Raw genomic sequence first — 57,671 nt, 5'->3', positions numbered from 1 at the left:
TGAATTCGCCGATGAAGACGGTCAGGCCCTGCGGCAGCGTCTTCAGATCATCCGAGGTGATGAGGATCAGCGGAAAGAAGAAATCGTTCCAGATGGGAACGGCATTCTGGATCGCGACGATCACCATGGCCGGCCGCGCCAGCGGCAGCATGATGCGCAGCATGATCAGCAGTTCGCTTGCGCCATCGATGCGTGCGGATTCTTCGAGTTCCCGCGGCAACGTCCGAAGGAAGCCGGTCAGGATGAAGACCGCGGACGGCAGGCCCATGGCGACGTAGACGAGGATCAGCCCCGCATAGGTATCGATCAGATGCAGCGCGTCGAGCTGAATGAAGAGCGGAATGATCGCCAGCTTAAGGGGGACCGTCATGCCGCTGATGAAGAACATCAGGACGGCTCCGCCGAGCTTGAATTCATACCGCGCTATCGCATAGGCCGCCATGGTGCCAAATACGAGGATCAGCACGATCGAGGCGGCTGTGACACCGAAGGAATTCAGCATATAGCGAATGAAATTGGTCTGCTCCCATACCTTCTGCAAGTTCGTCAGCGCGAAGCTATGCGGCAAGGCAAAGGGCGAGCTGAAGATCTCGGCATTCGTCTTGAAGGCGGACACAACCATGACGAAGAGCGGATAGAGCATCACCAGCCCATTCAGCGCCAGCAGCGCTTGAATGACGCCGTTCTTCATCCACTCGTTGGAATTCTTCATGTCTAGTCTCGCAGGTTTGAAGGCGACAACGGCAAGGCGCAATCTCTAAAGCTGGATTTCGCGGCGGCGCAGGAACCGCAAAGCGACGAACGAAAAACCGGCGACGAAGATGAACATCAGCACGGCGAGAGCGCTGCCCTGGCCGAAATCCTGAATGCCGCTCGTCACGCTGCCGAAGGCCGTACGGTAGAAATAGAGACCCAGGACATCCGTCGAGCCCCCCGGCGAACCGGTGAGGCCGGCCATCACATAGGGGATCTCGAACCAGTTGAAGCTGCCGATGAATGTCAGGATGCAGACGATCGTCACGCTCGGCGCGATCAGCGGCCAGATGATCTTGCGAAGCAGGACATAATCGCCGGCGCCGTCAAGACGGGCAGCCTCGATCACCTCGGATGAAATGCGCTGCATCCCGGCGAGGAGTACAAGGGTCGGAAACCCGAGCCAATGCCAGACATTGGCGAAGATGATGCTGCCCAGCGCGGTGTTCTCATTGCCCAGCCAGGCCGGCCCCTGGATGTGAATGAGCGCCAAAGCACCGTTCACCAGGCCGAAGAGAGGGTGCAGGAACAGTTTCCACAGGAAGCCGACGATGACTGAGGATAGCACCACGGGCACAAAGATGATGACCTGGTGGATGCGATGCCCCGGCAGCCCTTTCAAGAGCGCGAACGCGATCAGGAAAGCAGTCCCGTTCTCGAAGATCATCAGCGAGATGAATACGATGACGTTGTGCCAGAAGGCATTGTACGTCCAGCCGCTGAAAGGCTCCTCGAACAGCACCTTGCGGAAGTTTTCCAATCCAACGAAGTTCGAAGGCAGGAGCCCGTTGAAATCGTAGAAAGCAAACCGCAGGGCGGACAGCAATGGCCAGACGACAAAGAGCGTCATCACGGCCAGAGCCGGAAACAGCAGGAAGAAAATCCACCACGACCGGCGCCGCGGCCAAAGGGACGTGGATCGGCGCCGATCTGAACTCATCTTATTTCCCCTGGAAAGGCTTGTACCACTTGGCGAGACCGTTGGTGAGGTCGGCGCCCAGCTGTTCAGGTGTCATCGATCCCGACATCATCTTCGTAATGTCGGTCTGCAGCAACTCGGATCCCGTCGGCTTTTCGAAACGGAAGTAGACGACGTTGATATGCGGCATGGCAGTCTCGTTGAGCTTGGCAACCTCGGCCAGCAGGGGATCCTTCACCTCGACGCCCTTGATCGGCGAGATGTTTCCAAGAAGCGCGGTGAACTTGTCTCCGAATTCCTTGGTGCCCATCCAGGCCACCAGTTTCAGAGCGGCATCCTTGTTGGGCGAAGCGGCATTGACCGCATAGCCGCCGTCGAAGAATTTCGTCACCTGCGGAATGTCGCCTGCCTTGGCAGCCGGTGGCGCAACGAATTCCATGTTGAGCTGCGGATTCTGGCTTTTGTAGGTGGCGATATCGAAGCTTCCGCCGGCAAGCATGGCGGCACGCCCACTCACGAACAACTGGCCGGCGGTGTCATAGTCGACGCCTTCGTAACCGGACGGCATGTAGTCGCGCAGTTCAAGCAGTTTGTTGAGCGCTGCGATGTAGCGCGGGTCCTTGAATGTCGCCTTTCCGGTCTTCAGGTCCGAGACGAAATCCTGTCCGAGGAAGGGGCCAGTGAAGGATGCGACGAACATCTCATTGAACCAGCTGGTGCCGAGGCCGTTCGCCAGCGGGATAATGCCCTTTTCCTTCAGCGCCTTGGAGACGGTGATGAACTCGTCCCATGTGGTCGGCGGCTTCAGGCCGGCCTGCTGGAAGACATCCTTGTTGATGAACAGACCGAGGGTCTGCGACGCGAAAGGCAGAGAGTAAACCTGCCCGTCGCCGCGATAGGTGCCGGCCAGCAGCGCGTCGGCCGACATGTTGGCAAGCGAAGGCATATTCGAGCTGTCCTGCTTGACGAAGTAGCCGGATTTTATGAACTGCTCCAGCCAGCCATAGGCGTGGGTGTGAATGACATCGCCACCCTTTCCGCCGGCAAGCGCGGTGGAAACGATCGTCGGGTAGTTCTCGTCCGGAAAGGATTCGAACTTCACATGAATGTCCGGATTCTCCTTCGTGAAATCGGAGAATAGCTCGTTGTACGCGGCCTTGTCTTCCTGACGCCAGGTCCAGAAAGAAATGTCAGTCGCATAGGTAAAGGGCGCGGAAACGCCCCAGGCGATGGTTGCTGCGGTCAGCACCCCTGCAATCGATTTCAGTTTCATTGCGCTCCCCCTTTTTGGTTCTAGAGCATGTCCACGACGATTACCAAATCATAGTTCTTGCGTTCTGGCTAGATAGTTTGTAAATTTGCCTAACTATATTTTTGATGACAGGGCGCCAAACCATATGAAACAAGCTGACCTCATCGCCGGGATCGACATCGGGGGAACGAAAACGCATATCCTCGTCAAGGATTCCGGCCGCGTTATCGCGGACAAGGTGGTTGCCTCCACGGACTGGCGCATATGGGACCGGGAAAAAGATGCCGCAGCACTCGCCGCGCTCATCAAGCAGACGGCCGGCGGCAAACTATTTGCAACCGTAATCGGTGCCCATGGCTGTGACACGGATCTGCATTGCAAACAGCTCGAATCCGACCTCGCCCCGCAGCTGGAGGGTCACATAAAGGTCGTCAACGATTCCGAATTGCTCGTTCCGGCTGCAGGTTTTCAGTCCGGCATCGGCGTCGTGTCTGGGACCGGATCGATCGCCGTCGCCCGCAACGCGGATGACGAAATGCTCGTCGCCGGCGGATGGGGCTGGATTCTCGGAGACGAAGGCAGCGCCGCCGCTCTCGTCAGGGAAGCTGCGCGCGCGGTTCGCGGCGCGATAGACCTCGGACAAACGAACGATCCGCTGATTGCGGAGTTGATGGCAAAGCTCAGGATCGCCGACCCGACCAAGATCGGCCGGCTTTTGAACGATACCCGCAGCGCCGCCATCTGGGGCGGCTATGCCGATGCCGTGTTTGGCGCCGCAAGGCAGGGCTCGCCATTGGCAAACCGGGTGATCCGCGAAGGCGCGAACGCACTTGCCGCTCTGATTGGGGTCCTGATCGGCCGCGGGGCGGATGCGCGTCATGTGGTGATCGGCGGCGGTGTCGTCGTCGAACAGCCGATGCTTTTCGACGCATTTGTCGACGCCATGTCGAACCTGTCGCCGGCCAGCGAGGTCACGCTGCTGCGCGCGCCTCCCGTGACCGGCGCGCTGGCAATGGCCGAACGTTTTCGCAATGGCATTCTAGGAATGGAGAAATTCAATGGCAAATGAACGGATTGGCTATCGCGGTGCCGTCGCCCGGCAACCGGAGAGCCTGGCTCAGGGCTTGGAGACCGTGGCGAGCGCGCTGCAGGCGATCGATATAGCGCCTTTTCGCGGCAAGTCGATCGGTTTTGCGGGCATAGGCGCCAGCTACCAGGCCGCGATGGTCGGCGCCTTCTATCTCCGGCTGCTTGGCGTCCCATCCTTCCCCTATTGCCCGACCGATCTCTATCAGGCCGTGGATAGCGCTGCGGAAGCTTTTGTCGCTCTGTCGGCATCCGGGCAGAGCAAGGAGATTTCCGATGTCATGGCGCTGCGCGCGCATCTGCCTCGCGTGGCAATCTGCAGAAGCGGCGGCAATCCGCTGGCCGATCTCGTCGGCGCCGTCATTCCAAGCGGCTCCGGCGCGGACAACGGTGCAAGCTCGACCGGCTATACCGGCATGGTGCTGGCCATTGGGCTTCTCTGCGATGCCATTGCTGGCAAGGCCTTCGGCGGATGGACGGAATTGCCGTCAGCCGTTCGGCAGACATTGCAATCGGCGCGGGGGGCGGCAAAAGCGGCAGCGGCCAGCCTGCAATCCTGTGCCGAGATCGATCTCGTCGGTGCCGGCGCCGGCTTTGCGACTGCCGGCGAAGGCGCGATGCTGATCCGCGAAGCGGTGCGTATCCCGGCGGCCGGGTGGGATACCCTCAACTATCTGCACGGCCCGATGGAATCCCAGGATGGCCGCACCGGCGTCATCGCTTTCGGCAATGGCCGCGAGGTGAGGATAGCGCAGGATATGGCGGGCTTCGGCTGCCCCTCGGTTCTGATCACGAATCGCGATGACGTCGCCGAGCGTCCAGGTCTCACCGTCATGACGGTGCCGGGATTCGACAATCCGGTGGCCGACGCGATCATACAGATCGTCGCGGTGCAGATGATCGTCGGCGATATGCAAGACGCGGCCGGGCTGACCGATATCACCTTCCGTTATCGCCAAACCGATACGAAATTGAAACCCTGGTCACCGACGGAAGTCTGACCCTAGCCAAACGAAGGCTGTGGTTCATCGGCCGCAGCCTCATTCCAGGGAAGAACGACGGTGGCATCCGGCGTTTCTCCCAGGATTCTCGCCAGCGCGTATTCCGCGGCCAGCCGCGTTGCGCCAAGAACCGTACCATTTGCGCCGAGCGTGCTGTTTGCGATTTCCGTTGCCCAGCTCAGATCGCGCGACACATGTCGAACCTCGTCCAGAATCATGGGATTCTGCCCAACACCGCCGCCGAGCACAACGAGACCCGGATCGAAGAAGCCGATGCAACCAGCGACCATTCGTCCAATATCGGCAGCGTGCCGGTTGACCCAGTCCAGAGCTTCCTTTTCGCCTTGCTGCGCACGATCGAAGAGTTCCCGCGCGGTTGCCGGCGCATCGCCCGCCGACCATCCGGCAATGCAGCGTTCCATCAACGCATCGGAGCCGAGATAATGTTCGAGGCCTTCACGTTCCGGAACGGCATCCAGCGACCACGGAAAGGGGATGCGGCCGGCTTCCCCTGCCGCACCGTTAAAGCCGCGAAACAGTTTTCCGCCGATGACGATGCCGAGACCGACGCGTACGCCGACCTGCAGGAATACAAAGATGTCCCGGCCTTTCGCTATGCCGGTTTGCAGTTCGCCGAAGGCGGCGCAGTTCACGTTGTTTTCGAGAAGGATCGGCGCATCAACCGAACGGCGCAAGCGCTGCAGAACGGCCTCCGGCGCGCGACGCTTGTTCTGACCAAGGCGATTTCTGGAAACGATGCGCGGAACGGCAACGGCAATGCTGCGGAGCACCTTGCCACGAGGGCCAACAGCCAGGATCGCAGCCTTCGCGGCGTCATCGACGACAGACGCGACCTCTTCAATCGTCGCGCGGCTCTGCTTTGCGATTTTGAGCTCGACGGTTGCAAGCGGACTGCCGTCAAGTCCCTGCGCGACGGCGCGGACCTGTCCCGCGCCGACATCCATGCCGATGACGTAACCCGTTGCGGGCCCGAGCGCATAAACGGTCGCGGACCGGCCCATGGCGCCCTGCTGCGAGCCGATCGGCGCGACGAGGCCAAGCGCGCCCAGCTCGTTCATGACCGCGGTCATCGTCGGCTTGGACAGATCGAGGATCGCGCCAAGCCTTGGGCGGGTAATCGGTCCGGACGAAGCCACCACGCGCAGAACCTGACGCGAACTTTCCGTGAGAGATGGAATTGGGCTGGGTGGCATCTTGGCTCGTTTCGGTGGGCGGCGGCGATTCTGGCACCGCAAAATGCAAATCGCATCTGGCAGTTTCAATCATCCTCCATAGCCCAGTGTCAATAAAGGCGTGATCCTTATGTCCTCGACATCAGAGCCAAACCGGCAAAGCCAAGACGCGCTCAGCGCCGAAGTCGGAAAGACTTCGCATGAGACTGTCGAGGCAATCGCATTCGATTATTTCGGTCTCACCGGAAGGGCAGCGACGCTGTCGAGCGAGCGGGATGAAACCTTCCTGATCCAGACGGATACGGCAGACGACTATATTCTCAAGATCGCCAATCCGGCCGAGCGGCCTGATGTCCTCGAATTTCAGACGCAGGCGCTCATCCATCTCGCAGCCAAATCACCGGCCCTTCCTCTGCCTCGCGCCATTCCTTCTACAACTGGCCAGATGCTGGTTACCCTGCCTCTCGGGGAGAAGCCGCGGATTGCGCGGTTGCTGACCTATCTTCCTGGTCGGCAACTTTACAAGGCTCGGCGCTCGCCGGAGCAGATGGGCTCCTTGGGCGAGATGCTTGCTCGTCTCGGCAAGGGCCTGGCGGCTTTCCACCCGCAAACTCCGCACCAGACCCTGCTTTGGGATATTTGCAATGCGGCCGCGCTGACCGGGTATGTCACCCATGTCGAGCCCTCGCGGCAAAGGATGGTCGGCCACGTCCTCGAAAACTTCGACCTGCTTGCAAACGGGGCGATGAGGGGACTGCGACGGCAGGTCATCCACAACGACTTCAATCCGCACAATATCGTTGTTTCGGAGCGGGATCCCGCGACGGTGACGGGCGTCATCGACTTCGGGGATATGGTCGAAGCGCCTCTCATCAATGACCTTGCCGTCGCACTTTCATACCAGATCGGCGCAGAAAACGGGCTCGACGACATCGTCGCCATGCTTCGCGCCTATCACCGCGTCAATCCGCTCGATCCTTTGGAAATCTCCTGCCTTCCGACTTTGTTACGCACGCGGCTCGCCATGACCGTCATCATTACCGAATGGCGCGCCGCCCTTTATCCGGAGAACCGTGACTATATTCTCCGCAATCACCCAATCGCACTTGCCGGCCTCACACGCCTTGTCGACCACAGCGACGCAGACCTTGGCGCTTTCTTCCGGCAGAAAATCGGAGACCTCTCATGACGATGGCAAATGCATTCGGCGCTGATGATTTCAGCCGGCTGAACAAGGAAGAGCAAGAGATGATCGCGCGTCGTGAACGCGTCCTCGGGCCGGCCTATCGTCTCTTCTACGAACGGCCGCTGCATTTCGTGCGCGGCGAAGGGGTCTGGCTCTACGATGCAGACGGCCAAGCCTACCTTGACGCCTATAACAACGTCGCCTCCATCGGTCATGGCAACCCCACGGTTCTTGAGGCAATCGGTCGGCAGGCGGCAACGCTCAACACCCACACCCGATATCTGCATGAGGGCATCCTGGCCTATGCCGAAGCGCTAACGGCAACCTTTCCGGCCGAGCTCAGCCAGGTCATGTTCACATGCACGGGAAGCGAAGCGAACGATCTCGCCGTGCGCATCGCGCGGACCTATACCGGCGGGACGGGTATCATTGTGACATCCCATGCATACCATGGCGTCACCGGCACGGTGGCGGAATTCTCTCCCTCGCTTGGGCCCAATGTCGACCTTGGAATTCACGTCAGGACTGTTTCGCCGCCGAACCCGGATCTGCCAGCATCCGAGGTCGAAGCGGCCTTCTCCCGCGAAGTCGAAGCCGCAATCGCCGACCTCAGGCGGCACGGCATCAAACCGGCGATGCTCATCGTCGATACGATCTTCTCCAGTGATGGGGTCATCGCCGATCCTCCGGGCTTTCTGAAAGCGGCGGTCGCGGCTATCCGCGCGGCAGGCGGCATCTTCGTCGCCGATGAGGTCCAGCCAGGTTTCGGGCGGACGGGCGAAGCGCTATGGGGCTTCCTCCGTCACGACATCGTTCCGGACCTTGTCACGACCGGCAAACCGATGGGCAATGGCTATCCGATGGCCGGCCTGATTGCCCGGCCGGAGATTATTGCCGATTTCGGCCGCAACGCCCGCTATTTCAATACGTTCGGCGGCAATCCTGTCGCGGCCGCCGCCGGGCAGGCCGTCCTTGACGTCATCAGAGATCAGGACCTTGTCGCGAATGCCCGCTCGGTGGGCGCCTATCTCAAGGCGGCGCTGGAGACATATGCCGGTCGCTCCGAGCTTATCAAGTCCGTCCGCGGGGTGGGCCTGTTCCTGGGCGTCGACGTGATGGAAGGCGGAGAGCCTTCGGCGGCCGCAGCCGCCCGAATCGTCAACGGTCTCCGCGACAGGCGCGTTCTGATCAGTGCCAGCGGTCCCCATGCCAACGTCCTGAAAATCCGGCCACCATTGGTATTTTCGCGCTCGCACGCCGATTGCTTTATGGAAGCCTTCGACGCCACATTGAAAGACGTCATGCAAAAGGGCCGATGATTACAGGCCGTCCGCAACGACGACTATACCGTGGGTCTTTTCATGCGCTCACCTCCGTCAGCCGGGACACCTCGTCCAGCTGGCGGAGGTTGAGGCAGAAGTCGAGAAGCGAATTTCCATATTCCGCCGACGCGCCGCCGTAAGCGATATTGCCTTTGAACTTGGCGATCAGTTCGTCGCGGGTCAGCGGCTCGCGGACGCCGCCGCGGAAATGCGGCTGACGCAACTCCACGACCGAACCATCCTTGAGGCTCACCCGGATGTGACCGGTATAATTCCTTGGATACTCGTTGGCCGGGTCGATGACGTAGCGGATCCGGCCGGCAAGATCGAGTACGCGCGGATCGGCGGCCCTTTCGTCGGTGAACTGCTGCAGACCGGCGTCGCCGTCAAAGAAGGCGACCGCCATGCAGAAGGGCATGCTGAACTTTGCCGCATAGCCGGAAGGCGGCCTGTGTTTGGTCGGCAGGGGTTCCCAGAGGCGGTCCACCAACCCCTCCCCGGTCTCGGAGACGATCGAAACGATATCCTCGGCCTTGACGTCCGTTGCCCGCAGCCTGAGCATGCAGTCGATGAAGGGATGGATCATCGTGCCGCAGGCATAGAGCTTGAAGGCGATCTTTTCCATCAGCCATTCGGTGCCGATGCCTTCGGTCAGGGCCTCGTAATCCGGCGCGGCTCCCCTGCTGAAGACCTTGAAGATGTTTCTCGGCCCCTCGAAGACGGTGCGCGGTCCGAAATAGCCGGAGCGCCCCAGGAGGGCGGCGCGATAGCCGGATTGCGCGGCCCAGCCCGGATGAAGGCGCTTGGTCCAGGCGCCTTCGGTCAGAAACTCCCCGATGCCGGACGCCATGCTGCCGGCAATGCCGAAGGCGTTCGTCAGTTGCCGGGCATCGAGGCCGAGCGTGACGCCAGCGCCTGCCGCCGCACCCAAGGCGCCGATGACGCCGACGGGATGGAAGCCCGCCTTGTGGATGGCGCCCGGAACCACGCTGTTGAACCTGCAGATCATTTCCAGTCCGGCCAGGATGCCTCTCAGGGTATCGGCACCGCTGCGGCGATATCGTTGCGCGGTGGCGAGGACCGCCGGCAGCACCATGGCGCCGACACGGATCGGGGCGCCTTCGAGCGTATCGTCGAAATCCTCGCCATGGGTTGCCGTGCCGTTGATGAGCGCGGCCGCAGCCGCGTCGAAACCGCCGGCATGGCCGATCGCCGTGCAATTGCCGATGCCGTCGCTGGCCTCGACGATCGCGCGAATATAATCGGAATTGCGGGCCGCGACGCAAAGTCCGGCCATGTCGATCAAATCGTTGACGGCGACCTCCTCGGCCCGGCCAGGGACGTCCTCCAGACGGAAAGAAGTGAGCGAGGCGGAAATACGCTCGGCAAGCGAGGCGCCCGGCGCCATCAAGACGAATTCATCGGTCGACACGAGATACCTTCCAGATTGAAACGAGGAAAAGCGGGATGGGCCAGTCAGGAATGCACATCCTGCGTGAACCATTCCGACGGCAGTCGATGGCCCAGTCCGGCTTGCCGTGCCCTGTCGAGAAGCACCGCTCCGGCGGCGGCAAACTGATAGCCGAGGCCGTGGAAATTCAGGAAGCAGGTGATCTCGTCAGCCGATTGCCGGCCCGACGCCGCACCTGCCACCAGTTCGGCAAGCGATGGGGCAGCCGCGATCTTCGCCAGCCTTGGATCGGAATTGATCTGCTTGCTGCCTTCCTTGTGGGTCAGCCCCTTGGCGACGACAAGGTGATCGCTGCCCATATTGCCGGGATCGTGGACGATGATCCTGTCGGCTTTCAACAGAGCCTCCGGGGCGATCTCCCCATCGCGGATGGAGCCTATGTGCATTCCGGGCTCCACCCAGCTTGCCTGGAAAACCGCCTGCAGGCTGTTGGTGGCGCAGAGCACGATATCCGCCGCCCGCACCGCCTCTTCCGGCGCGATGAAGGCTCTGGCCGGAATGTTCAACCGTCCTTCGAGGGCGGCAGCGAAGGTCCGCGCATTGTCGGGATTGGGGCTGAAGATGCGGATCTCCGACAGGGGCCGGACCGCGGCGGCGGCCATGGCTTGGGCATGGGCCTGCCAGCCGGAACCAAGGATGGCAAGCCGCGAGGCGTCCCCGCGCGCCATATGGCGAAGCGCAAGCCCGCTGGAGGCTCCGACGCGCATGCGCTGCAGCACGCCGTCCGGCAGAATGGCCAGCGGCTCCCCGGTCACGGTGCTGAACAGCAGGATCAGGCCGACCCAGCGGTCGCCCGGTGCCGCTGGCACCTTCACCTTGCGGGTTCGTCCGCCCGCCGAAGGGAAGCTGAGGATATCGGAATTGATCCGCACCGCGCCGATGCCGCTGGCTGGCACAATGCCGCCGACCATCTTCAGGGAATAAACGCCGCCGTCCTCCCGCTGCGTCGCCGTGATCATGTCCGAGCGCCGGCCGTTGACCGCCGTTCCCTCGAAAGCCGCACGATAGGCGAGCTCGAAGCTTTCGATGCATGCCTTCATGTCAAGCAGCGCATCGACGTCCGCGTTCGAGAGATAAAGCATGCACAACTCCGGTGAATAGGCTTCGGGAGATCAAAGCGGAGTACGGATGGAACGCCCCAGAGTGCCGGGCCGGCAAGTGCGCAAACATCTCTCTCGTCATTCCCGGCTAGATCCGTGATGACGTGCCTTTTACGCTCTTTGCCGTTGCGCGGAGGCACGACGCTCGCCGTGCCTCTCCTGTTCACTTTCAAGCCGCCCGTTCAGACCCAAAGACGCTTGGGCAGCGGAAGACCGGCATAGAGCTCCGGCCCGATTTCCAGCTCGGCGCCGAGACGGCCGGCGGCGATGATGTCGAGCTGGCGGGAATGCTGCGTGCAATGCCAGACACCGCGCTCCACCACCTGGCTGGACGGCTGGTCTCCGTAATAGGTCTTGAGACGCTCGGGGATGGCAAGATGGCCACCCTTTGCCTTCCATGCCTGCAGCTCGCCATGCGTCTTTTCGAGATGGGCGATGATGTCGGCCTTGGTGACGATCGCCGGATCGACGTAGGCATGCACCGGCTTGATCTCGATCAGCCCGTCTTCCATCTGGCGGACGAAGGCATGGACGATCTGACCGATATGGACGGCAAGCTCCCTGATGGACCGGTCGCGCACGGGGATGACGCGTTCGCGCAGATGCTCCTCATCGAATTTGTCGACGATCCTGCGCGCCTTCGCAAGGATAAGATCCCAGCGAGCGAAGAGCTCGTCGTTGCCGAGACGTTTGTGATCGCGCGAAACACCGAGAAGATTTGCGACGTCATCGAGGTTCTGCGAGTAGACGAATCTGGTTCCGAGACGGACGGCCGGGATGCTCCGCAGACCCGATGCCAGGATTTCCTCCATGGCGCCTTCGTCCTCAAGTACATTGACGGATTCGAATTCGTATCCGAGCTCCTCAACATATTCCTTCGTCTTCAAGCAGCTCGAGCATCCGGGCTTCCAATAGACCGAAATCTCCGGCCGCTCTTTCAGTATCGTGTTTTCTGACACCATGTGCAGGGCTCCAGTTTTGCTAGTACGACGAAACGCTCGCCGAGGGATGCCCGTGAGATAGGCTTCACCACAAAAAGTGTCAACACATTTGATGGAGAAGAGCGGGACATCGCTACATATGGCGGCCTGAAAATCTCCAAATAGAAAAATGTGTCAACGATCGTGAGATATTTGGAAATAATCTCTATTGACTAAGTAGACTATAAATTGATGAATGCCTCATCGCTTTTCAGGGATCCTTTGCCATGAAACTTACCGCTCTCGCCGCCACGCTTTCGGGCGTCCTTTTCTCCGCCCTCGCCTTCGCACCCGCCCATGCAGAGGACCGGAAGCTGAACGAGCCGATCTTCGCGCAGCTGTACAAGGAGGCGAAGTCGAAGAACGAAACGGAGGTGGTCTACTACACCGCCGCCCGTACCGAAGAGGCAGAGCGGCTGAACGAACTCTGGAGCCAGAACTTCCCCGACATCCAGCTGACGATCGTCGGGAAGAAGGCCCCGGAACTCATTACCCAGGTGGAAGCAGAGAAGGCCGCCGGTGTCGTGCGCGCCGACGTCGTGACCATGACGCAGCCCTATGTGGCCGTTCAATGGAAGAAGGAAGGGCGTTACCAGCCCTATAAGGTCAGCTCTTTCGACAAGCTCGGCGACTATGCCGACAAGGACGGCGCCTATTATTCGTCCGGCGTTTACCTGCTGCCGGCCGCCTACAGCAGCAGCGCCATCACCGACAAGAACGACCTGCCAAAGAGTTTCGCGGATTTCCTCGATCCGAAGTGGAAGGGAAAGATCGTCCTGGCCGATCCGGCCACGGCCGGCAACAACCGCACCTTCTTCCTGGCCATGTTGCAGGCCGGCAAGATCGACTGGCCCTATCTCGAAAAGCTCGCGAAACAGAACGTCCTCTTCGTGCGTGGCAATGCCGAGGTCGTGCGCGCACTGGCTTCCGGCGAGCGGTCCGTAACGCCGACCATTTCCTCCTTCAACGTCATCGTTTCGAAGGAAAAGGGCCAGACGGTCGATTTCTACGGCCTCAATAACGGGACGCTGGTGACGGAGCAGCCGAGCGGCATCCTGACAGGCGCACCGCATCCGGCTGCGGCGAGGCTTCTGCTGGAAGTTCTCACCAGCGCCGAAGGACAGGCGATCCAGGCCGATGCCGGCAAATACTGGCCGACAAACTCGGAGTCAAAATCGGTTGCCGGCCTTCCCCAGCTCGTCAGCTTCAAGCCCTTCAATGTCGACCTCGATGAATTGTCCGATGACGCGGCCGCCGACACATTCCTCAAGCGATTTGCCAAAACCTTCGGACGCGAATGATATGGCGCTGGCAGCAAGAGAAGCGCAAGCCACCCATCCGAGCCTGCTCCTCAGCAGGCTTGGCAAGCGATTGGGTGGCAGATCCGTGGTCAACGGCATCGATCTCGCGGTCAATGCCGGCGAATGCGTCGTCCTGCTCGGCCCAAGCGGCTGCGGCAAGACGACGACATTGCGCATGGTCGCGGGGTTCATCGACCCCGACGAGGGTGAGATCCGTATCGAGGGCAGATTGACGGCGGGCAACGGCACCTCGGTTCCGACCGAGCGCCGGCAGCTCGGCATGGTGTTTCAGAGCTATGCCGTATGGCCGCATAAATCGGTCCACGACAACATCGCCTTCGGCCTAAAGATCGCCGGCCATGATCGCAACACGGTAAGGGACAGGGTGCGTCAGGTATTGGAGCTGGTGCAGCTTGATGCCCATGCCGATCGTTTCCCCGCGGATTTGAGCGGTGGCCAGCAGCAACGCGTCGCCTTGGCGCGCGCCGTCGTCATGCAGCCGAATCTGCTCCTCTTCGACGAGCCGCTGTCCAACCTCGATGCCGGGCTGCGGGAAGAGCTTCGGGGCGAGCTGCAGCGACTGCATTCGGAAAAGGGAATAACCATGCTTTACGTGACGCACGATCAGCAGGAGGCTCTGGCCCTTGCCGACCGGATCGCTGTCATGAACGCCGGGCGGATCGAGCAGTTTGCCAGCCCCGAAGACATCTATCGTCAGCCGCGCTCGCGCTTCGTCGCCTCCTTCGTCGGTGCCGCCAATCTTCTGGAAGGCCGCATCGTCGCCAGGGACGAGAGCGCATGTCGCCTCCGCATCGAGACGGAGCATTGCGGCACGTTCCTGGCCCAGGCAGACCGCGACTTCGTTGCAACGGGCAGGATCGGCGATCGCGCCGCCGTCGTGCTAAGGCCGGAAGACCTGACGTTGGCGGCGCACGGAGAGGGTTTTGCCGCAACGCTGCAGGACGTCACATTCCTCGGCGATTGCTACGAGACGACCCTTCATATCCCCGGTGGCCGCATTCGCGCCAGAAGCCGCAACCGCCTTATCGCCACGCGTGGCAGCCGGGTTGCCGTAACCGCCAATCCCGAAGCAATATGGGCGGTCCCGTGACCTTGGTTTCGAGCCTGGAACGCATGCCATCGAGGATGATCAGTCTGAAAGCGATCAGGACGATCCGCAGCTGGGGCAACGAGCCGGTCAAGCTGGCGGCAATGTTTGCCGTCGCCATCCTGCTCTGCGCGCTGATCATCTATCCCATCGGCCTGCTTGTGAAATTCGGCCTGACGGACAAGGACGGCTCTTTTTCCATTAAAACCCTGTTCACCGCTTTCAGTCAGCCGGGCATGGCGAAGGCCTGCCTCAATACGATCAGCCTCGCTCTGCTGGTCTGCCTGGGGGCGAACATCATCGCTCTGCCCATGGCGTGGCTGGTGACGCGAACCGACATGCCCTGCAAGGCGTTCGTCCGCGTCGGTGTGGCGCTTGCCTTCGTCATTCCATCCTTCGTCACCGTGATTGCATGGATCTTCCTCGCCTCGCCGAATTCGGGCTATCTCAACAAGGCCGCCCGCCAGTTTCTCGGCATCGATGGGCCGCTGCTCGATATCGTCAGCTTCGGCGGACTGGTGTTCGTCGAGGCGTCCCATCTCTTTCCGCTGATCTTCTTCGCGGTCTCGACGGCGCTCGCCAATATCGATCCCAGCCAGGAGCAGGCCGCCCGGGTGCTGGGCGCGGGACGGCTTCGCGTGATGGCATCGATCACGCTGCCGCTCGTCACTCCCGCAATCGTCTCCGGCACCATGCTCGTCCTGCTGGACTCCATTTCGTCCTTCGGTGCGCCGATGGCGATCGGCACCATGGCGAATTTCTCGGTGCTCACCACGAAGATCTACGCCATGCTGTCCTTTCCGCCGCATCTCGAACTGGCGGCGGCAGCCTCCCTGCCGATCGTGCTGGTTACGCTTCTCTGTCTCGCCCTGCAGCGCAGGCTGACCGGCGCCAATCGCTATCGGACGATCTCCGGCAAGCTTGGCGCGGCGGCACCCGAGCGGCTTGGCCGCGCCCGCTGGCCGGCCTTTCTCCTCTGTCTCGCCGTCATTTTCGTAACGGCGCTGCTGCCGCTGCTGGCGCTCGTCGCGCTTGCCCTGCTGAAGGCCTTCGGCTTGCCGCTGACCTGGGCGAACATGACCTTCCGCAACTTCGAAATGATCGCCAATCCCAGCCGATCGACATTTCCAACAATCTCGCACAGCTTTCTCCTGGCGTCCGCGACGGCCTTTGCCTGCGTCACCATCGGCCTCGTCTGCGCCTGGTTCGTCGAGCGCTCGACCATCATCGGCCGGGGCGTGGTGAGCGTCGTAATCATGGTCACTTACGGATTTCCGGCCGTCGCCTTCGCCGTCGCCATCATGCTGGGCTACATCAACCTCCTCTATGGCACATTCACGATCATCGGCATTGCCTATGTCGCCAAGAACCTGCCGGTCGCCTTCGTATTCTTCCGTTCGGCCTTCAAGCAGCTTTCGGTGGAGCTCGAAGAAGCCGCGCGTGTGGTCGGCGCAGGCTGGGGCCTCACCATGCTGCACATCAGCCTGCCGCTTCTCAAGACCAGCGCGTGGTCTGCCGCCCTGCTTGTCTTTGCGGTCGCGTTGCGTGAGCTTTCCATGTCGGCGATCCTCTCGCAGCCGGGAACCGAGGTCATGTCCACGCAAGTGCTGGATTATGTAGAAACCGGCGCAATCGAGCTTGCGGCAGCCATGGCTCTGATTATCGTCGTTCTGAGCATCATTGCCCTGACGGCGATGCGGCTCATCGCCGGACGGAACCCGATCGAGGCCAAATGACAGAAAAGGCATATCCCGCTGCCGCCGCGCCGACTTCGCCGCCGACCCTTTGGCAGCTGTTCTCCTCCTGTGCCAAGATCAGCGTCTCCAGCTTCGGCGGTGCCGTCAGCGCGATGATCCGCGTCGAATTCGTGGTGGCCAAGCAATGGGTGGCGGAGGCGGATTTCCTCGAAGGACTGGCGCTGGCGCAGACGCTGCCGGGCGTCAATGTCGTCAATCTCAGCCTCTGGCTGGGCTACAGCCTGCGCGGCACGATCGGCGCCATCGTCGCCGTGTTTGGCTCGATCCTGCCGCCGGCCATCATCATTGTTGCGGCAAGCGCCTTCATCCATCGCATCAGCGGCATACCGCTGGTGACGCAATTGCTCGCCGGCGTTGCCGCCGCGGCACTCGGTTTCTCGCTCAACATGGGCATTCGTGCCGCGCGTCACGCGCTGGCCGATATTCTCTCGCTGCTGGTCTTCGCCGCAACGATCGTTGCCAGCCTTGCGCAGGTGCCGCTGGTCTTCATCGTCTGCCTGCTGGGGCCGCTCAATATCGGCTTGGCCTATTGGAAGCTCCGCCGTGGACAAAGATGATTCCGTTCTTCTGCTGCTGATGAAACTGGCGCCGCTATCGTTGATGACGATCGGCGGCGGCCTGAGCATCGTCGGCGACCTTCAGCGGCTGAGCGTCGAGCATGGCTGGTTCACGGTCGAGGGCTTCAACGAGATCTTCGCTTTGTCACGCGTCGCACCTGGGCCGGCGACGCTCATCGTCACCCTCATCGGCTGGCATGTCGCGGGCGTTGCCGGCGCGATCGCGGCATCGCTGGCGATCTTCCTGCCCTCCAGCGTCCTGACCTACAGCGTCGCCAGGCTATGGCATGCGCATCGTTCCGCCATCTGGACCAGAGCCGTCGCGATTGGCCTTGCGCCCATCGCCGCCGGGCTGATCATCAGCAGCACGGCGGCTCTGCTGCAGCACGCGGTCGGACAATACATTGCCTGGCTGGTCGCGATATTGACCGCAGTCCTCTCGTCGAGGACGCGCTCCGGCCCGCTTCCCCTGCTGGCGATCGGCGCGGCCGTCTTTATGGTCCTCTACAGATTTTTCTCCTGACTCGGGCGATTTGTCAGCTTCCGAAACCGCCCTTGCGGACCCGGTCGGCCAGGATCAGCCGCAGGCGGCGGATATGGTTGCGCATCAGCAGCTCGGCGCTGTCGCCATCCCGATAGAAGATCGCCTCGGCGATGCGCATGTGATCGGTACGGCTGTGCTCGTCACTATGGCGAAGCCATGGGTGGTTGCTGCGCCACAGGCGCAAAAGCTGGTAGAAGCTCTCATCGAGCACCCTGGCGATCATCGCATTGCCGCAGCGCGCCACAATCTGCTGGTGGAAACTCTTGTGATCCTCCAGTTCCCGTGGCCGCAATCCCTCCGGAAATGGCCCCTCTCCCGCGGCAGCCCGCAGCTCGGCGATCTCCAGGTCGTTCAGATGCTCGGCGCACAATCGCGCGGCCATGCTCTCCAGCGCCTCGCGGACCTCATACATCTGCAGGATATCGTTGGCGGAATGCGTGACGATCCGCGCGCCGAGATTCGGTGTGTAGCTGATAAGATTGCGGCCCTGCAGCCGCCGGATGGCTTCCCGGAGCGGGCCCCGCTTGACGCCATGGCGGCGCGACAGGTCCGGCTCGTTCAGCTTGATGCCGGCGGGCAGAACGCCGGAGATGATCTCCGCGAGAATAGCCTCGAAAGCTCGGTCAGCATCACGTCCATCTCGCCCTGCTGAAGGCGTCGTCAATTTATCCATCACTTCTTTTCCGGCTGCCATGACAATCGAGATACGGTGTTTGCCCGACCGCATCAAGCCGATAGCGCCACGGCACGAATGTCAGCCATGCGGCAGCCGACACGTCGAGGATCCTGCACTTAGCCCGGAACTGTGCTCGTTTTTCCGACCGCTTCCCGAGCAGCCTCGCCAAGCCAGCCATTGAGTGACGCCGCGGCCGCATGACTTTGCAAGACAATCTGAGGAACCAGATCGATATCGGGAATGCTGCCCAGGCCAAGCGGCCCCATGGCGAACAACCCTCGGCAGGAACTCCGTGCATTGCTGGTCTGCCCACACTCGTCCACGACGATCCCGATACCGAGCTCATCGCTCTTCGCCAAACCGGCGCTGACGATGGACCGAACAAGCGGGTTGTCGGCGGCGGACGGCCGAAAGCGGCAGTCGATGGTCATATCCGAACCAAGCACTTCGAATCCGGCTGGCGTTGAAAGCAGCACGCCGTTTGTTGCTATGCGATCCACCTTTTCTTTCCTGACCGTGATCGCCCCGGTTTCTATCGCATGATGCAATCGCCGATAATGCTCGGGCGGCAGCCGGTTGCGGTGGCTCTCGTAAACGGCCTGGACGTGACGTTTGAACCGTCCCCGCTCCTGCGGCGTCAGTCCCTCCCACAGATCACGCGCATGCGAGCGAAATCCGTTCATGATGCCTTGCCATCCGAGACCTTGCGCATCAGCCCGCATTGCCGCCTGACGCAGAAAGCGGAATGCACCGCGCAGGGTTCGAGGTATCGGTTGATCCGTAAAGACGGCTCCGACTGCGGCGTTGGCGTGAGATTGAGGCAGAAAACCCGATTCCGAAATCAGGCTGACATGGGAAACCTTCCCCTCCGAAAGCAATATCAATGCTTTGTCGACGGCCTGAACACCTCCGCCAATGACCACGGCGGTTCGCGCCGCGTTCGGCGTCGCCGCTTCGTCGGAGCTGTCGCGCAAGCCATATCCGCTCGCCAGGAAAACGGCATCGAAACGCTTTCGCTGTCCGGCGCCAAAAGCGATCGAAAGACCCGCCTGGGGATGCCGATCGATCGCGGTCACGCTCTCCGATAAGAACTGGACGACAACGTCGGGCCGCTTCGTCAAGGCTTCGGAAAAGCGACCATATACATAGGTGCGAAAGGTCTCGCCGGGGACGAACGAGTCTTCGATGTCAATGAAATCGGACCCCAGCCGATGACGCCAGGCATCATCTTTTTCAAGCCATTGCCGAAAATCATTCCGCACCGCCGGATCGATGGAGAGGTCGCGAACGCGACTGGTCAAGACGGCTGCGGACGATTGATTGACGGCCTCGCCAATATCTATCTTTGGCCTCGGGTCGAACATCACCAAATGGAACGGACATTCGATGCCCTTGAAAAGGGCGATTGCCGTCATGATGCCGGTGAAGCCTCTTCCGATAATCGCAATCTTCGCGAGATGATCGATAGCTTCGCTTTGCGAACTTGAAAAACGCGGTGAGAGAAGAGTCATGTGTCGGCTCCTTCTGCATCGGACCAGGCCGGCCCGCTTTGACCCATCGATTGGACGGATCCACAGTAAAATTATAGAAATTAATCCTCCCGCAGCAAGCGCCATTCTTGTGAAAGTCGTTTCTCGCCTCCGTTTGCGAGAAAAGGGCGACATCCCCTGCGGGATGCCGCCGCCAACGCATCAACGTCGAAATCCATAGTCGGCCGGGAACGTAGAAATAAATTCCCTCTCCACCGGTAAAAAGAGCGGAATATGAAATCGGCTTCGCGCCGCGCCCGTATAAAATATTCGTGACGACGGATGCAAACGTCCATGCCTCTACGTTGCGACATGGCGTGCCGAGGAAAGGGAAGCTCATGACGGGTCTGCTTGTCGGCCGGGGCAATCTATCGGCCGAGCCAACGCGCTCCTCGCAGGTCGCTACAATATGGAATGCTCTTTGCGCCGAGGCGGCTGATGCCTCCGCAAACGACGCGGTTCTCAATCGCGCCTTGAATTCCGCGGTGCTGTATCACGCGAGTTTCGCCCAGGCCTTGGCACAGAGAATTGCCCTGAAACTGGCAAATCACGACCTGGACCACGACGAGCTGATGTCCGTGATCGCGCAGGCATTCATCAACGACGAGAGTATCGTGTCCGACGCCGCCGCGGACCTGATCGCAATCAAGGACCGGGATCCCTCGAACACGGAAATTCTGACACCGTTCTTATACTTCAAAGGCTTTGTCGCACTGCAGGGCCAGCGTGTCGCGCACTGGCTTTGGCATCACGATCGAGTCCACCTGGCACGTCATGTCCAGAGCCGGATTTCGGAAGTTTTCGGCGTCGATATCCATCCCGCCGCGAAGATGGGCAAGAGCATCATGCTCGACCACGGAAGCGGCCTGGTCATCGGTGAAACGGCAGTCGTCGAAGACGACGTGTCGATATTGCAGAACGTCACCTTGGGCGGGACAGGCAAGGAAACCGGCGATCGTCACCCGAAGGTGCGCCGCGGCGCACTCATCGGAGCCGGAGCGAAAATCCTCGGCAATATCGAGATCGGCATCGGTGCCAAGGTCGGGGCAGGCAGCGTCGTTGTCGATGCCGTCGCCCCATACACCTCGGTAGTCGGCATTCCGGCGAAGCCGATCGGAAGGCGGCACTCCAATCTTCCGGGGATCACCATGGATCAGACCTTGTCGGAACCGGAATATATCATCTGACCGTCCGATCGCGCCCTAAGCGATCGGACGGTCAAGCGCTCGAAATCCCCGGCCAGTCTGCCGGCAAAAAAACTCGCGAGGGCGCGGCTTTCAGGGCGATGACTTCCGCGCCGGCGAAGGCCTTGAAGCATCCATCATCAACGCGGTGGTCGTTGGTTCTCGGACACGGCTATACTTTCACCATCAGGGCATGGGAGCCCATCACGATCCGGCACCCGCTTCCTGACGGCCGGGCTGCTGATGATCGACTTGCCCGCGTACCTCGTTGCCACGTTTCAGGAGATTGAGGATTGGGCAGAGTTTTTCCACCGTCGCCTGCAGCCGCGCGATGTCATCGGCGCTCGCGGGCGATACCAGCGCAACCAGATAGGTGATGTCCTGGGGGTAGACCGGCACGTCTTCATGTCCTTCCGCACCTGCGCGCGGATCGATCGTGGCGGAGACTTCGGCATGAAGAGATTCCAGCGGCACGCCTTGGTCGGAAGCATGGATCAGGTAGGTATGCGTCAAACAGCTCGAAAGCGCGCCCAGCAGCAATTCGGGGGACGATGGACCCAGATTATAGCCGGCGAAGTCGGGTGGGCTGTCTGAAATAACCTGAAAATCCCGAATTCTGATGCGGCGCACGCCGCTGCGCCCTTCGGCGGTCGCGCTGGCCTTCAGCGTAGCCGCACTCAACTCTCCCGACTTTACGCGTGCACGCCGGTTCAGCAGAGCTGCGCGCTTCTGCGCGAGGTATTCATTCAAGGTTGCCATTGCCGCTTTACCCTTCAATCATCAGTTCAACGCCTCCCGGCCTAACCGGGACCACAACGAATGTGCCGCACACTTATATCCACCAAAGTCCAAAGTAGTCTATAAAAATTATAGACTTTACAGAAGGCACGACAATGCCGCCGTGTCATCCGAAATATGCTTCGTGCCGGCCACGGGTCGCGTCATGCCAGGTCTTCGACAGCAGCTCCGCGAAGGTCGGTTGAGTTTCCTCTCAAAAGATCGGCGAACCTGGCGTCATCAGGCTCGTTTTCAGCCATTCCCTCAGAGTGGAGACCTCCGCTGAACGCTCAACCGCTCTGCCCGTTACGAAATGATACGCTTCGCCAGGCAACACCGTCGCCAGCGGCTCCACCAGAATACCTGCGGAGAGCGCATCGACGACGAGCACGCGGCTGACAATCGCCACGCCCTGGCCTGCGATGGCGGCCTGAACTGCGTGCAAACTGCTGGTGAAGCGAAGTCCGGCAGACAAATCCAAACCGGCGACGCCCGCATGGAGGCACCATCGCGCCCAATCCGGAGACGGGTACGGGACCGTCTGCCCGTCCACATGTATGAAACGACAACGTATCAGATCGTCGACACCGGAAACGCCGAGTTTTGGGCTGCACACAACTGTAAATACGTCCTGCACCAGCCTGGTGCTGTCGAACCCGGGATAAGGGCCCCTGCCGTATCGAACCGCAACGTCGACAACTCCCCCATCGAGATCGACCATGCCGTCGGACGCATGCAATCGCAGCGTCACATCGGGAATAATCCGTTGTATCTCGGCAAGACGCGGCACCAGCCACTGGCTCAGAAAGCTGATTGTTGACGATAGCGTCAACGCCTTTGTCGGCCCAGGGTGACGGATTTCCGCCGCCGCTCGCGTTATTTCGCCGAGACCGGTGGTGGCCGCGTCGAACAATACCTTTCCAGCGGCAGTCAGTTCGACCAGTCGCGGAGACCGATTAAGCACCCGCACGCCCAGGAACTCTTCCAGCTGCCGGACCTGATGGCTGATGGCCGTCGGCGTCACCATCAGCTCGCCGGCCGCTGCCTTGAAGCTCGCATGCCGCGCCACGGCTTCGAACGCCCTGACTGCGGCCATCGGTGGCATTTGATTTAGCTTCATTATGAATCCTCTTCATCCTCTGATGAGGAATTCGATTTTGTTAACTTCGACAAACTCGTCCATATAGAAATCTATAAAAATAGTGGACAAATAAATTGAGCAGCAATTTTCGAAGATTACAGAGGGCGACGCCTCCGTTTGAAAAACGATTTTTGGCAGCAAGCGGAATATGCCGCACGCATCACGCTGAACGCCCTTCATCCCTGATCTCTTTCGACGCGAAGCAAGGTGCACTGCGCCATGCGTCGTGAACTGTCGTCAAGTCCTGAACAACGCTCCCCGGCATTCCGGATAGCGAGAAAGACTGCGGCCGTTTCCAACCATGTCATATCGGCTCAAGGCTCGCCCGCATGATAGTTTAGGGGACACCGGAGCGAGGGTCTTTCAATGCTAGAGCAGGGCCTCCACGAAGGCACGCGTCCTGCCATTGACGGGAGCATACAATATCTGATCCGGCGGCCCTTCCTCCACAATCCTGCCGCTCTCCAGAAAGCAAATTCGATCGGATATCTCTCCGGCGAGCTTCAATTGGTGGGTCACGCTGATTGTCGTCAGAGAATGTCCCCGCGCCACTTCACGAATGACCCCTAGCACCTCGCCCACTGTTTCAGGATCGAGCGCAGACGTCACTTCATCGAACAGCAGGATCTTTGGGCGCATGGCCAGGGCTCTGGCGATGGCAACGCGCTGTTGTTGCCCGCCGGACAACTCCGTGGGATAGCTGCCCTGTTTAGCCCCCAGCCCCACCCTGTCGAGAAGCTCCGCCGCCCGCGCATAAGCTTCTTCCTTCGGCAACTTCAGGACCCGCACTGGCGCTTCGGCGACATTGCGAAGTGCTGACATGTGAGGAAAGAGGTTGAGGCTTTGGAAAACCATGCCGACGCGGCGCCGGACTGCCTTGATGTCGTTCGCAGATGCCGGCACGCTGGCGCGACCGACACCGCCATCGCCCCAAAGATTGAGTCCATCGATGGTTACCGAACCTTCGTCGATCTTTTCCAGCGTCATTAGGATACGCAATACCATCGATTTTCCGGCGCCGCTGGGGCCGATAAGCGAAAGGTTCTCGAACGGCCGGACCTCAAGATCAAGGTCATTGAGAACAGTAACCGAACCGAACCTCTTCGAAACGCGGGCAATTCTTATAAGTGGGGGCGCCGCTTCAGACATCGGCATACCCCTGCTTGAACCATTTATCCTGGGCAAAGTTGGCGACCAGCCTGACGACAGCGGATCCGCAAATGCTGATCATGAGGAAGATAAGACCTGCAACGGTGATCGGCTCGATGTATCGAAACGATTCCGCCGCGCGCTGCATGGCAACGAACATCGTGTCGGCCACGGCGATAGCGGCAAGGATCGGGGTCTCCTTGAAAATGGAGACAAGCAGATTTCCCAGCGCGGGAAGAAGGTAGGGTAAGATCTGCGGCACGATCAGTCGCGTGAGGCTATCGAAGCGTGAGAAACCGAGAGCCCGCACGGTATCCCATTGTCCGGCAGGTACGGTTTCGATGCCGGCGCGATATACTTCCGATACATGGCAGGCATAGTGAAGCCCGAGGGCGACGATTCCGGTTTCGACGGCTGTCAGCCGTATATCGAATTCGGGCAACACGAAGAAGAAGAAGTATGTCTGCAGAAGCAGCGGCGTTGAGCGAATGAAATCAAAAAACACAAACGCCGGGTAGGAAATGAGCACCAAGCGGCTGCGCCGAGCCATGAGCAGAATAGCACCGAGGACAAGGGCAACCCCAAATGCCGCCAGAGCGATCGGAATAGTTCTTAACGCAGCCAACAGTAAATACGGCAGGTCCGCGATGGCAACATCAAGGCGAAACAGGGAGGTCGTATTCATGGCTTCCCCGGTCCGCGAGGAGATTTCAGCGCGCTTCCGGTCATGCGAGAAGCCTTTCCCGACGAAGCGTCCAGGGATCGTTATGTCGCTCCAACAGCGCGATCGAAACGACGACAGCCTTCGCTGCGACATAGTAGACGCACAAAACAACCAGCAGCACCGGAACGGATTGATAGGTGCTGACGATAACGGAGTGCGCTTCGCCGGTCAGTTCCGAAAAGCCGATCAGGGAGGCTATTGCCGTGCCCTTCAGCAACATCACCAGTTCGCTGCCTATCACCGGAAGAAGCGCAACGACGGCCTGTGGAAGAATGACATGCCGGAAACGCTGCCACCGCGACAGACCGAGGGACCGCGCCGCATCATGCTGGCCGGACGGAACGGCAAGCACAGCCGCCCGCACATATTCCGCGAAATAAGCGGCGTGCGTCAGGGTGCATCCAAAAATCGCAGCCTGCCAAAGGCTCAGGCTCAAACCGAAGCTCGGGAAGACGAAATAGAGCCAGAACAGATTGATATAAAGCGGCACTCCGCGAAATATTTCTACATATAGACCCGAAATCCGGCGCCAGGTTCGTTGCCGCGCCAGCCGCCCCAAACCTATGAATAGGCCGAGGGCACTACCAAGCACGGCCGTTGTTGCGAACAATAGAATTGTCCGCAACAACCCTTGAAGAAGAAGTGGCAACCACGGGAGGAGGTCGAGCATGAACATGGTTCCCGGCAACTACGCTTCGGACGCGGCGATGGATCGGATCACTTGCATAGATCCGAGAGCTTTACGTCTCGCGGAGGAACATCGGCCTCCGTCACGGAGTATTTGGCGAGAATTTGCCGATATCCCGCATCCTTCCGAAAATCCGCGAGCGCCTCGTTGAATTTCTGAACGAGGTCCGCATCCTCCTTCCGGAAACCGAAACCGAGATAGTTCACCGACGGCTGGCCGTCGATTACGGGCTGGAGAAAGGGTGTTGCGCGCTCCAAGGTTTTGCCGCCGTCTCCCTGGACGATTTCGTTCGCGGCAAAAATGGTGCTTCCGATGATATCGACGCGGCCTGACTTGAGGGCGAAAAGGTCCTCGGAGAAATCCTGGAAGATCGAAAGCTGGCTGTCCGGTATGCCGAGCTGCTCGTATGTCTTGATGGAAGCGGAGCCTTGAAGCGTGGCGATCTTGATATCGGGATTCTTCACGACATCATCCAGGCTATGAATATTCTTTGGATTGCCTTTCTGAACGAGAAAGGCATCCGCGATTTTAATATGAGGCTCGGCGAAAGCAATTTCCGCGCATCTTGCCGGGCGGATGAACAGGCCGGCGGCAATAACATCGAAGTGCTCCGCCTTCAGCCCGGGTATGAGCGATCCGAACTGAACTGCAACCCCCTCGACCCCGCCGGCGCCAAGCTTTGCAAAAACCGCCCGGGCAAGCTCGTAGTCAAGCCCGGCGAGCGATCCGTCCGGCAGCTTGAAGCTATAGGGCTTTTCGTTGGCAAATCCGACTTTGACGACACCTCCGTTTGCGATTCTCTGAAGCGTTGTATCGGCCGAAGCCAACGTCGTTAAAGCTCCCAATGTCCATGCAACGTATGCGCCCAGTGCGAACAGCTTCCTTATCATCGGTCTCTCTCTTCCTTCATTGACTTTGCTATCTGTGCATCACCATCCGGCCGGCTTGCCCGTGGTCGGCGGCGGTGGGAAATTGTCAGGGCGGATGCGATATCAGATGACGTCGCTTCGTGGCCGGCGCACCCGGCGCTAACGCACCCTTTCAAGAGGATTCAGCTTTCATATCGGCTCAGCGGCCGCGGGAGACCCAGGTTTTCGCGAAGCGTCGTGCCCTCATAAGCCCGGTGGAACAGGCCTCGCCGCTGAAGCTCGGGAATGACAAGTTCGACGAAGTCGTCGAGATCGTTGGGAAGCGAGGAAAAGCGAACGTTGAAGCCGTCCGCTGCCCGGCTGTCGAGCCATTCTTCAAACTGGTCTGCGATATCCGCCGGTGTCCCGACGACGGTGTTGTAGCCGGAGGCCAGCCATCGGTAGAGTTCCCGGATGCTTTTGCCCGTCTTCTGGGCATGCTCCACCAGCAGCGCCTGCCGGGTCTTGTCGCCGTTGGTTTCCGGCAGCGGCGGGAGCCGGTCTTCCGGTGAAAATCCAGAAAGATCGGTGCCGGCCGCGGCCGACAGCATGGCCATCCCGGCGACGGGATGGATGAGTTCCTGAAGCTCTCTGTATTTTTTCTCAGCTTCGGCGCGCGTCGGTGCGACAACGGGGGTAACGCCCGGCAGGATCAGAAGATGATCTGGATTGCGTCCGACGGCAGCGGCGCGCGACTTCATGTCCGTGTAGAAATCGACCGCGCCGGCAAGATCCGATTGCGCTGTAAAGACGACGTCCGCAAAACCCGCGGCCGCCGCGCGGCCCGCATCGGAGGAGCCGGCCTGCACGATGACTGGATAGCCCTGCGGCGGACGCGCCACCGGTAGAGGCCCCCGCACTCTATATCTTTCACTTACATGGTTGAGGACGTTCAGATGCGCAGGCAGGAAAAACCTGCCGGAGGCCTTGTCGAAAACGAAGGCATCGTCGTCCCAGCTGTCCCATAGGCCTTTCACGATATCGACAAATTCGATTGCCTGCTCGTATCGCCGCGAATGTTCGGGATGACGGTCACGGCTGTGGTTCAATGCCTCGGCGCCGTTCGAAGATGTCACGACGTTCCAACCCGCCCTTCCTTTGCTAAGGTGGTCGAGCGACGCGAACTGTCGGGCTACGGCATAGGGTTCAAAATAGGTGGTCGATAGCGTCGCAACCAGGCCGATGTGTTTCGTCGCGATCGAAAGCGCCGACAGCAACGTCATGGGCTCGAAGTCGACCACGCGAGAGCTGAAGCTGAGGACCTCGGGATCGAGTACCATCGGAAACGGCAAAGTGTCTGCGATAAAGATCGCGTGAAACAGACCCCGTTCCGCCGTGCGCGCAAATGCAATCTGCGCGTCAATGTCCAAACTGGCTTCAGCATCGGCTCTCGGGTGCCGCCAGCCCGCAGTATGCTGGGACGGTGTCTGGAGAAATGCACCAAGCACCAGTTTCCGGGGAGCACCCATATCAATCCAGGCCCTTTTCGCTACGACGCGGCGGTCGATTCCGCAGCTTTTGTCTAGTGAACTGGTAGACAATTATTTTCTTGCGCCTGGATCGGCAAATTCGAAATCGTCAGCATAAGATGAGGCATGCTCATCATGCCTTGGGGAGAGGTCCACGGGAGCGTGGCCGCGAGGTTTGCGTGCCGAAACGGCCGACCGAAGCGCGGCCACGCTGTACTGCGTGGTCTATTGCCGAAGAAAATCGAGCACGTTTGCGATGAACTCGGACGGGTATTCGACGTTTGACAAATGCACCGCCGGCAGCACGACCAGCTTTGCTCCTTGTATGGATGCGGCGATGTGTTCGCTATGGCTGAGGGCCGTTACCGTGTCGTAGCGTCCGGCGATCACCAGGGTCGGCGGCGAGACCAGCGTCACGATGCGGCGAAAATCGAAATCGCGGACCGCTGCAAAAAGGCCCGCCAGACCTTGCCGGTCGATACCCAGCAGCATGGCGCGGAATTCCTCGATGACGGGGCCGTTGGCCGCGACCATGTCAGCGGGAAACCAGTTGGCCAGGAAGGCCTCCGCATTCTCCGCCATGTCCGGCGCGCGAAGCGTCGCGACGATCCGCTCGTCGATATAGCTTGCCGGGCTGAGATTGGACGAGGTGTTAGCGAGGATAAGACGGTTTATGCGCTCAGGTGCGCAGACCCCAAGCCACTGGCCGACCATGCCGCCCAGCGACAGGCCGAGAAAGTGGGCGCGCTCGATGCCGAGCGCATCGAGCATCTCGATGACGTCGCGGCCAAGCCGCGCCAGCGAATAGGCGCCGGCCGGTGTGCTTGATCCGCCATGGCCACGAAAGTCATAGCGCAGCACGCGGAAATGCTTGGACAGCTCGTCGATCTGGCCGTCCCACATCCGCAATGTGGTGGCGATGGAATTCGACAGCACCAGCACCGGCTTGCTGGCGTCCCCGTCAAAACGATAGGCGATAACGGTGCCATCACCGATGGTTACGGAATTCAATTCACTCATGGGGAAAGACGTTCCTTTTGAAGTAGCGATGAGGGAACGTAGCTTCGGGTTGCCGTTAGTGATATTACAAAGATAGGACAAACTCTGTAGAAAAATCCGACATGGCCGAGTTCACGCTACACGATCTGCAATGCTTCGATGCCGTCGTCCGCTCCGGGGGCTTTCAGCCTGCAGCGGCCATGCTGCATCGCTCGCACCCGGCGGTTTTCGCTGCGGTCGCCAAGCTGGAGCGGCAGCTGGACCTTGTTCTTCTGGATCGCAGCGGGTATCGCGTGCGCGCTACCGCGGCAGGCCTATCCTTTCATCGCCGAGCCCAATCGCTGTTGCGCGAGTTGGAAAACCTGCGTGTCCACGCCACCCAGCTGTCAATGGGCGAGGAAAGCGAAATCCATGTGGTGATCGGCGATCTGTGCCCGCGCCCACAGGCGTTGGGTATGTTGGGGCGGTTCTTCGCGCAATGCCCCGGCACGCGACTGCATTTGCACTTCGAAGCGGTCGGCGGCCCATGGGAGCGGCTTGTTGATGGGGAAGCCGATCTCATTCTCCATTGGGTCGACAAGAGCGACGCGCGGGTGGAATGGGTGGACCTGTGCGAGGTGCCGTTCATTCCTGTCGTGGCGCCGGGATTTTTGCCGGAGGGCATCAAACAGCCCATCACCCCGAATGAAATGTACACGCTCACCCAGTGCGTGATGCGGGACACGGCTCGCCATTCGGTGCAACGGGATTACTTCATGATCGAAGGCGCGCCGCAATGCATGGTGGCCGATCAAGGCATGAAGAAGGAAATCATCCTGCAAGGCCTCGGATGGGGGCACATGCCCCGCTTCCTGATCGAGGAAGAACTAGGCGACGGGCGCCTGCAATCGATTGCCGGTCGCCATCTACCTGGCAGAACAGAGGAATTGGTCGCGGCTCGCCGCCGCGACCAGCCACAAGGGCCGGTCTCCAATCGGCTCTGGGATTATATCCAGCGAGAAGCGCCGATTTTCCGAGCAACGGAGATCCACTCAACCCTGTGACGCATTCACCGTCTGATCCCGGGGCCTGATGGCGCGATGCTTTCCGTTGAATGGAGAGAGACACTCAGGACCAGGTTTTACCTGGCGGCGTTACGCGCCATGCTCGTAGTCCGAGCTGCAATAGGGTGATGGCGGCAAATCGTGGCTCTTGACCGGTGTCAATGAAGCAGGAGCATACGCCCGCTAGTGTCGGCTGAGCTTGAAGGGTTAAATGACATGAACGCTCCGCTTAAAAATCAGGATTCAGCAACCCGGGATACGACGATGCCGGCCTCAGCCTACTGGTCAAAGGCCGAAGACATTCTGCTCCGCGATCTTGAATCACGACCGACAGGTCTTTCGGCGGAAGAGGCAACGTCCCGATTGGGGAGCCACGGTCCGAATACGATCGGCGCTCCGAAACATACGAATGCCCTTCACATTCTGATACGGCAATTTCTGAGCCCCCTCGTTCTCATTCTAATCTTTGCTGCAACGGTATCGTCGCTGGTCGGGGAAATACACGATGCCATCATCATAAGCGCCATCGTGCTCGCGAGCTGCCTGCTCGGCTTTTCCCAGGAATACGGGGCGACGAAGGCGCTGCTGGCACTGAAGCAAAGCATTTCGCTGTCCGCAACGGTCCTGAGGAACGGGATGGAATCCCTCGTCCCGGCGAGCACCATCGTCCCGGGCGACATCATCAGGCTGGCGGCAGGCAGTCTCGTGCCGGCCGATGGCGTAATCCTTTCATCACGCGACCTGAGCGTCAGCGAGGCCGCCCTTACAGGCGAGACTTTCCCGGTGAGCAAGATGGCCGGCATCTGCCCGCCCGATGCCCAGATCGCCGCCAGATCCAACTGCGTCTTTACCGGCACCTCGGTTCGCAGCGGCACGGCAACCGTTGTCGCGGTCGACACGGGTGGACGCACCGAGTACGCGGCCATCGCCGGCGCAATCGCGAAACAGACGCCCGAAACGGATTTTTCGCGAGGCATACGCCGTTTCGGCTATTTGATGACCCGGATCATGTTGATGATCGTCATTGCGGTCTTGGTCGCCAACCTGCTGCTGCATCGGCCCTTGATTGATTCATTGCTGTTTTCTCTGGCACTGGCCGTCGGCCTGACCCCGGAGCTGCTGCCGGCGATCATCAGCGTGACGCTCGCCCGCGGCGCGCGGGGCATGGCAAGCGGCGGCGTCATCATTCGCCGGCTCGACGCCATTGAAAATCTCGGAAGCATGAACCTGCTGTGCACGGACAAGACCGGCACGCTGACGGAAGGCATCATAAAGCTCGACGATTGCGTCGATCCCAACGGCATACATTCTGACGAGGTCCATCTGCTCGCCGCCCTCAATGCCTCATTGCAAACCGGCCTCAAAAACCCGCTGGATGATGCCATACTGCTATCCGGCGAGATCGACGCGCGTCTGAAGGACTTCGTGAAGAAGGACGAGATTCCATACGATTTCATGCGCAAGCGGCTATCGATCGTCGTCGACAAGGCCGGCCAGGATACGATGATGGTCTGCAAGGGCGCGGTTGCCAACATCCTTTCCGTCTGCACTTCGATCAAGGCCGGCACCGCAGCCGAGCCTCTCGATGACCGGATGCGTACGGCAATCGAAGCAAGTTATCGCAAATGGGGCGAGGACGGCATTCGGGTCATCGCGATCGCTACCCGGCACTTCGCTCAAGCCAGGACGTCCTACGACGTCGATGACGAATGCGAATTGTGCCTCGAGGGCTTTCTGCTTTTTCTCGATCCTCCGAAGTCAGGCATCAAGAATGCGATGGCCGGATTGAAACATCGTGGCATCGACATCAAGATCATATCCGGCGACAACCGCTACATCGTCAAGCATCTGGCCGAAACAATCGGCCTGAGTACAAAGCAGATTCTGACCGGTGAAGAATTGGCGTCGATGAGCAGCGATGCCCTGTTTGCCCGCGCGCCAAAAACCGATCTGTTCGTCGAGATCGATCCCAATCAGAAAGAACTGATCGTAAAGGCGCTCCGCCGTTCCGGCCATGTGGTCGGCTATATGGGCGACGGCATAAATGACGCCCCGGCGCTTCACGAGGCCGACGTCGGCATCTCCGTGGATGGTGCGGTCGATGTTGCCCGCGAAGCCGCTGATCTCATACTGCTTCAGCAGGACCTCAACGTTCTGATTCGCGGTGTGGACGACGGCCGGCGAACCTTTGCCAACACCATGAAATACATATCGATTGCGACGAGCGCGAACTTCGGCAACATGATCAGCATGGCGATCGCCTCGTTATTCCTGCCGTTCCTGCCGCTGCTCGCCAAGCAGATCCTGCTCAACAACCTCCTTGCCGACATTCCATCCATGGCAATTGCAACGGACAGGGTCGATCCGCAGCAGGTGCTGCGCCCGAGGCGCTGGGACATCCGCAGCATCCAGCGCTTCATGCTTTTCTTCGGTCCGGTCAGCTCGCTGTTCGATTTTGTGACGTTCGCATTTCTGCTTTTCGGCATGCATGCGACGACGGACCAGTTCCGCACGGGCTGGTTTGTGGAATCGCTGATTACGCAGCTGGTGACCATGCTTATCGTCCGGACAACCATGGCTGCCTGGAAAGACAGGCCGGGTCCCCTGCTCCTGTGGTCGACGGTATTCATCGCCCTCATTGCCCTCGGCTTGCCCTATTTTCCCCAGGTCGCCGGCATATTCGATTTCACGCCGCTCCCGACCTCGTTGATGGCGGGGCTCATTGCGATCTCGGCAATCTACGCAGCCACGCTCGAACTGGTGAAACGATACTATTTTCGCCAGTGATGACGATGCGGCAGGAGGCGCGGAGCCGCTCTAGCTTGCTTCCGGCACCAAGACCGCGGCACCGACAAGATGCCCGGCGCGGAGATCGGCGAGCGCCTCGTTGGCTCTTTCCAACGGATAGGCCGTCGTGTGGGTTCGCACGCCTGCCAGCCGGGCGATGGGGAAAAACTCTTCGGCGTCCGCGCGCGTCAAGTTGGCGACCGAAACCAGCTCGCGTTCGCCCCAAAGAATGGCATAGGGCATGGATGGTAGATCGCTCATGTAAATTCCGCCGCACACGACCACACCACCTTTGCGAACCGCCTTCAGTGCAGACGGCACCAGATCGCCCACGGGTGCGAAAATGATGGCTGCGTCGAGCGGAACCGGCGGGCTCTCCTCCGACGAGCCGGCCCATGTCGCGCCAAGCTCCATTGCAAACTGCTGCGCGGCCCGGTCGCCTTGGCGTGTGAACGCGTAGACATCCCGACCTTGCCAGATGCAGATCTGGGTGAGGATATGCGCGGCGGCACCGAAGCCAAAGAGACCGATGCGCTTGCCGTCGCCGGCCTTCTTGAGCGAACGCCAGCCAATCAATCCCGCACACAAAAGCGGTGCGAGCGATATCGGATCGGCGTCCGCATCGAGCTCGAACGCAAAAGCCGCATCGGCCACAACATGCGTCGCGAAACCGCCGTCGCGGGTATAACCGGTGAATAGCGGCCGGTCACACAGGTTCTCGGCCTTCATTTGGCAAAAAGCGCATGTTCCGCAGGTGTGACCAAGCCAGGGAATACCGACGCGGCGACCGAGCTTGGCGCTTTCGATGTCGCGGCCCACGGCATCGACAATACCTACGATCTCATGGCCCGGCACGAGCGGAAGCTTTGGATCGTGGAGGTCGCCGTCGACAACGTGAAGATCGGTGCGGCAGACGGCGCAAGCCTCGACCTTTATCCTCAGTTCGCCCGGGCCTGGCCTTGGATCATCGCGTTCGACACATACCAACGGTTTCCCGATTTGTTGAAGAACCATTGCTTTCATGAGCGGAGCCAATCGAAATTGAGGGTCGCTTCGAAGCTCGATATCTGAAGAAAAGGCCGGGAACCGACGCAGCCGTAGCCGTCTACGTTTCAAGCAACTTTTCCGCCACTGAGCGACTTCGGCGAACGGATTAATGTACCAGCCTTCTATTCCCACACAAACGATGTTTCGGCTTTGACGCCGGTCAACGCGCGCGCGTCAAGAACGTGAAAACGTCCGCGAACAGCGCAGGTTGCGTCGCAGTTCAGGAGCATATCATTGCAAAAACTATTGCTGGTCATATTGATCGTCATGATCGCCACGATCATCGGAATTCTATGGGTGAAGCCGATTGCCGACACCGGCCGGCAGACAGCGCTCGAGAAATCGGCAACGCAATGACCTTCCCAAAGCCATTTAGCGATTCAAAAGCCACGACGTCAGGCCGGTTGCCGAGGAAAATCAATCTTCCCCGAACGCTGTACGGCTTCGTTTTTCGGGCTTCGGGATGGCACCAGCTCGCCACCGCGATCCTGTCCGTCCTGCTCTTTACGGCGGGAACCATACCGCTGGAGATACAGCGACGGATCGTGAACGCGGCGACATACAATGGCTCTTATCGGACGATCGCCTTTCTGGTGCTGGCATACGTGCTTTTGGCTCTGATTGAGGGAAGCGTGAAACTTGTCCTCAACGTCTACAGCAGCTGGATCGGAGAGACGGCTATCCGGTGGCTGCGTCTACAGGTATTCGAGACATCGGGAGCGTTGAAAGAGGAAAGCTCCATGATGACCAGCGAAGGCGTGCAGCTCTCGATCGTCCTGGCCGAAGCTGAGCCCGTCGGTGGCTTCGTCGGCACGAGTATTTCGGAGCCCTTGCTGCAGATCGGGATATTGACGGCTGTTTGCGGCTACCTCGTCTATTTGCAACCACTTATGACGATCATCGTCGTCACGATCTTTCTTCCTCAAAGTGGCTTCGTCCCGTTCATGCAGGAGGCGATCAACCGACGCGTCGGCAAGAAGATCAACATCATGCGCAATGTCAGCGAAGACATTGTCCAGATGGGGCACGCAATTGACACAGACGGCCTTCAGGCGTCGCGCATCGGAAATGTCTTCCGGATCAACATGAGCATCTACAAGATCAAGTTCACGATGAATTTCATGATGAATCTGATGACGCAGATGGGTTACGCAGGCATCTTCGCGATGGGAGGCTACTTTGTGGTCACCGGGAAGACCGAGATCGGGACGGTCGTCGCTTTCGTATCCGGCCTGTCGAAAATAAACGATCCCTGGGGTGATCTTGTCAACTGGTATCGCGATCTGCGCGTAACACAGGTCAAGTACCGCCTCATATTCAATTCCGCTCAGATTGTCCCCGCTACAGCGAATGCTTGAAATGCCCCTCCCGAGCACAGAGGCAAACCTTACGCTGGGTGCTGCTGAACGCTGAGGCCACCGTCGATCGTCAGGCAGGTGGCGTTCATGAAGGGGCACTCGTCCGAAATCATGAAGACGGCGGCCATGGCGATTTCCTCCGGGGATGCGATGCGGCCGCCGGGATGGAGCTTCATGGTTTCTGCCCTGGCTGCGGCAGGGTCAGGAAAGCCGTTCCAGTAATCGATGACTTTCTGCGTCGCAACATAGCCTGGCGCCAGGGCATTCACCCTGACATTGCGCGGCGCGTATTCAAGCCCGAGGGACTTCGTCATGCCAAGCAATGCGTGCTTGGCAAGCGGGTAGGGAAAGGTGTGGGGAATGATGGTGAAGGCATGGGTCGAGGCGATGTTGAGGATCACGCCGCCTCCCGTCTCGATCATGCCGGGCAGCACCGCCTTGCAGCAGTTCCAAGCCCCCTTGAGATTGACGTCGAAACAGCGGTTCCACTCCTCGTCGCTGGTCTCCAGCGGTTCCGAGAAGACATTCACGCCGGCATTATTCACCAGAGCATTGATCGGCCCGATCTCGACGGCTGCCTGAGCCACGGTCGATGCGATCATTTTCGCGTCGGTTATGTCAGCGGCCAGATAGCCGAGCTTGCCGCCGGACTGCTTCAGCGTTTCACCCTGCTCTGCAAGCAGCGCCGCGTCCCTGTCGACCAGGAAAAGTGCAGCGCCTTCGCGCAGGAAGGCCTTGGCGATCGCGAGGCCGATGCCTTGGGCGGCACCCGTCACGAATATTCTCTTGCCAACCAATCGTCCCGACATGTTGCCGCTCCCCTTCACCACTCTGCGACGCTGCCGTCTTCGTGACGCCAGACCGGGTTGCGCCAGCGATGGCCTTCCTTGGCGCGCTCGATGACATGGGCCTCGTCCACCTCGATGCCGAGGCCGGGTCCCTGCGGGATCGACACGAAACCGTCGGCATACTGGAACACCTCCTTGTTGGAGATGTAGTCGAGGATGTCGTTGCCCTTGTTGTAGTGAATGCCGAGGCTCTGTTCCTGGATGAAGGCATTGTAGCTGACGGCGTCGACCTGCAGGCAGGCGGCAAGGGCGATCGGGCCGAGCGGACAATGGGGCGCCAGCGCCACGTCATAGGCTTCCGCCATCGCGGCGATCTTGCGGCATTCGGTGATGCCGCCGGCATGGGAGAGGTCCGGCTGAAGAATATCGACATAGCCGTCCGACAGAACCGACTTGAAGTCCCAGCGCGAATAGAGGCGCTCGCCGAGCGCGATCGGCGTCGAGCAATGGTTGGCGATTTCCTTCAGCGCCTCGCGGTTCTCGGAGAGAACGGGCTCCTCGATAAAGAGCAGCTTGTAGGGTTCCAGCTCCTTGGCGAGCACCTTGGCCATCGGCCGGTGGACGCGGCCGTGGAAATCGGCGCCAATTCCCACATGGGGACCGACGGCCTCCCGCACGGCGGCAACATTCGCGATGATGGCTTCGATCTTTTCGTAGGTGTCGACGATCTGAAGCTCTTCGGCCCCATTCATCTTGATCGCCTTGAAGCCGCGATCGACAACCTCCTTGGCGTTGTTGGCGACGTCGGAGGGGCGGTCGCCGCCGATCCAGGAATAGACCTTGATCCTGTCGCGCACCTGGCCGCCGAGCAGCGAATGGATCGGCTGGCCCAAGGCCTTGCCCTTGATGTCCCACAGCGCCTGGTCGATGCCGGCGAGCGCCGACATGTGGATGGCGCCGCCGCGATAGAAGCCGGCGCGATACATGACGGTCCAATGGTCCTCGATCAGGAAGGGGTCCTTGCCGATCAGGTAGTCTTCCAGCTCGTGCACGGCCGCCTGCACCGTCAGCGCGCGACCCTCGACCACGGGCTCGCCCCAGCCGACGATGCCCTCGTCGGTTTCGATCTTCAGGAACATCCAGCGCGGCGGAACGATGTAGGTCGTCAGTTTCGTGATCTTCATCGATATTCTCCCGGTCACGCAAGAATGAGGTCGGCAGCCTTGCCGGCGGCGGCAAGAACGGCGGCATTGGTATTGCCGCTGACGATGGCGGGCATCAGCGAGGCGTCGACGACGCGCAGGCCGCGTGTGCCACGCACCTTCAGCGTTGCATCGAGCACAGCCTCGGTGTCTTCGTCGTGACCCATCTTGCAGGTGCCGACGGGATGATAGCCGGTCTTGACCGTGCGCTTGCAATGAGCGGCAATCGCCTCGTCGCTTGTCACCTCGACGCCGGGGAAGATCTCCTTGTCGATCAGCTCGCGCATCGGCGAAGCGGCAAGCACGGTGCGGGCGAAACGGAAGCCCGCCATCGTCACGCGCAAGTCGTCGGGATGGCCAAAGATCTGGGTGTCGATGATCGGATCGGCGAAAGGATCGGCCGAGGAAAGCGTCACCGAACCGCGCGCCTTCGGGCGCAGGAGCAGCGAGTTGATGGTGACGCCGTCACCCGGATCGGTTCCCATGACGTCGCGGTCCAGATAGACAGTCGGCACGCAGAACATCTGGATCGTCGGCTCGTCGTTATTGCCTTCCGGATCGTAGAAGGCGCAGGTCTCTACCCCCGTCGTCGATACCGGCCCCGTCTTGAACATCATATATTGCAGACCGGCCTTGATCATCGGCCAGCCGCGATCCTGGCCATAGTATCCGAAGGAGCCTTTGGTCGTAGCGACGACCGGGCATTCGTAATGATCCTGGAGGTTCTTGCCGACGCCGGCAAGCGCGACCCTCGTCTTGATACCATGACGGCTGAGCTCGTCCTCCGGGCCGATGCCGGAAAGCATCAGCAGTTTCGGCGTCTGATAGGCCCCGGCAGCCAGGATGACTTCCTTGCCGGCAGTCGCCGATTTACGGCTGCCGTTCTGAACATAATCAACTGAAGCGACCCGGTCGGCTTGCATCCCGAGGCCGGTGACCGTGGCACCCGTCTCGATCGTCAGCAGCGGATTGTCCATGACCGGTCGCAGGAAGGCATCGACCGCGCTGCAGCGACGATGCGTGACCCAGTCGATCGTATGCTGCATGAAACCGACGCCGAACTGATGGGCGCCATTGAAATCCGGATTGTAGGGAATTCTCATGCCCTGAAGCGTCTTCACATAGGTGCGCGTCATCGCGCTCGTATGGCCGAGATGCGAGATCTTGAGCGGACCGCCGACGCCATGGAATTCTCCGCCGAGATGGTCGTTGTCCTCCTGCGCCTTGAAGTAGGGCAGCATGTCCGAATAGGACCAGGCGCCGTCATTGTTGGCGCCGGGCGATGTGATTGCCGCGTTCCAGCGATCGTAATCTGCCGCCTGGCCGCGCATATAGACCATGGCGTTCACGGTGCTGCCGCCGCCAAGAACCCTGCCCTGCGGCACGATCGGGCCACGGCCGTCCAGCTGCGGCTGCGGCTTCGTCTTGTGCATGGCAAGATAGGTGTCCTTGGCCAGGAATTTCATGTAGCCGGCCGGAAAATGCATGATGGGGTTGGCCTTCGCGGGGCCGCGCTCCAGCAGCAAAACGCGTGCCTTTCCCTTGCCGACGAGTTCGGAGGCAACGACACAGGCGGCGCTGCCGCCGCCAACGATGATGTAATCGAACTGACTTCTGTCAGACATTCTACGCTCCGAAGTCCGCAGCCTTGCGGGAAGATGAATTAAACGTCGGCGACCGGGATCGTTTCCGGGCGAAGACGGATTGCTCCGGTCAATTTCGCCCCAGGCTCCAGTATGGTGAGATCGCCAAGTCCGGGAAGGTTATGGCCGTTCGCCAGATGCGACATCGGCTCGAAGCAGAAGTAATCACGCTTGAACGCGGGATCGAATGCCGTGTCGGAAACGAAGATGAAAGCGTGTTTGAAGAGCGGATCCGCCGTCAGATGAAGCCGCGTTCCGCGCTCCGGCCAGGAAACCAGCGCCTCTCCCGACCAGTCTTCGAAGCCATTGTTCACCCAGCGGTTTGGCAGGGGCGCCGGCGACGAGAAATCGAGATCGTCCGGAATGGCCGTTGCCTCTCCCGGGAGCCACCCCTCGACTTCCGTCCAGAATTTCCTGGCCGGTGCAGACAAGGCGGTTGCGGGCGTCAGCGGGAAATAGGGATGCCAGCCGATGCCGAAAGGCAGGGCGACATCACCCTTGTTTTCCACGGTCATCCGTATCTCGAGCGTTCCATCCGAAAGGGAGAAGGATTGCCTCGCGTCATAGACGTAAGGCGTTCCGCCGCCATGGTGAGAAAAGGCGAGTTCGACGGCGCTTGCCGTTTGCGCGATCACGGACCAGGACGACTGCCAGCCTTCGCCATGCAGATAGTGCCTATCCCAATCCGTATTCGGCTCGAAGGAATAATCCTTGCCGCCGAACGAGAAGCGGTTGTCTCTCACGCGATTGCCGAAGGGAATCAACGGATAGCAACCGGAGGACAGCGCGTCGGAAGCATCCGAAGGCGCTTCACGCAGCAGCGGAATACGGCCGCCTTCTCCGTCCCGCCAGAAGCCGAGGACGATACCGCCTTCCGTCGAAACGCGTAGGGAAAGCGCTCCATTCTCGATAGCGACGACCGTCATGTCTCAACCCTTGTTTCGCGACGCGCTGCGCTTGATCGCCTGGATATTGGCAAGGACCGCAACGACAATGATGAGACCACGCACGACCTGCTGGAAGAACGGGTTGATGCCGAGCAGGACGAGACCGTTTCCGATCAGCGTGATCACGAGAACGCCGAGCAACGTCCCGAGCATCGAGCCTCGCCCGCCGGAGAGCGACGTGCCGCCGACGACGACAGCCGCGATCACGTCGAATTCGAGACCCGTCGCAGCGGTCGCATTGCCCGAGCCGAGACGCGAGAGGAGAAGAATGCCCGAAATTGCCGCCATGGCACCGGCGATGGCGAAGAGTGCGACGCGAATGCGGGAAACGCTGATGCCGCTGAGAAAGGCTGCATGCGCATTGCCGCCGATGGCGAATACAGATCGGCCGAACGCGGTCTTGCGGCTGATGAAGGCAAACAGCGCGAAAAGCACCAGCATGATGATGGCAGCCGGCGGAATGCCGAATACGGAGCGATCCAGCGCATCGACCATATCGTTGCGGCCGATCGAGACCGGCAGGGCATCGGTGATGAACAGTGCCGTGCCGCGCAGCGCGCTCCAAAGGCCAAGCGTGCCGACAAAGGACGGAACGTCGAAATAGGCCCGCAGGATGCCGGCGATCGAGCCGAGCGCGGCGCCGAAGACGATTGCCAAGGCGAAGGCAAGCGGTGTCGGCACATGCCACTGCAGGAGATAGGCAAGGATGACCGAGATGAAGGCGACCATCGGGCCGACGCTGACGTCGATTTCGCCGGCGATGATGATCAGCGTCGCCGCCCAGGCCGCGATACCGATCGTCGCGGCATCCCGCAGGATATTGATCTGGTTGTTGAACGACAGGAAGCCGTTCGCGGTCGAGGTAAAGACCGCGTAGAGAACGATGATGGCTATGAACAGGCTGAGTTCGTTCATATGCTGGGAGAAGCTGAAGCCGCCCTTGCTGGCCTTGGCGGCCGGCGCGGATTTTGCCGTCTGATCGAGTGACATGAGAGACCTCCGTCAATGTCCGGTGATGCAGGCGGCCATGACGGCGTCCTGATCGATATTCGGAAAGGTGAACTCCTCCTGCAGCGTCCCGTCCCTCAAAACGAGGACCCGGTCGCAGACAAGAGGCAGCTCCTCTATTTCGCTGGATACGAAAATGATGCTGCGGCCGTCGGCCGCCAGTTCGCGAATGATCGCATAGATCTGCGCCTTGGCTTCGACATCGACGCCGCGTGTCGGCTCGTCGAGCAACAGCACGCGGCTGCCGGCATGCACCCAGCGGCCGATGACGACCTTCTGCTGGTTGCCGCCGGACAGAGTTCCGATCGGCGTGTCGGTTCTTGCAGTCTTGACATGCAGACGCTCGATGACCCGGCGCGTCGCCTCGGCCATCAGCCGGCTGGAGAGAATGCCGTTGCGGCTGACCGCCGAGAAATTCGTTGCCAGCGCATTCTCGTCGACGCCGAGGAGCGGTACGATACCCTCTTCCTTGCGGCTTTCCGGCGTATAGCCGAATCCGCGCGCCACCATCTGCTTGTAGCGCGGCGTATTCACCTCAGTACCTTCGATCACGACATGACCGTGATCGAAGGGCCGCACACCCATGATTGCCTGCAGCAACTCCGTTCTGCCGGAGCCGAGGAGACCAGCGATACCAAGCACTTCGCCTTCCTTCAGCTGGAAGGAGACGGAGGAAAGTTTCGGCGCCAGCCCCAGGTCTCGAACGGCCAGAACGATCTTGTCGCGACTGCGCGTTTGAAGCGTGGCTGCCTGCGAAGCCTCCGAGCCAAGCATCAGGCGCACGATCTCACGCGTCTCGGCTCCCTTGACGTCGACGGTGTCTATGATGCGGCCGTCGCGCATCACGGTTGCCGAATGGGCGATCTGCCGAATCTCGTTCATGCGGTGGCTGACATAGATCACCGCAATGCCTTCCGAGGCTATGCGCGTGACGGCGCTCATCACCTTTTCGGCTTCGGCGGCGGCAAGCGAGCTCGTCGGTTCGTCGAGGATGACGATCTTCGGCTTGCCGACCAGCACGCGGGCTATTTCCAGGAGCTGCCTTTCGGCGGGGCTCAAGCCCGCAACGAGCCGGCTCGGCGGCAGGTCCAGGCCGAGGCGGCCCATCGCCTCGGCGGCCTCGGCTTCCATCTGGTTATACTGGATGACGCCGCCCTTGCGTGGCCAGCGGCCGAGGAAGAGGTTTTCCGCCAGCGACATGCCGGGCACGAGGCTCAATTCCTGATAGACGACCCGGACACCCTTTTCGAAGGCTTCCTGCGCCCGGCTGGAGCCGGCATGCGTCAACGGCGCGCCATCGATCGTGACCGTGCCGCTATCGGGGATCTCGGCGCCGGTCAGCATGCGGATCAGCGTCGACTTGCCGGCGCCGTTCTTGCCGAGCAGCGCCCTCACCTCACCCGCCGCCACTTCGAACGTCGCGTTGTCCAGAGCGAGCACGCCGGGATATCGGCGCGTCGCCCCCTGGACCGAGGCGATGATGCGCCGACCCCCGACCGCGTTGGAAGGGTTTGCAGAAATCATCGAGTTCTCCAACTCAAAGGAAAGATGCCGCCAGATGGATCCAGCGGCAACCTTGTTACGCTAGAAACCGGGAACTACCGGCTGCTCACGGGATACCGTCGGCATGCGCCGCAAGCCAGGCCTTGCCATCCTCGGACGACTTGTAGAGGTCGATATCATAGGGCACCTTGATATCGGCCGGCGCCTTGCCGTCGATCGCCTTGACCGCCTGGGCCAATGCAAGCTTGCCGAGGCCCTGACCGGAAATATCGACCACCGCCTTGATGACCGTGAAGTCCGCCAGCTCTTGAGCGATCTCCGTCGTCATGTCGCCGCCGAAAACGACTGTCTTGCCGACACGGCCCTGGCTCTTGACCGCACGGGCGGCGCCGAGCGTCGCACCACCGGCTTCGCCGAAGAATGCATCGATATCCGGGTTCGCCGAGAGCATGGTGCTTGCGACCGAGACCGCCTTGTCGAGAATGGCGCCTTCCTGGTTCGCAACGATCTGCGCGCCCGGAACCTTTTTCTTCAGCGCATCCTCAAAACCCTTGCGGCGCGTTACGCAGACTTCGACGAATTCGCAATTGAGGACGGCGATCTTCGGCGCATCCTTCTTTTCGGCCAGGAAATAATCGCCGGCGGCATCGCCCAGCTTGTGACCGAAGTCGTAGGGATCACCGACCGCATAGGCGGAGACATAGTCCTTCATGTCCTGGTCGTTGAGGCAGGTATTGTAGCAGACGACCGGAATGCCCGCATCATGCGCGCGCCGGATCGCGCGGTAGGAGCCGTCGGCCGAGACAGGCGAGACGATGATCGCCTGAACACCGGCCGAGATCAGCGAGTCGATGAAGGACGACTCCTTGCTGACGTCGCCCTGGGCGTTGGTCTCGATAACGTCGAGTTTGCGGCCGGCATCCGCCGCACCCGATTGAATGCCCTTGCGGACGCCGGCATAGAAGCCCTGCGCATCCATATAGATGGCGCCGACTTTCAGGTCCTTGTTATCAGCGAAGGCGGGAACGGCACTGGATGCAGCTATAATTGCTAGCGCCGCCGCGGCGCGCGTGACGAAACTCATCATTTCCTCCCAATAAGCGTGGTCATCTTACACGACGAGAAGCGGCTGCCGCCTCCCCTCGGATGTCCGCACCATATTGAGCGTCATACAAATGTCAACTTAAATACGATTTATTTCCAGGAAATTTGGCAAATTTGCCTATATTAGCATTTCAGGCCAAGAAACATGGCGACATACCCAAAAATAAATCGTATTTATTTATAGCGAATGTATGCTTGACTATTGCCGCGTGTGACGGAATTTTGTCGCGGTTGAAATGGGGAGGAACGAGTGTGACGTTGATGGGAAAGCCGCTCACCGAGGACGGAGAGCCGATCGCAGCGCGTGGGAAACGCAGCGTGCGCGAAGCCCTGCTTCACGATCTGGTGGAAAAGATCGTCTCGGGAAAAATCGCTGAGGGGTCGACCTTGCCCAATGAAGCGGAGCTGACCGAGCGCTTTGGCGTCAGCCGCACCAGCCTACGGGAAGCGATGCAATATCTCTCCGCTCTCGGCCTGGTGCGCTCGCGCACGCGAGCGGGCACGACCGTCCTGCCAAGGGAGAACTGGAACTATCTTGACCCGCTGGTTCTTGACGTCATGTTGTCGGCGGGCGCGGACAAGACCTTCTACACGTCGTTGATCGATGCGCGCCAGCTGCTCGAGCCGGCGGCGGCGGCGCATGCCGCGGCCAATGCCACAGCGCGGCAGCTCTCGCAGATATCGAAGGCTTTCGAGGATATGGTGGAAGCCAATTCGCGCGACAACGAAGCCTGGAGCCGCGCCGATCTCGAATTCCATACGGCCATCATCGATGCGAGCGGCAACTGGGTATTCCGGCAGTTCGGCAGCGCCATCCGCGCCGCGCTGCTTGCGAGCTTCCGTCTGACGAACCGGGCCAGCCAGTCTCACGAGCAGGCGATCCTCAAGCATTACGAAGTGCTGGAAGCGATCAGGATGCGCCGGCCCGAAGCCGCGCGCTACGCGATGGAACAACTGATCGGCGTTGCCCGCAGCGAAATTACCGATGCGCTGCGCAAAGCAGGCATCGTTTCAGATGGAACTCCATGAGCTGCCCGGGGGCCTTCTTCAAGCCGTATCGGCTTCCAAAAAGAGATCAGACGCACTTTCGATGATGTTTGGGCAGGATGGTACGACCAGACGGGCATGGAGGATATCGATGTTCGCCAGCCCGTACATTTGCCGCTTCGCTATTTTCAGCTTGTCGGTCGGACCTTCGAAACAATCGTTTGAGCACGGCTGTTCAATCGCGCTGCGAATGGCATCGATGTCTTTGGAAAAGACGGCCTGAAAGCAAAGGCGCCGGGTAGCGCGATCTCAATGCGTCGACATCGGCTGCGGTTGATCGAGCCGGCTGCGGACGGCCGTAAGCTCCGAGGTCGTGTGGTTGAGGCGGTCGGCGAGCACGCGCATAATTTCGACGGCCATTTCCGGAAAATCGCTGAGCAGCTTCAGGAAATGCTCCTTGCTGATCTTCAGTGCTTCCAGCCTGGAGGTGGCTTTGACGGTGGCGGTACGGGAGACGTCGCAAAGGATGGCGATTTCGCCGACGATGGAATTGAGGTCGACTTCGGCAACCTTGATTTCGCCGGCTGGGCTATCGACGAGAATATCAGCAGTTCCGGAAAGAACAACATAGGCCGCATCGCCCTGATCACCCTGATGAAACAGGGTTTGGCCAGCATTGTAGCTGACGCGATCTGACGTAAACGCCAAAAGCTTCAATTTCGCAGGCGCGATGCGCGAAAAAATCGGCACCCGCTTCAGCATTTCAACTTCATCCTTCAGAAGCATGAACTTCGGTACCCCCAGTGTTCGGCCCCAGACGCCACTGTCGAGATAGGATATTACGATAACAGTTCTTTGAACATACCGTTTTTCTCTAAAAGATCGGTAGTGGACCCGCTTTCGACAAGACTCCCGTGGTCAAAGACCAGAACGCGGTCGAACAATTCCGCAAAGCTCGGGTTGGACAGCACCCAGACGATCGCCGGGGCATAGCCGTCGCTGTCGAGCTTGCCCAGGATCGCTCTCGCAATCTGATCCTGGACGCGATGATCGAGCGCCGGCAGCGGACGATTGCAGATGATATAGTCTGCCCGCTTCAGAAGCGCACGACCGAGATTGAGCTTCTGGCGCTGCACATTCGTCAGGCGCTTGCCACCGGAGCCGACATCGAAATCCAGGCCGATCGACAGGACGCTGTCATGCATGCCGAGACGCCCGAAGACATCATACATAATCTGATGGATGCGCTCCGGCGCATTGGCCTGCTGATGGGCGATACGGCCGAATAGCACATTGTCCATCAACGTCGCGGAAGCGGTGAAGCGCTCCGGATCGTAGCGCTCGATCACGCTGGCGAGATCCGCCGGAATATTCTCATAGAACTTCGCGCGCGCCTGCACGATCTTTTCCATCAGCACCTGCGTCAAAAGACCGAAACGATGGCGCGGTTCGATATAGGAGAAGCTGAGGCGGATGATGGCCGCCCGCTCGTCATCCGCCGCCGCCTCATAGCCCTTGCCGTTCAGCTTCTGCAGCAGCGCTTCGTAGGTGGGGATGTCTTCCGCCGTCATGAAGGTCAGCTGCTGGAAGAACGGATGATCCGGCGGCAGGTCGGTGAAGAGCTCGACTGCGTTTTCGGCGATCTCCAGACCCATATCGTACAAATCGGACACGAGCCCGGTTTCGGCGAATATCTGCTGGAAGTAGGGATGCGCAGCCAGCTTGCGATTGGTCATCTGCGGCCGCTTCAACGTGCCGAACAGCAGATTTTCACCGACCGTCGCCTGTGGGTTATAGGCATCGAACTGAAAGGGAACGACGAGATCTTCGAGCTTCTCTTCGTCGAGCCGCAGCCGCAACGCCTGCCGCAATTCGACGATGCGCGACGTCAGATCCTGATGTGCCGCCGCATCGACATTCGAGCGCAGCGCCATGTCGAAGATATCCTGGGACATGGCGACGGCATCGAGAACCGGGCGGATCACGGAATAGATGTCGTCCGGCCCTGTCGCGCCCGCCGCCGCATAGTCGACCCAATCGCTGTTGAGGTCGAATTCCGGATTGGCCGCGCGCCTCGCTTCGATTACGCGCCATTTAGCCTTGTTGGTCTCATCTTCGGTATAGACCGGAGGGACGAGCGGGGCGTGCTTGAGGGCGTAGAGCAGATTGCTGCGCAAGGTGCCATGGAAGAAGAATGTCTCGGATGAAGCGTAGGCGATGCGCCGTCCTGTCATCGATTCCGGCAATTCCAGAATATCGCGACCGTCGATCGAGACACGCCCGCTGTCGGCCCATATGAGGCGCCCGAATGCTTCGGCGAGATACTCGCCGCCAGCGCCGCTGGCGCCGACGATCGCTACCCTTTCTCCAGGACTGATTTCCACCGAAACGTGATCGAGTACGCGCGCGCCGCTATCATCGACGACGGTGAGATTGGTCGCAACGAGGGAATGGGTGATGCGCCCCGCCGGCGCATGGGACACGACCTGTATCTTGGCATCGATCAGATTATCGACGCTGAACTGCTCGACCACCTGATTGTACTTGACCTGAACGTCCTGGCGCGACTGATCCCAGTCGATCAGTTCCTTGAGGGGCCCGGGCAAATCCTTGTAGGCGTTGATGACTGCAACAAGCTGACCGATGTCCAGCCGGCCCTGCAGGGCGAGGAAACCGCCAATCAGGTAGAACAGAAAGGGCGTGACCTGTGCGAGGAAGTTGTTGATGAACTTCACCATGAACTTCCATTGATACAGATCGTAGCGGATCGAGAAGATCAGCCCCAGGCGGTGCGCGATATCGGCGCGTTCCAGGTTCGTCGTATCGTTGGCATGGATGGTGCCGATGCCGTCGACGATCTCGCCGACGCGGCCGGAAAGCTCGCGCGCCGTCAGCTGGCGCTGGCGACCGAGCTCCAGCAGCCGCTTGCGCATACGGGGGATGACGATCGCCTGCACGGCGACGATGGCCGCGGCAATCATGCCGAGCCAGAAATTCTGCATGATGATGAAAACGAGCGCGGTCACGGCCTGACCGCCGAGGAGGGCCGGCTGCACGAAGGCATCGCCGGTGAAGCCGCCCATCGGCTCCACCTCATCCTTGATCATCGTGGCGATTTCCGCCGGCTTCACGCGCTTGAAATGAGCGGGCGGAAACCGCAAAACGCGATCGATCAGCTCGAAGCGGATGCGTCGCAACATCCGCTCTCCAAGGCGGCCTTTGTAGGTATTGATGTAAAGCTTGAAGAGGCCGTTGAGCACGACCAGCGCCAGGAACACGAGGCTGAGCGCAATCAGCATCCACGCGCGGGTGAGCTGCAAGCCCTGAAACACCTCGATGTGACCGATCAACGGGATATCGAGGGCGATATGCATGAAAGTCTGCGTGTCGCCGGGATGCTCGAAACCCTTGCCCTGGATCGGCCCGTTGACGATCTGCTTCGGCAGATCGAAAGACAGGAAGTATGGGATCATCGAAGCCGCGACGACAAGCAGTATCCAAATCTGCTCCAGCCGGGTATTCGACCAAATATAACGCGCTAGGCTTTTTTCCATTGCTTACTGCAGGCTTTCAAATTCAACGCCCAGCGCCTGCCAGGCGCCGGCACCGATGTTGCAGGGATGCGGGAAGGTTTGGTTGCGGATATGTGGCCCCATGTGTGAACGGGAACACGGCCCGGTCTTGCATCCACGCCCCTCCCGATTCATCGATTTGCTGATTTATATCACAAGATTGCAGGAATCTAGGAGGATAAAGCGACCGGACATCTCCGATGGCCGCAGTGCCTGCCTATGCGAATTGGCGCAAGATGGCGGATGTTCTGGCGGCACCGCCCAGATCGATGTCCGTGTCGTTTGGCTTGGGTCGCGACAAAGCGGTCTTCACGGCCTCTGTCAGCAAATCGGCGGTCAATCCCGCCTCAGGCAAGGCCAAGGCAAGGCCCAGCTTCTCCAGCCGCTCGGCCCTGACCGACTGCTCGGTTTCACCGCCTGCCGTGAAGGGGACCAGAATGGCGCGGCATCCGGTGACAAGAAGATCGCCGACCGTATTGTAGCCGGCTTGCGAAATAGACAGCGCTGCTCCCCGCAGGAGAGATGGAAAATCCTTGCGGAAGCGAACAAGCTCGACATTGCCGGGCGCGTCTCTGGCGATATCCGCATAATCCTGCTCGGGCAGGTTCGGCCCGGCAATCAACAGCCAGCGGCGATCGGCCGCCACGCGGCCTGCCGCCTCCAGCGCCGCGCGGATCAGGTCACGCCCGACCGCCCCGCCGCCTGCCGAGACGACGATATCGAAGATTTCGGTCGGCTCCGGCGGCAAGGTCGGTGCGACCAGACCCGTGTAGACGATCTTGTCGGCGATCGCTCCGGTCAAGGGAAAGGTCTCCTCCAGCCGGACGAAATGCGGATCGCCATGAACAAGGACGCCATCGAAGTGATCGCGAAGGAGGCCGACCGTCTCTTCGTCGCGCCCCGGCTTCTTCTGCTGCTGCAGAATATCGCGCACCGAGGTATAAAGCCTCGGCTTCGGATCGGCCTTGGCGATGGCGTCGAGCAATGGCAGAAGCTCGAACCGCATCTGCCTGCGGCCGAACGGAAAGGCTTCGATGACAACGACATCGGGTTCAGCCTGCCGGAACGCATCGAGCAGCAGGTCGCGGCGGCGAGACAGAAACTCCTCGTCGACGGGCTTTCCGGACTGATCGGCAAGGCCCGAAAAACCGGCGCTGCTGGCAACCACGGCCGGCAATGTGACGGAGATCACGTCCGCGCCGGGAAATCCGTTCACCGGCAAGCCGCCTGTCACGACCGTCACTTGGCAACCGTCGCTTGCCAAGGCGCTGGCAATGCGGCTGGCCCGCGCCAGATGGCCGATGCCGAGCAGATGCTGAACGTAGAAGAAGACACGCAAGGGCGAAGAATGCGAGGCCGTCATGCGGATTTCCGCCATTGATCTTCCTTTTGCCACTGCTCCTCGAACAGCCGCGTCAACTGCCGGATGCTGGCGTGATAATCGAAATGCTCACGCACCCGCCGTTCGGCCGCCTCGCCAAGTCTCAGGCGCAGCGCCGGGTTGCGAATGGTCGATTCCAGTGCGGCGGCGAGCGCCTGCGGATTCTCAGAGGGAACGACGAGGCCGTTTTCGCCATCGTCAAGCAGTTCGGGGACGCCGGAGACATTGGTGGAGACGCAGACGAGACGCTGGCTCGATGCCTCCACCAGCACATTCGGCAGGCCGTCGCGATCGCCGTCGGCCGCTACCCGGCAGGCAAGCGCGAAAATATCGGCCTGGCGATAGTGGGCAAGCACGTCTTCCTGCGCGAGTGCGCCTTTCCAGGTGATGCGGCCGGCAATGCCGAGCGTGTCGGCCAGGGCCTTCAATTTCGACAGGCCGTCACCGCCGCCGATATGGGTAAAACGCCAGTTCAGATCGCCGGGCAACAACGCCAGCGCCCTCAGCAGCACATCGTATCCCTTCTTCTCCACGGCGCGCCCGACGCTGAGAATGAAGGCGGGATCGGAGGTGTCCGTGCCATCGCGATTGGAGTGTCCACCGGCGAAGGGGCCGAAGCGATCGAGATCCAGGCCGTGATAGCTTAGATGCACCTTGTCGCCCTCGGCGATCAGATCGCGCATGTGCTCGAAGCCGGTGCGCGTGCAGGTCACCGCCCAGCGGGCCCGGTCCAGTTTTTCCGAAAGCTCCCAGTCCGGCGAGGTCCAGATATCCTTGGCATGGGCCGAGCATGTCCAGGGAATGCCGGTCATGATGCTGGCATAGGCCGTCACCGAGGCTGGCGTGTGGATGAAATGGGCATGCAGCCACTCACCGCCATCGGGCCATTCATGCGCCAGCACCAGGGCCTGCCCGAAACGGCGCACCCGGTTCGGGGTGAGATCCCGTTTCAGGTCGGCCCAGAACTGCTTCACGAGCGGTTTGAAACCCGGCTTGCCGATGCCGGCAAGGAATGCCCGCAAAACCCTCAGCGGCTCGTCGTGCAAGTATTCCGGCAGGTAGACGACACGCGCCTTGATTTCGTCATGGACCGGATGGCGCTTCTTGTCGGTGGGTTTGCGCATCGAAATCAGCGTCAGGTCGAAGCCGGCCTTTTCCAAGCCGAGCAGCTCCTGCGCAATGAATGTTTCCGATAGGCGAGGATAGCCTTTCAGGACCACCAGTATTTTCTTCCGCATCGACAGCTTCCGGCGATCTATTCGGCCACGATCGATAGCGGCGGGTAGCGCTCGCGATCATCGAACCATTCGCCAACCGTGCGCGAAATATGCACCAGTCCCTCGAGACGCATGTTGCTGCTGCTCGCCGACGGCGGCGCACGGTGCGCCAGGCGCTTCAGGGCTGCGGCAAGCTTGCTCGGATCGGCGGACTCTTCCGGCAGCAGCATGTCGACGAGGCCGAGCTCGCTTGCCCGCTGCGCGCGGATCAACTGCTCCTCGCGCGGACGCGTGCGCGGGATGATCAGCGCCGGCTTGTCGAAGGACAGGATCTCGCAGTAGGTGTTGTAGCCGCCCATCGCGACGACGGCCTTGGCACCGGCGATCAGCTCTTCCATCTTGTTGTCGAACTCGATCACCTGCAGACAGTCGACCTTGCTTGCGCGCTCCAGCAACTGGCTACGCTCCTTGGCCGGCATATAGGGGCCGAGGACGATGAGCGTCTTCTGCGTCAGGGACTTGTCCTGCTCGAAGGCACCGACGACATCGCTGACCAGATCGGCACCATCGCCGCCGCCGCCGGTCGTCACCAGAATATAATCCTCGTCGGGCACATGCTCCGACTTCGTTCCCAGGGTGGAAACGCTGCGCTGGAGGAAGCCGACGAACTCCATCTTCCGGCGCACGCCCGCCGGTACGTCGAGGCCCACAAGCGGATCATGGAAATCCGGCGGTCCATAGACCCAGACGCGATCGTAGAACTGATCGATCTTCTGCAGGACGTTGTTCTTCTTCCACTCCGCTTCCAGCAGATGCGGCGCGTCCATGACGTCGCGCATGCCCAAAACGAGCGTCGTGCCCCGCGCCTTGAGATAGGTCAGCGTCTCCTCGACTTCGCCCTTGAGGCCCATCGGCTCCTTGTCGACGATGAAGACATCCGGCTGGAAGGTCTCCGCCGTATGGCGGATGATCGACTGCCGCATCTTCAGCGTCTCTTGCAGAGCAACGTGGCTTGCCATCGACGTATACTCGCCGTCGCGCAGCTTGATGACGCTCGGCACCTTGACGAAATCGACGCGCGATCGATAGTCGAAAGCACCGGCGATCGTTGCGCCGGAGATGATCAGCACGTTCAGCCCGCGGTAATCCTCTACCAGCGCATGCGCGATGGTACGGCATCGCCTGAGATGGCCGAGACCGAACGTATCGTGGCTGTACATGAGGATTCGAGCATCTTCTAAGCGCCGCTTCATGGGCAAAACCTCTGGGGGATGAAAGTCATGTACGTGGTTTGTCGGCACACGACATCCACGTCCGCTTCTCGAATTGCAATCCTGTCTTCGCCATTCACCCTGCTATTTGTAGGGATCGGCAGCATCGCGCAAGCCGTCTCCTAAAAAGTTGAACGCCAGAATAACCAAAATCACCGGCACCATAGGGAAAAGGAGCCATGGATAAAAGGCGATGACGCTGACGCTCCTCGCCTCGGTCAACAAAATTCCCCAGCTCGTGATCGGCGGACGAAGGCCCAATCCGAGAAAACTCAGCGCAGTTTCGCCAAGAATCATGCTGGGGACCGAAATCGTCGCCGTGGCGATCAGATGCGACATGAAGCCGGGAACAAGGTGGCGTCCGATAATACGCGGCGTGCTTGCCCCCATCAACTGGGCGGCGAGTACATAATCTTCCTCGCGCAGTGATAGCAGCTTCGAGCGTACCGCGCGCGCAAGACCTGTCCAGTCCAGAATGCCCAGAATGATGGTAATGCCGAAATAGACGATGATAGGGCTCCAGCTCACGGGCATGATCGCCGCCAGCGCCATCCACAAAGGCAGGCTCGGCAGCGACTGCAGCACCTCGATCACCCGCTGCACGAGAAGATCGAAAAGGCCGCCGTGATAACCGGCAAGACCGCCGATGACGATACCGAGCACGAAGCTGATGGCAATGCCGATCAAGCCGATGGTGAGCGAAATGCGCGCGCCGTAGATGATGCGCGAAAGCACGTCCCGGCCCAGGCGATCGGTTCCCAGCAGATACATCTGGCCGCCGACAGCCGGGCACACCAGATGAAGGTTCGAATCCACCACTCCCCAGAAGCGATAGGCGTCACCGCGGCAGAAAAAGCGGATCGGCTGCACGTCGGAGGGATTATCGGCGTAGATCCGCCGCAGCGTATCGATGTCGAGGGTCATCTTGCGGCCGTAGACGAACGGACCGACGAAATCGCCCTTGTCGAAGAAATGGATCCCCTGCGGCGGCGAATGGATATAGTCCACGTTGCGGGTATGCAGCCCGTAGGGCGCCAGGAATTCCGCAATCAGGATCGTCCCGTAACACAGAAGCAGAAAGATGCCGGACGCCAGCGCAAGTCTATGCTTCTTGAACTTCCACCACATCAGCTTCTTTTGCGAAGCCATGTAGTAGCGTTGCTGACCGGCAGACATCGCCTCGAACTGGTCCGGATCGAAATCCGCATTCGAGACATAGTGCTCCAGGGGGGCGCCGGGGCGTGGCAGGGGTGAGTTCACTTCGTGCTCCTGCCTTGCAAGCGGATGCGGGGATCAAGGAAGCCGAGGGCGATATCCGAAATCAGCACGCCGATGACGTTGAGAAAGGCCAGGAACATCAGGAACGAGCCGGCAAGGTACATGTCCTGGCTCTGCAGGGCCCTGATCAGCATCGGCCCGGTCGTTTCCAGCGACAGCACGATGGCCGTGATTTCGGCACCGGAGATGATCGACGGCAGGATCGAGCCGATATCGGCGACAAAGAAGTTCAATGCCATCCGCAGCGGATATTTCACCAGGGCCTTCAGGGGGTGCAGTCCCTTGGCGCGAGCCGTGACGACATATTGCTTCTGCATTTCGTCGAGCAGGTTGGCGCGAAGGCGGCGGATCATGCCCGCAGTGCCGGCGGTGCCGACGATGATGACCGGGATCCACAGATGCGACAGGATCGATTGTGCCTTTTCCCAGCTCATCGGCTGCGACAGATATTTCTGGTCCATCAGATGGCCGATCGATACCCCGAACCAGACATTGGCGAAGTACATCAGGATCAGCGCCAGCATGAAGTTGGGGATGGCGATGCCGAGCAGTCCGAGGAAGGTCAGGCCGTAGTCGCCCCAGCTATATTGATGGGTGGCGGAATAGATGCCGATCGGAAACGCGATCAACCACGTCACGAGGATCGTCGTCATCGACACGAGGATGGTCAGCCACAGGCGGTCGCCGACGACATCCGAGACCGGCAGCTGATACTCGAAGGAATAGCCGAAATCACCATGCAGCATGCCCGCGACCCAGCGGACATATTGGATCGGCAAGGGTCGGTCCAGCCCGTATTCGTGGCGAAGATTCTCGATTTCCTGAAGGTTCGCGGTCTCGCCCTGAGCCCGCAGTTCGGCGATCTGGCTTTCGAAAAAGTCGCCGGGCGGAAGCTGGATGATGGTGAAGACCAGCATCGAAATGACGATCAAGGTCGGGATCATCACGGCGATGCGCCAGAGGATGTATCTAAGCATTCTGCCCATCCCCCTTCATCCAGAAGGTATCCGGCATATAGACACCGAGATAGCAGGTCGGATCGAAGCCGTAGAGCGCCTTTTCCGGCACGTTCTGCATGCGCGCCGAATGAACGATCGGCTGCAGGGTCGCGTTGACGAGGCCGATGGAGAAGACCTGGTCGGTATAGATGGCCAGCATCTTGTGCCAGATATCCGCCCGTTCGAAGGAAGACGCCGCCGTTTCCCATTCGCGCAGCAGCTTGACGAGTTCGGCCGCCTCGGAGACTTCCGGCGCCACGCCCTGCGTCTCGCGCGAGAGATAATACATTCCCCATAGCGGCCATTGCATCTGGTCGTCCATGGTGGGAGCCAGCTCGCCCGGGTTCATGTCGGCGGTCGGCACCCCGTTGTCGAGGCCATACCACAACGACATCAGGATACGGCCGCCCATGGCGCGGCTACGGAAGACATCGCGTTGCGATACTCTGGTGAAAAGTGCGATGCCGACCTTGCGCCAGTGGTCCGTGATCAGTTCCAGAACGTCGGAATCCAGCGTGCTTTCGCCAGGCGTCTCAACGGTGATCTCCATTCGCCGCCCGTCCGGCAGAATGCGGATGCCATCTTCGTCACGTTTGGCGAGACCGGCGGCATCGAGCAGGGCATTGGCTTGATCCGGGTCGTGCGCGATCCACGCCGAAGCATATTCCGGCTTGTAGAGCGGACTGTCCGGCAAGACCGTATCGGCGCTCTCCGCTCCGAGGCCGTAGAAGACGGCCATATTGATTTCATGGCGGTCAATCGCCAGCGACAGGGCCCGCCGCACCCTGACGTCGCGCATGACGTCCCGCCAGACGGGATCGGCGCTGTTCAAGTTCGGAAACAGGGCGATGCGCGAGCCGCGCGCCATTTTCCAGAGGTTGACCTTGACCGGGTAGCGCTTCTCCGCATCCTTCAGGAAGGTGTAGTCGTTGAAGTCTATGCCGGTGGCCTGCAGATCGCTTTCCCCCGCCCCGGTCTTGGCGGCGATGATCGAAGACGAGCTGATATTCAGGATCATGCGGTCGATATAGGGCAACTGCCGGCCATTTTCGTCGACGCGGTGGAAATAGGGATTACGCTCGAAAACGAACTGCTCCGCAGGCGGCGCCGTCGTGTTCCGCCAGGGATCGAGTACCGGCAGATTGGGATTTTCCGGCCGATAGGCCCGACCCATCTTGATGTGCAGATCCTGCCATTTCTTCACCCGGTTTTCCTGCATCAGCGAGGAAAGGCGGATGCTGTCCTGATATTTCTTATGGAACTGCTTCAGATAATGCGCGGGGCCAGCGATGACGAGCGGCTGCGGCGCGGCGAGGCTCGGCAGGAAATCCGGATTGGGATCGTCCCAGGAGTAACGCACCGTCAGTTCATCCAGCTGCTCGAAGCGTGGCAGGCTGCCATGCGGGCGCAGCTCCAGCGCACCCCCGCCGGGCGTCAGCTGCTTGTTGAGGATGACGTCTTCCCACCAATAGCGGAAATCATCGGCCGTAAACGGGTGTCCGTCCGACCATCTGTGCCCATCGCGCAGCTTGAAGGTGAAGACCATGTCGTTCACCGCCGAGCAGGACTCCAGAATATCCGCCTGCAGCGTCAGCATGCGATCATAGCCGACCAAACGGGCATAGCCGTAGATCGTCATGAAGCGGATATCATTCTGGCTGCCGATGATCGTGCGTACCGATCCCCCATATCGGCCGGGCGTGCGGCCCATGGCGGCAACGTTGACGATGCGCGGGAATTTCGGCAGGCGCTTGGCGAGATGCGGCATCTGGCCCGCCCTCAGCCACTCGGCAAAATATTCCGGCTCGTTGTCGACATCAGCCGCCAGAACAGGCTGAGGCAGAACGGTGGAGGCCAACAGGCCGAGGAAAGTGCGCCGATCGATCATTTCCGCAGCTCCTGGGCATCGACGCCCCGGCGGGCGCGAACGAAATGCCCGCCGCCCAGATCGGCATAGGCAAGCTCTCCCTCGCCGCCCTCGGCAAATTGCGGCCCCCATTTCTGCCTGGCCGCAGGCCCTTCGCTGTTCAACACGGAGAAATCGAGCTGCCGGTCGAGATCGGGGAACGGGACGGCGGCCAGAAGCGACCGCGTATAGGGATGGACGGGCTCCCGCAGGATGACTTCCCGCGGTGCGATCTCGACGATGCGCCCGCGCGCCATGACGGCGATCCGGTCGGCCATGTAATCGACCACGGCAAGATTATGCGAAATGAACAGATAGGTCAGGCCCAGTTCCTTCTGCAGATCCTTGAGCAGATTGAGGATCTGCGCCTGCACGGACACATCGAGGGCCGAGACCGGTTCATCGAGAATGAGAAGTTTCGGCCCCAGCGCCAATGCGCGCGCAATGCCGATGCGCTGGCGCTGGCCGCCGGAGAAGCTGTGCGGGTAGCGGCTCAGATAGTGCTTGTCGAGGCCGATCGCCTGCATCAGCGCCTTGACTTTTTCCTTGCGCTCGGCGCTGTCGCCGTGCCCATGGATTTCCAGCGGCTCGCTCAGAATGTTGCGGATCGTCATGCGTGGCGAAAGCGACGAGACCGGATCCTGGAAGACCATCTGTATCTTCGTGCGCAGATCCATCAGTTCATCGCCCTTGACGGCGAGGACGTCGATCTTGCCGCTGCCGTCATCAAAGCTGACGGAGCCGCTGTCGGCCGTGATGGCCCGCATGAGGATCTTGCTCACCGTCGTCTTGCCGCAGCCGCTTTCGCCGACCAGGCCGAGACACTCGCCGCGGCGGATATCGAAACTGACATCGTCGACCGCCCGGAACTTTCCGCCACCCCGCGTTCCGAACAGGCCGCCGGCCTTCGAGGTGTAGGTCTTGGTCAGATTGCGCACGCTCAGCATGACATCGGGCGCTGAAGCCGTGGCGCTCGAACCGTTACCGATCAGCTTCTTCTTGCCTGAGAAGGTGCCGAGATTGACGGGGACATCCCGCAGGGACTTCAATCGCTCGCCGGGCTTCATGTCGAAATGCGGCACCGCCGACATCAGAGCCTTGAGATAGCGGTGTTGCGGCTGGCGGAAGATGGTTTCGACCGGCCCCGCCTCCATGATCTCGCCGTGATAGATGACGACGACCTCGTCGGCCATGTTGGCGACGACGCCAAGGTCATGGGTGATGAGGAGCATCGCCATGTTGAAGGTCTGCTGAAGATTGCGCAGCAGGCCGAGGATCTGAGCCTGGATGGTGACATCAAGCGCCGTCGTCGGTTCGTCGGCAATCAGGAGCGCCGGATTGCAGATCAGCGCCATGGCGATCATCGCGCGCTGGCGCATGCCTCCGGAGAGCTCGAAAGGATATCTGTCGAAGGTGTGAAAGGGATCCTGAAAGCCGACGAGGCTTAGGATTTCCTCGGTCTTCTCACGCTGCTCAGCCTTGCTGATGCCGGGACTGTGGATACGGAGCGCCTCGCTGATCTGGTTTCCCACCGTATGCAGCGGCGACAGCGACGTCATCGGCTCCTGAAAAATCTTGGCGATGCGTGCTCCGCGCAGCCTGCGCATGGCCACGCCGTCACGCGGCAGCTGAAGAAGATCGGTGGTCTGGCCGTCGAGCGGATCGGTGAACAGTATTCGGCCGGTCGCCGTTGCCGGCGCCGGAAGGATTCCCATGATCGACTGGCTGATGATCGATTTGCCGGAGCCGGATTCGCCGACCAGAGCGGTGACCTTGCCGGGAAGCACTCTCAGACTGGCATTTTTGACGACGCGCAGCTTGTCCCCATAAAGGGAGAACGAGACGTCGAGGTCCTCG

At 60.4% G+C, this 57,671-nt stretch carries 49 protein-coding genes (2 of these 49 running past the window's edge); 15 read left to right on the top strand and 34 right to left on the bottom strand.

Going from position 1 to position 57,671, the window contains the following annotated elements; genetic code table 11:
* The 3 genes in view from ACQZ6J_RS16640 to ACQZ6J_RS16630 are tightly spaced (at most 45 nt apart) and all read right to left on the bottom strand, a layout consistent with a single transcriptional unit that may run on beyond the window.
* Nucleotides 1-712: the 5' portion of a carbohydrate ABC transporter permease gene (locus ACQZ6J_RS16640; RefSeq protein WP_163985642.1), read on the bottom strand. 119 nt of this gene lie to the left of the window's left edge; the window shows 712 of its 831 coding nt (coding positions 1-712); it begins with the start codon at nt 710-712; its stop codon lies beyond the left edge, outside the window.
* A 45-nt stretch (nt 713-757) separates the two neighbouring features.
* Nucleotides 758-1,693 carry a carbohydrate ABC transporter permease gene (locus ACQZ6J_RS16635; RefSeq protein WP_163985643.1) on the bottom strand — a complete coding sequence of 312 codons (936 nt, stop codon included), beginning with the start codon at nt 1,691-1,693 and terminating at the stop codon, nt 758-760.
* A gap of 1 nt (nt 1,694) precedes the next feature.
* Complete coding sequence (locus ACQZ6J_RS16630; protein ID WP_163985644.1) at nt 1,695-2,945, bottom strand: extracellular solute-binding protein; 1,251 nt, start codon at nt 2,943-2,945, stop codon at nt 1,695-1,697.
* A 124-nt stretch (nt 2,946-3,069) separates the two neighbouring features.
* Here ACQZ6J_RS16630 and ACQZ6J_RS16625 point away from each other — a divergent pair, with 124 nt between their 5' ends.
* Entirely contained in the window at nt 3,070-3,993 is a 924-nt protein-coding gene (locus tag ACQZ6J_RS16625; protein ID WP_449084871.1) for an N-acetylglucosamine kinase, read from the top strand.
* Nucleotides 3,983-5,011: an SIS domain-containing protein gene (locus ACQZ6J_RS16620; protein ID WP_449084870.1), complete on the top strand. Its 1,029-nt coding sequence runs from the start codon at nt 3,983-3,985 to the stop codon at nt 5,009-5,011. The genes ACQZ6J_RS16625 and ACQZ6J_RS16620 overlap by 11 nt, the downstream gene beginning before the upstream one ends.
* A 2-nt stretch (nt 5,012-5,013) precedes the next feature.
* Here the strand turns inward: ACQZ6J_RS16620 and ACQZ6J_RS16615 are convergent, their stop codons facing one another.
* Nucleotides 5,014-6,225 (bottom strand): ROK family transcriptional regulator, encoded by a 1,212-nt coding sequence (locus ACQZ6J_RS16615; protein WP_449084869.1) that lies wholly within the window; start codon nt 6,223-6,225, stop codon nt 5,014-5,016.
* 109 nt (nt 6,226-6,334) lie between these two features.
* Here ACQZ6J_RS16615 and ACQZ6J_RS16610 point away from each other — a divergent pair, with 109 nt between their 5' ends.
* Complete coding sequence (locus ACQZ6J_RS16610) at nt 6,335-7,393, top strand: phosphotransferase (protein ID WP_449084868.1); 1,059 nt, start codon at nt 6,335-6,337, stop codon at nt 7,391-7,393.
* Nucleotides 7,390-8,709, top strand: a complete 1,320-nt coding sequence (locus ACQZ6J_RS16605) for an aspartate aminotransferase family protein (protein WP_449084867.1) — start codon at nt 7,390-7,392, stop codon at nt 8,707-8,709. Before ACQZ6J_RS16610 ends, ACQZ6J_RS16605 begins: the two co-directional genes overlap by 4 nt.
* A 40-nt stretch (nt 8,710-8,749) precedes the next feature.
* Here the strand turns inward: ACQZ6J_RS16605 and ACQZ6J_RS16600 are convergent, their stop codons facing one another.
* The 3 genes from ACQZ6J_RS16600 to ACQZ6J_RS16590 all read right to left on the bottom strand — a co-directional run bounded on the left by ACQZ6J_RS16600 (nt 8,750) and on the right by ACQZ6J_RS16590 (nt 12,245).
* Entirely contained in the window at nt 8,750-10,144 is a 1,395-nt protein-coding gene (locus tag ACQZ6J_RS16600) for an MmgE/PrpD family protein (protein ID WP_449084866.1), read from the bottom strand.
* Between the two features lie 44 nt (nt 10,145-10,188).
* Nucleotides 10,189-11,265, bottom strand: a complete 1,077-nt coding sequence (locus ACQZ6J_RS16595; RefSeq protein WP_449084865.1) for an ornithine cyclodeaminase family protein — start codon at nt 11,263-11,265, stop codon at nt 10,189-10,191.
* Between the two features lie 200 nt (nt 11,266-11,465).
* Entirely contained in the window at nt 11,466-12,245 is a 780-nt protein-coding gene (locus ACQZ6J_RS16590) for a glutaredoxin (RefSeq protein ID WP_163985651.1), read from the bottom strand.
* 245 nt (nt 12,246-12,490) lie between these two features.
* Here ACQZ6J_RS16590 and ACQZ6J_RS16585 point away from each other — a divergent pair, with 245 nt between their 5' ends.
* The 5 genes from ACQZ6J_RS16585 to ACQZ6J_RS16565 are packed head-to-tail and all read left to right on the top strand — an operon-like array spanning nt 12,491 to nt 17,509.
* Nucleotides 12,491-13,564 (top strand): ABC transporter substrate-binding protein, encoded by a 1,074-nt coding sequence (locus ACQZ6J_RS16585; RefSeq protein ID WP_449084864.1) that lies wholly within the window; start codon nt 12,491-12,493, stop codon nt 13,562-13,564.
* Between the two features lies 1 nt (nt 13,565).
* Nucleotides 13,566-14,675, top strand: coding sequence for an ABC transporter ATP-binding protein (locus ACQZ6J_RS16580; RefSeq protein WP_449084863.1), 1,110 nt, complete (start codon nt 13,566-13,568; stop codon nt 14,673-14,675).
* On the top strand, nt 14,672-16,408 hold the full coding sequence (locus ACQZ6J_RS16575; RefSeq protein ID WP_449084862.1) for an ABC transporter permease: 1,737 nt from the start codon (nt 14,672-14,674) through the stop codon (nt 16,406-16,408). The genes ACQZ6J_RS16580 and ACQZ6J_RS16575 overlap by 4 nt, the downstream gene beginning before the upstream one ends.
* Nucleotides 16,405-16,986, top strand: coding sequence for a chromate transporter (locus ACQZ6J_RS16570; RefSeq protein WP_449084861.1), 582 nt, complete (start codon nt 16,405-16,407; stop codon nt 16,984-16,986). The genes ACQZ6J_RS16575 and ACQZ6J_RS16570 overlap by 4 nt, the downstream gene beginning before the upstream one ends.
* Nucleotides 16,973-17,509: a chromate transporter gene (locus tag ACQZ6J_RS16565; protein ID WP_449084860.1), complete on the top strand. Its 537-nt coding sequence runs from the start codon at nt 16,973-16,975 to the stop codon at nt 17,507-17,509. The genes ACQZ6J_RS16570 and ACQZ6J_RS16565 overlap by 14 nt, the downstream gene beginning before the upstream one ends.
* Before the next feature lie 13 nt (nt 17,510-17,522).
* Here the strand turns inward: ACQZ6J_RS16565 and ACQZ6J_RS16560 are convergent, their stop codons facing one another.
* Nucleotides 17,523-18,203: a GntR family transcriptional regulator gene (locus ACQZ6J_RS16560; protein ID WP_449084859.1), complete on the bottom strand. Its 681-nt coding sequence runs from the start codon at nt 18,201-18,203 to the stop codon at nt 17,523-17,525.
* Between the two features lie 119 nt (nt 18,204-18,322).
* Nucleotides 18,323-19,717 (bottom strand): FAD/NAD(P)-binding protein, encoded by a 1,395-nt coding sequence (locus ACQZ6J_RS16555; RefSeq protein WP_449084965.1) that lies wholly within the window; start codon nt 19,715-19,717, stop codon nt 18,323-18,325.
* A gap of 356 nt (nt 19,718-20,073) precedes the next feature.
* Here ACQZ6J_RS16555 and cysE point away from each other — a divergent pair, with 356 nt between their 5' ends.
* Complete coding sequence (cysE, locus tag ACQZ6J_RS16550; RefSeq protein ID WP_449084858.1) at nt 20,074-20,922, top strand: serine O-acetyltransferase; 849 nt, start codon at nt 20,074-20,076, stop codon at nt 20,920-20,922.
* A gap of 201 nt (nt 20,923-21,123) precedes the next feature.
* Here the strand turns inward: cysE and ACQZ6J_RS16545 are convergent, their stop codons facing one another.
* The 8 genes from ACQZ6J_RS16545 to ACQZ6J_RS16510 all read right to left on the bottom strand — a co-directional run bounded on the left by ACQZ6J_RS16545 (nt 21,124) and on the right by ACQZ6J_RS16510 (nt 28,795).
* The gene (locus ACQZ6J_RS16545; RefSeq protein WP_449084857.1) at nt 21,124-21,696 is read right to left on the bottom strand and encodes an OsmC family protein; all 573 of its coding nucleotides are present in this window, start codon (nt 21,694-21,696) and stop codon (nt 21,124-21,126) included.
* 214 nt (nt 21,697-21,910) lie between these two features.
* Complete coding sequence (locus ACQZ6J_RS16540) at nt 21,911-22,801, bottom strand: LysR substrate-binding domain-containing protein (protein WP_449084856.1); 891 nt, start codon at nt 22,799-22,801, stop codon at nt 21,911-21,913.
* 405 nt (nt 22,802-23,206) lie between these two features.
* The gene (locus ACQZ6J_RS16535; protein ID WP_449084855.1) at nt 23,207-23,986 is read right to left on the bottom strand and encodes an amino acid ABC transporter ATP-binding protein; all 780 of its coding nucleotides are present in this window, start codon (nt 23,984-23,986) and stop codon (nt 23,207-23,209) included.
* Nucleotides 23,979-24,671: an ectoine/hydroxyectoine ABC transporter permease subunit EhuD gene (gene ehuD / locus ACQZ6J_RS16530; RefSeq protein WP_449084854.1), complete on the bottom strand. Its 693-nt coding sequence runs from the start codon at nt 24,669-24,671 to the stop codon at nt 23,979-23,981. Before ehuD ends, ACQZ6J_RS16535 begins: the two co-directional genes overlap by 8 nt.
* A gap of 40 nt (nt 24,672-24,711) precedes the next feature.
* Nucleotides 24,712-25,386, bottom strand: coding sequence for an amino acid ABC transporter permease (locus ACQZ6J_RS16525; RefSeq protein ID WP_449084853.1), 675 nt, complete (start codon nt 25,384-25,386; stop codon nt 24,712-24,714).
* 41 nt (nt 25,387-25,427) lie between these two features.
* Nucleotides 25,428-26,288 (bottom strand): ectoine/hydroxyectoine ABC transporter substrate-binding protein EhuB, encoded by an 861-nt coding sequence (gene ehuB / locus ACQZ6J_RS16520; RefSeq protein ID WP_449084852.1) that lies wholly within the window; start codon nt 26,286-26,288, stop codon nt 25,428-25,430.
* A gap of 161 nt (nt 26,289-26,449) precedes the next feature.
* A complete protein-coding gene (locus ACQZ6J_RS16515) occupies nt 26,450-27,775 on the bottom strand; it encodes an LLM class flavin-dependent oxidoreductase (protein WP_449084851.1) in 1,326 nt (441 codons plus the stop codon).
* Nucleotides 27,776-28,000: 225 nt separating this feature from the next.
* Nucleotides 28,001-28,795: an alpha/beta fold hydrolase gene (locus tag ACQZ6J_RS16510; RefSeq protein ID WP_449084850.1), complete on the bottom strand. Its 795-nt coding sequence runs from the start codon at nt 28,793-28,795 to the stop codon at nt 28,001-28,003.
* 101 nt (nt 28,796-28,896) lie between these two features.
* On the opposite strand from ACQZ6J_RS16510, the gene ACQZ6J_RS16505 reads away from it, so the two are divergent.
* Together ACQZ6J_RS16505 and mgtA are read left to right on the top strand one after the other, a co-directional pair.
* On the top strand, nt 28,897-29,817 hold the full coding sequence (locus ACQZ6J_RS16505) for a LysR family transcriptional regulator (protein ID WP_449084849.1): 921 nt from the start codon (nt 28,897-28,899) through the stop codon (nt 29,815-29,817).
* Between the two features lie 264 nt (nt 29,818-30,081).
* On the top strand, nt 30,082-32,604 hold the full coding sequence (gene mgtA, locus ACQZ6J_RS16500) for a magnesium-translocating P-type ATPase (RefSeq protein WP_449084848.1): 2,523 nt from the start codon (nt 30,082-30,084) through the stop codon (nt 32,602-32,604).
* 30 nt (nt 32,605-32,634) lie between these two features.
* Here mgtA and ACQZ6J_RS16495 read toward each other — a convergent pair whose 3' ends face one another.
* Nucleotides 32,635-33,627 (bottom strand): zinc-dependent alcohol dehydrogenase family protein, encoded by a 993-nt coding sequence (locus tag ACQZ6J_RS16495; RefSeq protein ID WP_449084964.1) that lies wholly within the window; start codon nt 33,625-33,627, stop codon nt 32,635-32,637.
* A gap of 258 nt (nt 33,628-33,885) precedes the next feature.
* Between ACQZ6J_RS16495 and ACQZ6J_RS16490 the strand changes: the two genes are divergently transcribed.
* Nucleotides 33,886-34,008, top strand: a complete 123-nt coding sequence (locus ACQZ6J_RS16490) for a hypothetical protein (protein ID WP_281411020.1) — start codon at nt 33,886-33,888, stop codon at nt 34,006-34,008.
* Nucleotides 34,005-35,009, top strand: coding sequence for an ABC transporter transmembrane domain-containing protein (locus ACQZ6J_RS16485; RefSeq protein WP_449084963.1), 1,005 nt, complete (start codon nt 34,005-34,007; stop codon nt 35,007-35,009). Before ACQZ6J_RS16490 ends, ACQZ6J_RS16485 begins: the two co-directional genes overlap by 4 nt.
* Before the next feature lie 29 nt (nt 35,010-35,038).
* Here ACQZ6J_RS16485 and ACQZ6J_RS16480 read toward each other — a convergent pair whose 3' ends face one another.
* From ACQZ6J_RS16480 to ACQZ6J_RS16450, 7 genes are all read right to left on the bottom strand, one after another.
* Nucleotides 35,039-35,818 (bottom strand): SDR family oxidoreductase, encoded by a 780-nt coding sequence (locus ACQZ6J_RS16480; RefSeq protein ID WP_449084847.1) that lies wholly within the window; start codon nt 35,816-35,818, stop codon nt 35,039-35,041.
* A gap of 14 nt (nt 35,819-35,832) precedes the next feature.
* Nucleotides 35,833-36,981 (bottom strand): galactonate dehydratase, encoded by a 1,149-nt coding sequence (gene dgoD / locus ACQZ6J_RS16475; protein ID WP_449084846.1) that lies wholly within the window; start codon nt 36,979-36,981, stop codon nt 35,833-35,835.
* Between the two features lie 14 nt (nt 36,982-36,995).
* Entirely contained in the window at nt 36,996-38,624 is a 1,629-nt protein-coding gene (locus ACQZ6J_RS16470; RefSeq protein WP_449084845.1) for a GMC family oxidoreductase, read from the bottom strand.
* A 38-nt stretch (nt 38,625-38,662) separates the two neighbouring features.
* Nucleotides 38,663-39,568: an aldose 1-epimerase gene (locus ACQZ6J_RS16465; RefSeq protein WP_449084844.1), complete on the bottom strand. Its 906-nt coding sequence runs from the start codon at nt 39,566-39,568 to the stop codon at nt 38,663-38,665.
* A 3-nt stretch (nt 39,569-39,571) separates the two neighbouring features.
* Nucleotides 39,572-40,579, bottom strand: a complete 1,008-nt coding sequence (locus ACQZ6J_RS16460) for an ABC transporter permease (RefSeq protein WP_163985673.1) — start codon at nt 40,577-40,579, stop codon at nt 39,572-39,574.
* A gap of 12 nt (nt 40,580-40,591) precedes the next feature.
* On the bottom strand, nt 40,592-42,121 hold the full coding sequence (locus tag ACQZ6J_RS16455) for a sugar ABC transporter ATP-binding protein (protein WP_449084843.1): 1,530 nt from the start codon (nt 42,119-42,121) through the stop codon (nt 40,592-40,594).
* An 85-nt stretch (nt 42,122-42,206) separates the two neighbouring features.
* Nucleotides 42,207-43,184, bottom strand: coding sequence for a substrate-binding domain-containing protein (locus ACQZ6J_RS16450; RefSeq protein ID WP_163985746.1), 978 nt, complete (start codon nt 43,182-43,184; stop codon nt 42,207-42,209).
* A 281-nt stretch (nt 43,185-43,465) separates the two neighbouring features.
* On the opposite strand from ACQZ6J_RS16450, the gene ACQZ6J_RS16445 reads away from it, so the two are divergent.
* Nucleotides 43,466-44,233 (top strand): FadR/GntR family transcriptional regulator, encoded by a 768-nt coding sequence (locus ACQZ6J_RS16445; RefSeq protein ID WP_163985747.1) that lies wholly within the window; start codon nt 43,466-43,468, stop codon nt 44,231-44,233.
* A 267-nt stretch (nt 44,234-44,500) separates the two neighbouring features.
* Here the strand turns inward: ACQZ6J_RS16445 and ACQZ6J_RS16440 are convergent, their stop codons facing one another.
* From ACQZ6J_RS16440 to ACQZ6J_RS16400, 9 genes are all read right to left on the bottom strand, one after another.
* Nucleotides 44,501-44,977, bottom strand: coding sequence for a cyclic nucleotide-binding domain-containing protein (locus tag ACQZ6J_RS16440; protein ID WP_112798757.1), 477 nt, complete (start codon nt 44,975-44,977; stop codon nt 44,501-44,503).
* A gap of 53 nt (nt 44,978-45,030) precedes the next feature.
* Nucleotides 45,031-47,745 (bottom strand): ABC transporter transmembrane domain-containing protein, encoded by a 2,715-nt coding sequence (locus tag ACQZ6J_RS16435; RefSeq protein ID WP_163985676.1) that lies wholly within the window; start codon nt 47,743-47,745, stop codon nt 45,031-45,033.
* A gap of 235 nt (nt 47,746-47,980) precedes the next feature.
* Nucleotides 47,981-49,141 carry a glycosyltransferase family protein gene (locus ACQZ6J_RS16430; protein ID WP_449084842.1) on the bottom strand — a complete coding sequence of 387 codons (1,161 nt, stop codon included), beginning with the start codon at nt 49,139-49,141 and terminating at the stop codon, nt 47,981-47,983.
* Nucleotides 49,123-50,388, bottom strand: coding sequence for a glycosyltransferase family 4 protein (locus ACQZ6J_RS16425; RefSeq protein WP_449084962.1), 1,266 nt, complete (start codon nt 50,386-50,388; stop codon nt 49,123-49,125). Before ACQZ6J_RS16425 ends, ACQZ6J_RS16430 begins: the two co-directional genes overlap by 19 nt.
* Nucleotides 50,389-50,399: 11 nt before the next feature.
* On the bottom strand, nt 50,400-51,614 hold the full coding sequence (locus ACQZ6J_RS16420; RefSeq protein WP_163985679.1) for a glycosyltransferase family protein: 1,215 nt from the start codon (nt 51,612-51,614) through the stop codon (nt 50,400-50,402).
* A gap of 102 nt (nt 51,615-51,716) precedes the next feature.
* The gene (locus ACQZ6J_RS16415; RefSeq protein ID WP_163985680.1) at nt 51,717-52,892 is read right to left on the bottom strand and encodes an ABC transporter permease subunit; all 1,176 of its coding nucleotides are present in this window, start codon (nt 52,890-52,892) and stop codon (nt 51,717-51,719) included.
* Nucleotides 52,889-53,887: an ABC transporter permease gene (locus tag ACQZ6J_RS16410; RefSeq protein ID WP_163985681.1), complete on the bottom strand. Its 999-nt coding sequence runs from the start codon at nt 53,885-53,887 to the stop codon at nt 52,889-52,891. The genes ACQZ6J_RS16415 and ACQZ6J_RS16410 overlap by 4 nt, the downstream gene beginning before the upstream one ends.
* On the bottom strand, nt 53,880-55,796 hold the full coding sequence (locus ACQZ6J_RS16405) for an ABC transporter substrate-binding protein (protein WP_163985682.1): 1,917 nt from the start codon (nt 55,794-55,796) through the stop codon (nt 53,880-53,882). Before ACQZ6J_RS16405 ends, ACQZ6J_RS16410 begins: the two co-directional genes overlap by 8 nt.
* A protein-coding gene (locus tag ACQZ6J_RS16400; protein WP_449084841.1) for an ABC transporter ATP-binding protein crosses the window boundary here: on the bottom strand, nt 55,793-57,671 show its 3' portion. It continues 29 nt past the right edge of the window; only the last 1,879 of its 1,908 coding nucleotides appear in the window; the start codon falls outside the window, past its right edge — the gene reads right to left on this strand; it ends in the stop codon at nt 55,793-55,795. Before ACQZ6J_RS16400 ends, ACQZ6J_RS16405 begins: the two co-directional genes overlap by 4 nt.

This window comes from Rhizobium sp. A37_96 (assembly GCF_053521765.1).
This window is presented reverse-complemented; position numbering and strand designations above follow the sequence as displayed.

Bases quoted from the DNA above. Each gene is read 5' to 3' on its own strand.
- ACQZ6J_RS16445 (WP_163985747.1), top strand. From the start codon at position 43,466: ATGGGAAAGCCGCTCACCGAGGACGGAGAGCCGATCGCAGCGCGTGGG.
- ACQZ6J_RS16430 (WP_449084842.1), bottom strand. From the start codon at position 49,141: ATGGCGGAAATCCGCATGACGGCCTCGCATTCTTCGCCCTTGCGTGTC.
- ACQZ6J_RS16460 (WP_163985673.1), bottom strand. From the start codon at position 40,579: ATGTCACTCGATCAGACGGCAAAATCCGCGCCGGCCGCCAAGGCCAGC.
- ACQZ6J_RS16470 (WP_449084845.1), bottom strand. From the start codon at position 38,624: ATGTCTGACAGAAGTCAGTTCGATTACATCATCGTTGGCGGCGGCAGC.
- ACQZ6J_RS16420 (WP_163985679.1), bottom strand. From the start codon at position 51,614: ATGAAGCGGCGCTTAGAAGATGCTCGAATCCTCATGTACAGCCACGAT.
- ACQZ6J_RS16625 (WP_449084871.1), top strand. From the start codon at position 3,070: ATGAAACAAGCTGACCTCATCGCCGGGATCGACATCGGGGGAACGAAA.
- ACQZ6J_RS16620 (WP_449084870.1), top strand. From the start codon at position 3,983: ATGGCAAATGAACGGATTGGCTATCGCGGTGCCGTCGCCCGGCAACCG.
- ACQZ6J_RS16410 (WP_163985681.1), bottom strand. From the start codon at position 53,887: ATGCTTAGATACATCCTCTGGCGCATCGCCGTGATGATCCCGACCTTG.
- ACQZ6J_RS16515 (WP_449084851.1), bottom strand. From the start codon at position 27,775: ATGGGTGCTCCCCGGAAACTGGTGCTTGGTGCATTTCTCCAGACACCG.
- ACQZ6J_RS16440 (WP_112798757.1), bottom strand. From the start codon at position 44,977: ATGCTTCTGAAGGATGAAGTTGAAATGCTGAAGCGGGTGCCGATTTTT.
- ACQZ6J_RS16595 (WP_449084865.1), bottom strand. From the start codon at position 11,265: ATGCTTTATCTCTCGAACGCGGACGTCGATGCGCTGCTTGACATGAAG.
- ACQZ6J_RS16590 (WP_163985651.1), bottom strand. From the start codon at position 12,245: ATGGTGTCAGAAAACACGATACTGAAAGAGCGGCCGGAGATTTCGGTC.
- mgtA (WP_449084848.1), top strand. From the start codon at position 30,082: ATGCCGGCCTCAGCCTACTGGTCAAAGGCCGAAGACATTCTGCTCCGC.
- ACQZ6J_RS16560 (WP_449084859.1), bottom strand. From the start codon at position 18,203: ATGGATAAATTGACGACGCCTTCAGCAGGGCGAGATGGACGTGATGCT.
- ACQZ6J_RS16435 (WP_163985676.1), bottom strand. From the start codon at position 47,745: ATGGAAAAAAGCCTAGCGCGTTATATTTGGTCGAATACCCGGCTGGAG.
- ACQZ6J_RS16580 (WP_449084863.1), top strand. From the start codon at position 13,566: ATGGCGCTGGCAGCAAGAGAAGCGCAAGCCACCCATCCGAGCCTGCTC.
- ACQZ6J_RS16630 (WP_163985644.1), bottom strand. From the start codon at position 2,945: ATGAAACTGAAATCGATTGCAGGGGTGCTGACCGCAGCAACCATCGCC.
- ACQZ6J_RS16480 (WP_449084847.1), bottom strand. From the start codon at position 35,818: ATGTCGGGACGATTGGTTGGCAAGAGAATATTCGTGACGGGTGCCGCC.
- cysE (WP_449084858.1), top strand. From the start codon at position 20,074: ATGACGGGTCTGCTTGTCGGCCGGGGCAATCTATCGGCCGAGCCAACG.
- ehuB (WP_449084852.1), bottom strand. From the start codon at position 26,288: ATGATAAGGAAGCTGTTCGCACTGGGCGCATACGTTGCATGGACATTG.
- ACQZ6J_RS16455 (WP_449084843.1), bottom strand. From the start codon at position 42,121: ATGATTTCTGCAAACCCTTCCAACGCGGTCGGGGGTCGGCGCATCATC.
- ACQZ6J_RS16605 (WP_449084867.1), top strand. From the start codon at position 7,390: ATGACGATGGCAAATGCATTCGGCGCTGATGATTTCAGCCGGCTGAAC.
- ACQZ6J_RS16615 (WP_449084869.1), bottom strand. From the start codon at position 6,225: ATGCCACCCAGCCCAATTCCATCTCTCACGGAAAGTTCGCGTCAGGTT.
- ACQZ6J_RS16495 (WP_449084964.1), bottom strand. From the start codon at position 33,627: ATGAAAGCAATGGTTCTTCAACAAATCGGGAAACCGTTGGTATGTGTC.
- ACQZ6J_RS16585 (WP_449084864.1), top strand. From the start codon at position 12,491: ATGAAACTTACCGCTCTCGCCGCCACGCTTTCGGGCGTCCTTTTCTCC.
- ACQZ6J_RS16555 (WP_449084965.1), bottom strand. From the start codon at position 19,717: ATGACTCTTCTCTCACCGCGTTTTTCAAGTTCGCAAAGCGAAGCTATC.
- ACQZ6J_RS16450 (WP_163985746.1), bottom strand. From the start codon at position 43,184: ATGAGTTTCGTCACGCGCGCCGCGGCGGCGCTAGCAATTATAGCTGCA.
- ehuD (WP_449084854.1), bottom strand. From the start codon at position 24,671: ATGAATACGACCTCCCTGTTTCGCCTTGATGTTGCCATCGCGGACCTG.
- ACQZ6J_RS16535 (WP_449084855.1), bottom strand. From the start codon at position 23,986: ATGTCTGAAGCGGCGCCCCCACTTATAAGAATTGCCCGCGTTTCGAAG.
- ACQZ6J_RS16405 (WP_163985682.1), bottom strand. From the start codon at position 55,796: ATGATCGATCGGCGCACTTTCCTCGGCCTGTTGGCCTCCACCGTTCTG.
- dgoD (WP_449084846.1), bottom strand. From the start codon at position 36,981: ATGAAGATCACGAAACTGACGACCTACATCGTTCCGCCGCGCTGGATG.
- ACQZ6J_RS16465 (WP_449084844.1), bottom strand. From the start codon at position 39,568: ATGACGGTCGTCGCTATCGAGAATGGAGCGCTTTCCCTACGCGTTTCG.
- ACQZ6J_RS16570 (WP_449084861.1), top strand. From the start codon at position 16,405: ATGACAGAAAAGGCATATCCCGCTGCCGCCGCGCCGACTTCGCCGCCG.
- ACQZ6J_RS16540 (WP_449084856.1), bottom strand. From the start codon at position 22,801: ATGCCACCGATGGCCGCAGTCAGGGCGTTCGAAGCCGTGGCGCGGCAT.
- ACQZ6J_RS16610 (WP_449084868.1), top strand. From the start codon at position 6,335: ATGTCCTCGACATCAGAGCCAAACCGGCAAAGCCAAGACGCGCTCAGC.
- ACQZ6J_RS16525 (WP_449084853.1), bottom strand. From the start codon at position 25,386: ATGTTCATGCTCGACCTCCTCCCGTGGTTGCCACTTCTTCTTCAAGGG.
- ACQZ6J_RS16635 (WP_163985643.1), bottom strand. From the start codon at position 1,693: ATGAGTTCAGATCGGCGCCGATCCACGTCCCTTTGGCCGCGGCGCCGG.
- ACQZ6J_RS16505 (WP_449084849.1), top strand. From the start codon at position 28,897: ATGGCCGAGTTCACGCTACACGATCTGCAATGCTTCGATGCCGTCGTC.
- ACQZ6J_RS16510 (WP_449084850.1), bottom strand. From the start codon at position 28,795: ATGAGTGAATTGAATTCCGTAACCATCGGTGATGGCACCGTTATCGCC.
- ACQZ6J_RS16485 (WP_449084963.1), top strand. From the start codon at position 34,005: ATGACCTTCCCAAAGCCATTTAGCGATTCAAAAGCCACGACGTCAGGC.